The sequence below is a fragment of the Bacillus sp. ME78 genome (assembly GCF_903970865.1).
In the GTDB taxonomy this organism is placed as follows: Bacteria; Bacillota; Bacilli; order Bacillales; family Bacillaceae_G; genus Bacillus_A; species Bacillus_A cereus.
In genome coordinates this window covers 1-57,671 of the sequence record NZ_CAJCKK010000004.1, presented here as the reverse complement: position 1 = coordinate 57,671, position 57,671 = coordinate 1, and the positions used below count along the sequence as shown (strand labels likewise).

The following is a 57,671-nucleotide window of genomic DNA, read 5'->3' as shown; positions in this document are numbered from 1 at the left end:
CAACAAACTTAGAGCGTCGTTTAACACAAATGGGTATTTACCCAGCCGTAGATCCATTAGCATCTACATCTCGTGCACTTTCTCCAGAAATCGTAGGAGAAGAGCATTATGAAGTAGCACGTCAAGTGCAGCAAACTTTACAACGTTACAAAGAACTTCAAGATATCATCGCTATCTTAGGTATGGATGAGTTATCTGAAGAAGATAAGTTAGTTGTACATCGTGCTCGTCGTATTCAATTCTTCTTATCTCAAAACTTCCACGTAGCTGAGCAGTTTACAGGTCAAAAAGGTTCTTACGTACCTGTAAAAAATACAGTTAGTGGCTTCAAAGAAATTCTAGAAGGAAAATATGATGACCTTCCAGAAGATGCATTCCGCCTTGTTGGTAGCATTGAAGAAGTTATTGAGAACGCGAAGAAAATGATGGCGTAAGGCCTTAGGAGGGACGAAGTATGAAGACATTTCCAGTCAGTATTGTAACTCCTGATGGACCGGTTTACGAAAAAGAAGTAGAAATGGTAAGTGTAAAAGCAGAGAGTGGGGAAATGGGGATCTTACCAGGTCACATTCCAACTGTTGCACCATTAAAAATTAGTGCGGTTCGTCTGAAAAATGGTGGACACACTGATTATGTAGCAGTAAGTGGTGGCTTTATCGAAGTTCGTCCAGATAAAGTAACTGTATTATCATCATCTGCTGAAGAAGCAAACCATATCGATATCCATCGTGCAAATGAAGCGAAGCGTCGCGCTGAGCAACGTATGCAAGACAAACAAGCACATGTTGACTTTAGACGTGCAGAAATGGCATTACAACGTGCTGTGAACCGTTTAAATGTTTCTGATATGAAGTAAAAAAATCCGTAAGGGCCTTGCCTTTACGGATTTTTTTGTGTATTTTATGGATAATTTTACAAAACTGGTATAATTATATTGATGCTTGTATAAGTAGAAGTGTACAACAATTTATATTTTATGAAGGGGATGAATCAATGATCGGTGAAATGAAACGAGAAGCATTGTACTCTTTAAAGGGGAAATGGGGACTAGGTGTTGGATCAACGATTTTATATTTTATTTTAAGTTATGTCGTTTCGATGGCTGCAATGTTTATATTATTAATTCCAGGAATTATTATATTTTTCTTAGTTGTTAGCTTAGCTGGGTCAGTTGAGGCGGAAACGATGTCAATTGGAGCAGCTATTACATTTGGGATTTTCTATTGCATAATGATTATTTTGAGTAATGCATCTTATGGTATTACCTCATACGGTTACACGAATGTGTTTCTACAAATTAGTAAACGAGAAGATGCTAAAGTAGATTACTTGTTTGAAGGATTCCGTGGTTTTAAAAGAATGATGAAAACAATGTGGGCAATGCTTGCGATTTTGTTGTATACAGGTACATGGATTCCGATGTTGTTAACAGGTTTATTCATATTCTTAGGTGAAGAAGGAAATCTGTCGTTTACAATAGCTTTCTTCGTACTATTAGCAATTTCAATTGTTGGTATGATTGTGATGTATTTTTCTTATGCACTGACGTACTATGTGATGATTGAAAATCCAGAATATAGTGTTTCGCAGGCGATGAAGGAAAGTAAGAATCTTATGAAGGGTCATAAGTTAGATTTGTTTCTTTTATGGCTGAGCTTCATAGGCTGGGTTGTTTTAGCGCTTCTTACTTTTGGAATAGGATTTCTTTGGCTTAGTCCGTATATGAGTACAACGACAGCACACTTTTATCGCTACATTTTAAAAGGTGAATTTCAATAGGAACATGCTATACTAATAGAATTATTGTGTATAGGAGGCGAGGCTACGCATGATTAGTGATCTAAAAGGAGAAGCACTAGATTCATTAGAAGGGAAATGGGGATTAGCTGTTGGAGCTACACTGCTCATTTCAATTCTTATCACGGCGTTTAGTTTTAGTGTTGATTGGGGATTTTCTTTAATTTTCGGTTGGCAAAAAACAAATGGTTCACTTTCAACGAATATTCTTACATTTTTTGTTACTGGACCGTTAACTTTAGGTGGATATTACCTTGGTTTAAATATCCTTCGTGAAAATCAAGCTAGTATCGGTAATGTATTCATTTGGTTTTCAGAGGGAAAGAGATTTCTAAAATCATTTTTATTATATTTATTAGTAAATCTTTATCTTTTCTTATGGACGTTATTGTTCATTATTCCAGGTATTATTAAATCATTTTCTTATGCGATGACATACTTTATTATAAATGATCATCCTGAGTATTCACTGAACCAAGCTATTACAGAAAGTCGTCGTATGATGGATGGACATAAGATGGAGTATTTCATTTTATGTTTAAGTTTTATCGGTTGGTTTATATTAAGTTGTATTACGTTAGGGATTGGATTCTTATGGTTAATTCCATATTTCTACACAACATCTGCGGCTTTTTACGAAGAGATCGCAGAAGAATATTATGAGAAAAATATTTAGCACTATAAAACCCCCAGTATGAATTATTTGTTCATACTGGGGGTTTTTTGTAGAAACTTTATAAATTGATTGCTAGTAAGTGGTTTACTGAAATAGTAACCTTGCATATATTTACATTTATGTTTTTGCAGAAACTTAAGCTGTTTTTCGGTTTCAATTCCTTCGGCAACGACTGAAAGATTTAAAGTATTTGCGAGGGAAAGGATTGTAGAAACGATGGCTCGTTCTTCAGGACGATGATCAGCTAATTGTGTAAATTCTCTCGGTACTTTTAATGTGTCGATTGGAAAAATTGATAAATAAGCAAGAGAAGAATACCCAGTACCGAAGTCATCAATGGAAGTTTGGATACCGTATTCTTTTAATTGCTTCAGTCTTAATAACGTTTCTTTCTCGTCAATCATTGCAATTCTTTCTGTTAACTCAAGGGTTACATATTTTGGGTCGACTTGCACGTCGTTTAATATTTGTGAAATGTTTTCGATTAATTGATCTTGCCGGAACTCTTTTGCAGATAAATTAACACTTATTTTTAAATTTTGGTAGCCAAAGGTATGCCATATTTTTAATTGGAGACAAGCTTCTTGTAATACCCAATGTCCAAGTGGGACTACTTGTGGCGTCTCTTCTACAATTGGAATAAACTCACATGGTGAAATGTCACCTAATAGCGGGTGTTTCCACCGTATTAAAGCTTCAGCACCGATAATTTTATTTGTTGTCGTATCAATTTGTGGTTGATAAACGAGATAAAATTCTTTGTTTACTAAAGCGATTGGCAAATCTTTTTCAATTCGAGCTTTTCGTTCCATTTTTTTATATAGTTCTTTCGTGTAAAGAGAGCTACCGTTTTTTCCTTTATTCTTTGCTTCGTACATGGCCATATCAGCATGCTGCAAAATGGATAGTGGATCTTCACCTGCTTCAGGATATATTGCAATTCCGATACTCGGTGAGATTTGTAAATGTTGATTTTCGATTTCAAATGGCTCATTCATGGCCGCTACAATCATATCAGCTATTTTTTGGACATCTGGCTTTTTTTTGTAATTCTCGATAAGAATTGTGAACTCATCTCCAGCTAGCCGCGCGAGTTTCATATTTGATGTTGATATTCTTTCGAGTCTTTTTGCTACTGCGATGAGCAATAGGTCTCCTACTCGATGACCGAGGGTATCATTAATAACTTTAAAACGGTCTAGGTCGAGAAACATAACAGCAAAAGACTTTTTCGATACTTTTGCTCGTGCAATTGCCTGTTCTAAATGTTTATGAAATGCACGACGATTTGCAAGCTCTGTTAAAGTATCATGGTATGCTAGGAAATTAATTTGTTCTTGTTGTTGTTTGCTTTCCGTAATATCTTTAATCATTAAATAAACTCCAGAAATTTTCTCCTTTAAAAAGATCGGTACGGCGGTAACGTGCAAGTAGTAAATATCTCTGTTTTTATGGTACGCCCGTATTTCTAAAGAGATAGAATATCCCTTTTTTACACGATGAAAGGCGTTAATCATTTCTTCTAAATCTTCTTCGTATATGAGTGAATAGTAAGGCTGGTTTAATAATTCATTCGTTTGATAACCGAGTAAAGTAGTACCAGCGTTATTTACTTTGAGAAAATTACCGTACAAATCTAATGTGAAGATTGGATCTGGATGATGCTCGTATAAAGATTTAAACATTTGTTGATTATGATAAAGTTCATTTTTCTGTTCTACTAAATCTTCTGTACGTAGTTCAATTTGTTTCTCGAGTTCTGAGTTGAATTGCATTTGAGCTAGCAATAATATTTTATTTTGTTTTCGAACTAAACTATGACGTATGAGAACGAAAGAGAAAGTTATTATAAGTCCGATTACTATAATAGGCGCAAAAACGTATTCGACTAATATAAAAACAATAAGCATTACTACCGAAATATACGGTAATGATAAGCGGATTGCTTCACCAATTTTAAGTGTTAGTAGTACTTGTTCTTGTTTTTCAGGTTCTTTTGTATGGAGAATACAGGAAATTGCTACTAGTACTAAGGTTACTTGATAGAAAGGAGTAACTGTAAACATAGAATACTCTGGTATGAAGTATTTTATATAAGCATAAATCGCATCTGTAGTAGCATATAAAATTAAAGCACTGCCAAGAAGCGCACCAACCTTTTTAGGTAATAAGGATAGTGGTTTGAATAAAAGATTGATTCCTATTAAGAGAAAGAGTAAATCAGCCATTGGATAGGTAAGTTGAACAAATATGTCGATATAGGATGTTGTAAAGATGTGAATGGTTCGCTCAATAAGTAAGTAGTAACTTAAAGTAAATTGGGCTGTAACGATAATACAAATATCACATAGCATAAAAAGTTTTTCTAATAAATCTCGGTTATATATGATTTCGTATAGAAAGGCAAAGGAAAAACTAACTAAAAAAAGTAAGTAAAAAAAGTCAGATGGATCAACGAACGTATAGAAGTCCTTTACAATTAAACGCTGATAGGCAACGACTATATCACCGATAAAATAAGAGAGAGCTCCAACAGATAATATGATCCAAAATAAACGAGATAGCCCTTCTTTCATGTTTGAAAAATAAAGTATATAACTACAAGCGATAATATCAATTAATAGGGTACTCGTTCCGATTAATAGTTGAAAGGGAAATGAGTATTCATATAGAAAAGGCATCGCTACGTAGTGAAGCGTTATAGACAGTAATACAATGCTTATAAGAATACTTACATGTGTTTGTTTTTTCATTTATATCACCTACGGTTCCTTGAAAAGCATATATAAGTTTTATATTTATTTTGCACAATTATAGCAAGTTGTAAAGATAGATTTTAATAATTCTTGTTTCTGTCTCCCAACATATCGACATAGGAATTTGAAGTTTGCTATAATGATTAGAATAGTTGCATTATTTAGAAAAATTTAAAAATAATAATTACTGCAACTAGGACATATTGTTTACTATGTGAACTTGTTCTTAATTTAGGGGGGAGGGTTTCACAATGGCAAGTGTATATGAAAATAGTTATATGATCGTTTTGATTTTCTTGCTATTAGGTATATTGCTGCCGGTAGTGGCTCTTACATTAGGAAGGATGCTGCGCCCAAATAAACCAAGTGCAGCAAAGGCGACGACGTATGAGAGTGGAATTGAGCCTTTTCACGATGCAAATATTCGGTTTCATGCTCGTTATTATATTTTCGCTTTATTGTTTGTGATCTTTGATGTAGAAACTTTATTTTTATATCCTTGGGCTGTTGCGTATGACAAGCTAGGTTTATTTGCATTAATTGAGATGCTCATCTTTGTTGTAATGTTGCTAGTTGGATTAGCGTATGCTTGGAAAAAGAAGGTGTTACAATGGTTATAAATTTTGAGGAATTACATCCAAATGAGCGAGCAGAATTAGAACGAAATATCTTTTTTTCTACATTGGAACAGTTGAAAGGGTGGGCGAGGAGCAATTCTTTATGGCCGATGACATTCGGACTGGCGTGCTGTGCAATTGAAATGATGGGAGTAGGCTCATCACATTATGATTTAGATCGATTTGGGTCATTTTTTCGGACTTCACCAAGGCAATCGGACGTCATGATTGTATCGGGAACAGTAACGAAGAAGATGGCTCCTATTGTTCGGCGTTTATATGATCAAATGCCTGAACCGAAATGGGTTATTGCGATGGGATCTTGTGCGACAGCAGGTGGTCCGTATGTAAATTCATATGCTGTTGTGAAAGGTGTAGACCAAATCGTACCAGTTGATGTGTATATTCCTGGTTGTCCCCCAAATCCGGCTGCTTTAATTTATGGAATTAATAAATTAAAAGAAAAAATTCGTTACGAAGCAATGACTGGGAAGCAGGTGACGAATAAATGAGTGATCCAAACAAAGATTTAGAGGATTTGAAAAAAGAAGCAGCTAGGCGTGCAAAAGAAGAAGCGAGAAAACGCCTTGTAGCGAAACACGAGGCGGAAATAAGTGAGCTTGAGGCAGAAGATCAAGAAAAAGAGAAAGCGCTACCAAAAAATGATGATATTACTATAGAAGAAGCAAAACGACGTGCAGCAGCGGCAGCAAAAGCGAAAGCGGCAGCGTTAGCGAAGCAGAAAAGAGAAGGAACAGAAGAAGTAACGGAAGAAGAAAAAGCGAAAGTGAAGGCAAAAGCAAAAGCGGCAGCGTTAGCGAAGCAGAAAAGAGAAGGAACAGAAGAAGTAACGGAAGAAGAAAAAGCGAAAGTGAAGGCGAAGGCAGCAGCGGCAGCAAAAGCAAAAGCGGCAGCGTTAGCGAAGCAGAAAAGAGAAGGAACAGAAGAAGTAACGGAAGAAGAAAAAGCGAAAGCCAAGGCGAAGGCAGCAGCAGCTGCAAAAGCAAAAGCGGCGGCGTTAGCGAAGCAAAAAAGAGAAGGAACAGAAGAAGTAACGGAAGAAGAAAAAGCGAAAGCCAAGGCGAAGGCGGCAGCAGCTGCAAAAGCAAAAGCGGCGGCGTTAGCGAAGCAGAAAAGAGAAGGGACAGAAGAAGTAACGGAAGAAGAAAAAGCGAAAGCCAAGGCGAAGGCGGCAGCAGCTGCAAAAGCAAAAGCGGCGGCGTTAGCGAAACAGAAAAGAGAAGGGACAGAAGAAGTAACGGAAGAAGAAAAAGCGAAAGCCAAGGCGAAGGCGGTGGCGGCGGCCAAGGCAAAAGCGGCAGCATTAGCGAAGCAGAAAGCCTCGCAAGGTGATGGGGATTCGGGAGATGAAAAGGCCAAGGCAATTGCAGCGGCAAAAGCGAAAGCAGCAGCGGCTGCAAGAGCGAAGACAAAGGGAGCTGAAGGTAAGAAAGAGGATGAGCCAAAGCAGGAAGAACCGTCCGTAAATCAACCGCATTTAAATCAGTATGTTGAGGCTATTAGGGAGAAGTTAGGAGAGGGTGCATTAGTAGATTCCTATATTAATAAATTGTCAAAGGATGTGCCAACTCTTGTGGTGGATCCCGCAAAATATTATGAAGTGATGGAGTCACTGCGATTCCATGAGGGACTTGCTTTTGATTATATGTCAGAGCTACATGCGACGGATTTTGTGACACATATGGAAGTGTATGTTCATTTGTTTTCATATGGCAAGAAACAATCGGTAGCGGTGAAGGTAAAACTAGACCGGGAAGCGCCGCAAGTCGAGTCTGTGACAGCGCTTTGGAAAGGGGCTGACTGGCCGGAGAGAGAAGCGTACGATTTGCTAGGCATTGTATTTAAAGGGCATCCGAATTTAACGCGTATTTTAATGCCAGATGATTGGGTAGGATATCCGCTTAGAAAAGACTATGAACCGTATGATGTGGAGGTGTAGCTATGATCCGCACGGAAGAGATGCTTTTGAATGTAGGACCTCAGCATCCGAGTACACATGGTGTGTTCAGGCTCGTAATTAAGATTGACGGGGAAATTATTAAAGAAGCTACACCGGTTATTGGGTATTTGCATCGCGGGACGGAAAAGATTGCTGAGAGCTTACAGTATACGCAAATTATTCCTTATACAGATCGAATGGACTATTTATCAGCCATGACGAATAATTACGTCATTTGCCATGCTGTAGAGACGATGATGGGGCTTGAAATTCCAGAGCGTGCCGAATATTTGCGAGTACTTGCGATGGAGCTAGGAAGAATTGCAAGTCATCTCGTTTGGTGGGGGACGAATCTTCTTGATATAGGAGCGGTCAGCCCGTTTCTGTACGCGTTTCGTGAACGAGAGATGATTATAAATTTATTAAATGAATTATGCGGGGCACGGCTTACTTTTAACTATATGAGAGTTGGTGGTGTGAAGTGGGATGCGCCAGATGGTTGGATTGAAAAGGTGGAAGAGTTTGTTCCGTATATGAGAGAGCAATTGGCAGGTTATCATGATCTTGTTAGCGGTAATGAGATTTTCTTAAATCGTGTGAAAGGCGTTGGTATATATAGCGCGGAAGAAGCGATTTCGTATTCTTTAAGCGGAGCAAATTTGCGGTGCACTGGAGTAAACTGGGATCTTCGCAAAGATGAGCCGTATTCAATTTATGATCGTTTTGATTTTGATATTCCTGTTGGAAGCGTGGGAGATGCTTGGGATCGCTACGTTTGCCGAATGCAAGAAATCGAGGAGTCTTTAAAGATTGTTGAGCAAGCGGTTCAACAGTTCCCGAAAGATGGAGCTGTGCTGGCAAAAGTACCGAAAATTATTAAGGCACCTAAGGGAGAAGCGTTCGTACGTATAGAATCGCCGCGCGGAGAGATTGGTTGTTATATCGCAAGTGATGGAAAGAAAGAGCCGTACCGTTTGAAGTTTCGTAGACCATCTTTTTATAACTTGCAAATTTTACCGAAGTTATTAAAAGGTGAAAACATCGCTAATTTAATTACGATTTTAGGTGGAGTTGATATTGTACTTGGGGAGGTTGATGGCTAATGATTGAGACGCTCTTACAATCACCTTCAAGCTGGACGAATTTCTTCATTTTTTTCGGATTAGCGGTGCTTCTACTATTTGCAGTCCTTGGCTTCGTTACATATGGAATTTTGGCAGAACGGAAAGTGATGGGGTTTATGCAAGGGCGGATTGGACCAAACCAGGTTGGAGGCCGATTCGGTTTACTGCAAACGGTAGCTGATGTTTTAAAACTATTATTGAAAGAAGATAGTATTCCGAAAGCAGCAGATAAACCGCTGTTTATATTAGCACCTGTCATTGCATTTGCACCAGCATTTATGGTGCTTGCAGTTATCCCGTTCACTGATAAATTTCAATTTGCAGATATTGGAGTCGGGCTACTTTATTATATTGCTGTTTCCGGTATTACGACGATAGGTGTTGTAACTGGGGGATGGGCATCAAATAATAAATATTCCCTTTTAGGAGGGATGCGTGCGGCAGCGCAAATGATTTCTTATGAGATTCCGCTCGTAATGAGTGTAATTGGTATCGTTTTGCTAGCTGGTAGCCTGAATTTAAATGAGATTGTAGCGGCGCAGGAGAAGGTTTGGTACATTTTCGTACAGCCAATTGGCTTCGTTGTTTTCTTAATCGCAGCAGTGGCAGAGTTAAATAGGACACCATTCGATTTGCCAGAAGCGGAGTCAGAACTTGTTTCTGGATATCATACGGAATACTCAGGTTTTCGCTGGGCGTTTTTCATGCTTTCAGAGTACGTATATTTCTTCGGGATGGCATCGTTAATTACAGTGCTCTTTTTAGGCGGATGGAATCCAGTCATGTTTCTTGGATTTATCCCAGGTGCCGTATGGTTTGCTTTGAAATTTAGCAGTGTAGTCTTTCTATTAATTTGGTTCCGCGTCACGTTCCCACGTATAAGAGGTGACCGGTTAATGGAGTTTGGATGGAAAGTATTATTGCCGATTGCACTTGCAAATATTTTCTTAACGGCATTGATTAAGGAGTTATTCTTCTAATCTATGAGGGGGGTGCCAGTAAGAGATGAAAGGACTATTTAAAGGATTAAAATATACATTAAGTAATTTGAGCAAGAAGAAGGTAACGTATGATTATCCAAATCAGCCGTTGCCGTTGCCAGAGCGTTTTCGGGGGATTCAAAAATTTTATCCGGAGAAATGTATTGTTTGTAATCAATGCTCTAACATTTGTCCGACAGACTGTATTCAGTTAACAGGAAAGAAACATCCAGATCCTACGAAAAAAGGAAAAATTATCGACACGTATGATATTAATTTTGAAATTTGTATTCTTTGTGATTTATGTACAGAAGTTTGCCCGACAGAGGCAATTGTCATGACAAATAACTTTGAACTCGCGGAATATTCACGTGATGACTTATTTAAAAATTTACAGTGGCTTGACGAAAACGACGAAAACGTCAGGAAGGAGAATAAGGCATGAATGGCGAGTTTGTAGCATTCTTTATACTATCCTTGTCTGCAATTATCGGCGGTGTTCTTATGTTGAACTTAACGAAAGTTATGCACATGATGCTAGCTCTCGTTCTGACATTTCTCAGCATTGCAGGTTTGTATTTTCTTTTATCAGCTGAATTTATAGGCGTTGCACAAATTTTACTTTACTCTGGTGCAATCACAATTATTATGATTTTCGGCATTATGTTAACGAAACATAACGCGGAAAATGAATCGCGTCTTACTCTTCGAAAATGGATTATCTTCTTTGCAGTTGTAGCATTTGGAGCGGTTATGTATTTCGCTGTTAATAATGTTGATTTTGCAAATGAAAGCACACAAGGAAGTTTACCTCTCCATGAAAACAACACACTTCAAATCGGTACGCTTCTCTATTCAAAATATATTATTCCATTTGAACTAACTTCAGTTATTTTACTTGTAGCACTCGTTGGCGCGATTATACTTGCGAAAAAGGACGAGAAAGAGGAGGATTCCAATGAGTAGCGTTCCGGCTTCTGCATATTTAACACTTGCGATTATTTTGTTTTGCATCGGTCTATTTGGAGCTTTAACAAAGCGGAATACAGTAATCGTATTAGTTTGTATCGAATTAATGCTGAATGCTGCCAATTTAAACTTAGTGGCGTTTAGTAAATTAGGCCTATTTCCGAATTTAACAGGTCAAATTTTCTCACTGTTTACGATGGCTGTAGCGGCAGCAGAAGCGGCGGTAGGACTCGCTATTTTAATTGCTTTGTATCGTAATCGTACGACAGTTCAGGTGGATGAAATGGATACGCTTAAAGGATAGCATTGTGACCGAAAAAGGGGGAAGGAAACAATGATCGATTATGCATGGCTCATACCGCTTTTCCCACTCGTTTCGTTTTTGTTACTTATTATATTCGGGAAGAAAATTAGAGAAGGAAGCAGCGTACTTAGTATTTTTTTCGTCTTTCTCTCCTTTATACTTGCGGTACTTGTGTTAATAGAAAGGTTTTCAGAAGCAAGCGTGAAGCATAAGTGGGTGTGGCTTAGAGCTGGAGATGTGGATATATCATTCGGCTTTGAGGTGACTGCATTAGGAGCTTTAATGTTATTTATCGTTACGCTTGTGAGTCTGCTTGTACATGTGTATTCGAAAGGTTATATGAAAGGTGATGAACGATTACCAACCTTTTACGCATATTTAGGACTCTTTACATTTGCGATGTTAGGGCTTGTTATATCAACGAATTTATTACAGCTTTATATATTTTGGGAATTAGTTGGCCTTGGCTCATTTTTACTTATCGGTTTTTATTTCTTTAAAGAAGAAGCGAAGGCTGCTGCAAAAAAGGCTTTTATTATGACCCGTATTGGGGATGTTGGTTTATTTATCGGGATGATTTTAATTTTTTGGTACGCAGGTAGTTTTGAATATGACGCAATATTTAGGGCGATTTATACAGGGGATTTACCTCCTTACATGATTACGATAACAGCGATATTAATTTTTATCGGGGCGATGGGGAAATCAGGTCAGTTCCCGCTTCATACGTGGTTGCCAGATGCAATGGAGGGGCCAACGCCTGTTTCGGCACTTATTCACGCCGCGACGATGGTTGCAGCAGGCGTATATTTAGTAGCGACGATGTTCCCTCTATTTTCAGCAAGTACAGTGGCGATGCAGACCGTGGCAATCGTTGGAGCTTTCACTGCAATCTTTGCGGCCTCTATCGGTCTCGTGCAAACAGATATAAAGAGAGTACTTGCTTATTCTACAGTTAGCCAGCTTGGATATATGATGCTTGCGTTAGGTTCTGCAGGTTATGTAGCTGGTGTCTTCCATTTAACGACACATGCTTTTTTTAAAGCACTACTATTTTTGGCAGCAGGAAGTGTAATTCATGCAGTGCATACGCAAAACATTAATAAAATGGGCGGTTTACAGAAGAAGATGAAAGTAACTGGTACGCTATTTCTAATAGGTACCCTTGCCATTAGCGGTGTTCCGCTCCTTTCCGGTTTTTTCAGCAAAGATGAAATTTTAGCGGCGACTTGGATGAATGGCAATTACGTTTTATTTACTTTAGCAGTAATTGCGGCGTTTTTGACAGCGTTTTATATGTTCCGCCTATACTTTCTTGTCTTTACCGGAGAAACGAAGACGAAGGAAGATGTGCATGAGTCGCCCCGCGTTATGACGTATCCAATGATTGTTCTCGGCGTTCTCGCAGTAGTGGCAGGATATATAAATACACCATGGTTCGGTACGTTTCTCGGAGATTGGTTGACAAAAGATGTAGGGTTCAAGGTTGAAGAAGCGCATGGGCCAGTTTGGATTATGATTGTTGCGACGCTCGTTTCATTTGCGGGAATCGCTCTTGCATATTTCATATATGGCAAGAAATCAATTTCTAGAGATTGGGCTGGGGGTACGGAAACCTCGCTTTATAATCTTTTGAAAGAAAAATATTATGTGGATGAACTATACAACATGACGGTGATCCCTATTACAAAAGGAATCGCTCATGTGCTTCGCTTATTTGAAGTGTATGTAGTCGAGGGAATTGCAGTTTTAATTGGAAGCGTAGTTAAAGGTACAAGTAATCTTGGATCGAAACTTCAAAACGGGAATGTACAAGTGTACGGTACTGTAACGGCGGTTTCGCTCGCTGTACTCGTCATTATTTTGCTCTATACAGGAGGGGATTTACGATGAATGATTTGTTGTTAACGTTCTTCATTTTTTCCCCGCTTTTAGGAATTTTATTGCTTGTATTAACACCGAAAAAGGAATTGCGTACAGTGCGGGCGCTTGGCTTATTTGGGACGGCACTTCCATTTGGAATCGCTATCGTCCTCGCTTGCACATATGCTTCTGGAAAGAGCTTGTCACTATTTGATGAAAAGGTGAAATGGATTAAGTTCGGAGATTTTACAGCGGTGGATAAAAGGTGGTTTTCTATTTATTACGAGCTCGGTATTGATGGTTTGTCGCTTGTTATGATGGTGCTGACGGCTCTTCTAGCGATGCTCGCAGCAATTGCAGCCTTTTCTATTAAAAGAAATTTAAAAGCATTTTATATGCTGTTACTCATGCTAGAAATAGGGATGCTCGGCGTCTTTGCTGCTCAAAATCTAATGTTGTTTTTTATCTTCTTTGAAATTACGTTGCCACCAATGTTCTTATTGATTGGGAAGTGGGGGAAATTATCGAGCGAAAAGGCTGCGTATAGTTATTTAATATATAACGGTATTGGCTCAGCTATTTTGCTTATTGTTTTCTCAATTTTGTTCGCGAAAACAGGTACAACAAATATTGTGGAGCTGAAAGAGATATTAAGAAGCGTAAGTGCAGAAGGAGAACTCATCATCCCAAGTAGCTTGCAGCTTGGTGTATTTATTTCCATAATGATTGCCTTTGCAATTAAACTACCTGTTTTTCCGTTGCACCGTTGGATGGTCAATGTGCACATAGAAGCGCATCCAGCTGTAGTTATGCTTCATGCTGGTGTTTTGCTAAAGATTGGAGCGTACGGTATTATTCGCTTCGGAAAAGGGCTATTCCCGGAATATTTTCACGATGTTGCAACGCTAATTGCGATATTAGGTGTAATTAATTTATTGTACGGTGCCTTTTTAGCGCTCATCCAAACGGACTTTAGGAAAGTACTGGCTTACTCTAGTATTTCGCATATGGGAATTGTGTTAATGGGACTTGCGTCACTTAATGCACCGGGTACACAAGGGGCGTTATTCCAGGTTGTATCGCACGGTTTAATTGCAGCCTTACTGTTTTTCTTACTCGGTGTTATAGAACAACGTTTCGGAACATCAGAAATTACAGCGCTTGGTGGACTCGCAAAAAGTGTCCCAGTACTTAGCGGCTTCTTCTTAGCAGGAGGAATGGCATCGCTTGGATTACCAGGGATGTCTGGGTTTGTTAGCGAATTTCTTGCCTTTCTCGGTTTATTTCAAGGAGAGCCTGTCATTGCTGCAATCGGTGTGATTGGCATCATTTTAACTGCTGTATACGTATTAAGAGCGACACTTCAAGTGACATTTGGAAAGAAAGAGTGGGAAGCAAAATCTGATATACATGGATGGGAGTATGTCCCTGTTTTACTACTTATCTTTTGTATTATTGCAATTGGAGTTATGCCAGAGATACTAGGGGATCCGCTTCAAAATACATTGAAAACATTGGGGGTGAAGTAGGATGGATATGAATACGTTACTTAGCTTATCATGGCATCTAATGGTGCCAGAATTTATTATTCTCGGCGCCGCCATCCTTCTGTCCATATGTGATTTGTTTTTTAAGCTGAACCATAGATATGTAGCTCTTGGTGCGATCGCTGCCATCGTATTAGCAATTGTGTCATTAATTACGCTATATAGCGAACCAGCTGGAGATATTTTAAATGGATCGTTTGTGTTAGATGGATTTTCAAAAGGGTTTAAAACGTTGTTATTAGGCGCCTCAGCTCTCATTTTATGCATCGCAATGAGCGATGATAAGAAGAATCCGATTGAAGATAAGGGCGAATATTATTACTTATTTTTAATGGCACTTCTTGGTGCGATGTTCATGACTTCTAGTGTTGACTTTATCACCCTTTTCGTTGGTTTAGAGTTACTTTCACTTTCTTCTTATATTTTAGTCGGAATACGAAAAAAGAACCGTGCATCAAATGAAGCGGCAATGAAATATGTCATTAGCGGAGGAATTGGAACGGCGATTACGCTCTTCGGAATGAGTTATTTATACGGTATTACAGGTTCAACTAACATTGTAGATATGCAAAAGGTACTCACTGGGGAGCTCGCTAGTGGTATTCAGTTATTGCTAGCTCTCGCATTTCTTTTATTGCTAGTCGGTCTCTCATTTAAAATTGCCACAGTGCCGTTTCATATGTGGGCACCTGATGTGTATGAAGGAGCGACTACACCTGTTACCGCTTTTCTTGGAACGATTTCTAAAATTGCTGGGTTCCTACTCATTATTCGTTTGTTCCTTATGGTTTTTGCAAGTGTATTAATACAAGGAGATATGCAGTCTTTATATGGGCATATGAGTATATATATTGCGGTGCTAGCAAGTATTACGATGATTGTTGGGAATGTAGTCGCGTTAAAACAATACAATATAAAACGTTTATTTGCTTATTCAGGCATTGCGCATGCTGGGTATTTGCTCGTTCCACTTGTGGCATTATCACCATTTACGCTGGATAGCATGTGGTTTTATATGCTGGCATACATGCTTATGAATATAGGCGCGTTTGCCATTATCCACGGCTTAATCTTACAAAACGATAAGGAAAATATAACGATTTTCACCGGATTATATAAGAAATCACCATTTGCAGCGATCATGATGACAATCTTTATTTTATCGCTGGCCGGGATACCAGGGACGGCTGGCTTCATTGGAAAGATTAACATCTTTTTAGGCGCGCTTCATGTAGAGCCAGCACATTACGTACTAGCTTCGATTATGATGGGTACGACAGTTGTTTCATTCGTATATTATTTCCGTATTTTACAACAAATGTTTTTCCGCACCGGAGAGACAGAAGAGAGGATACGGTTACCATTAAATATAAAGGTTGTTATGAGTCTTTGTGCAATTTCGATTGTAATACTAGGGATTATGCCGATGATTGGGTACAATTTCTTTTATGAATATTTTCCATTAATGAAAGATTTCTTCTTCTTAGGGAACGTGGTACAATAGTGAAAATAAAAGGTGTGGAGTCAGTACTCTGCGCTTTTTATTTTGTGTTAACTTGTAATGTAGATATACGTTTTTTGAAAGAAAATCACGATGTAAAATGTAAGATGTCTATTTGCATTTGAAAAAGTGTGGCTCCTACTTATTATGGTATCGTTTTTATATTCTTTCATAAGTAGTAGCTGAGTAAAAAGGGGTCGATTTTTTGGCACAACTTTTAGGGCAACAAGCACTGATTGCCATTGTTTCGCATTTATTGTTTATTACCATTACGTGGTGGGCTTTGCAAGGCATTCACATTGAGCGTTTAATGAAGTCCGGAAAAGTGCTGCAGACGCGAGTATTACTCATCTTAATTACAATTGCAATTGGGACATCTGTAAGTAACTTTTTCCTTGATTATTTAGGCTATTCGAAGAGTTTAACGTATTTAGTAAAGTAAGTGTATAGAACCTCAAATCTCCGTTAACAATGGGGATAGGAGGGGATGAAATTGAAGCTTAAAGCCATTCTTATTGTTGCACTTAGTGTTGTTTTATTTTTGGTTGGATATAGAGAGATGAAACCGATAAGCGATGAACAGAAAATGGAGAGCATGATTAAGGCTTTAGAGAAAAATGATGCTAAAGTAGAAAAATGGTCATGGTTAGCTAGAGAAACAAAAACAATTTCTAATATACATACGTTTCAAAAGTTGTTAAACAATGTGAAGGACAAGGCAAATATTCAAAAGTGGGAAGTAGAGCAATCTCCAGATGGATATAAAGCTACATCCTATAAAAAGTTTGCTTCTCATGAAGAACGAGTAGTAGTAACTTGGAGTAAAGAAAATACTAAAGAAAACACTTTCATTATCTTTGAAGTAAGTGGGGCGAAATGGGACCCGAAGTATGTTCAAAAAGTAAATAAAATTTTTAGTGAAAAACCTATAATTTACACTTGTGTTCAAGGTGTACTGAATGATAAGATTGAAGGTGTTTTGCAAAATAAAACCAATCAGGTTTTGAAAGATCTTTCAGCAAGAGCGATCGAACAAGTAGAAGAAAGAGCATTTGTGTCAGTCTCCGCATACAATAAAAAGTGGGATGACGCTCTTTCAACAAATAGAGAGAAAATAAATGTGCAAATAGCAATACGTTCTACAGACAACAAAGATACAATTGTGGTTGGCACACCGATCATAACTTCTGAGTATTGAGTGAATAGATACTGAAAAAAGGACACGGAGGGGAATAATTTGGAAAAGATCATCGTCCGTGGCGGAAAGCGGTTAAACGGCACAGTGCGTGTTGAGGGCGCAAAAAATGCTGTATTACCTATAATCGCTGCAGCCCTATTAGCGAGTGATGGAAAGAATGTACTATCTGAAGTACCAGTTTTGTCTGATGTATACACAATTAATGAGGTATTACGTCATTTAAATGCTGAAGTCGTATTTGAAAATAATCAAGTAACAATCGATTCTTCTAAAGAACTAAACATTGAAGCACCATTTGAATATGTACGTAAAATGCGTGCATCTGTTCAAGTAATGGGACCATTATTAGCACGTAACGGTCGTGCTCGTATTGCACTTCCTGGTGGATGTGCAATCGGTTCACGTCCAATTGACCAACATTTAAAAGGCTTCGAAGCAATGGGAGCAAAAGTACAGGTTGGTAACGGTTTTGTTGAGGCATATGTTGAGGGAGAACTAAAAGGAGCTAAAATCTACTTAGACTTCCCAAGCGTAGGCGCGACAGAAAACATTATGTCTGCAGCTACATTAGCAAAAGGGACAACAATTCTTGAAAACGCAGCGAAAGAACCAGAAATCGTTGACTTAGCTAACTTCTTAAATGCGATGGGAGCGAAAGTACGCGGAGCTGGAACTGGAACGATTCGTATCGAAGGCGTTGATAAATTATATGGTGCAAACCACTCTATTATTCCTGACCGTATTGAAGCGGGAACATTCATGGTTGCAGCAGCAATTACTGGTGGAGACATCTTAATTGAAAATGCTGTACCTGAACATTTACGCTCAATTACAGCGAAAATGGAAGAAATGGGTGTTAAAATTATTGAGGAAAACGAAGGTGTACGTGTTATCGGCCCAGATAAGTTAAAAGCGGTTGATATTAAAACTATGCCTCACCCAGGTTTCCCAACAGACATGCAATCACAAATGATGGCATTATTACTACAAGCTGATGGAACAAGCATGATTACAGAAACGGTATTCGAAAACCGCTTTATGCACGTTGAAGAATTCCGTCGTATGAATGCTGATATTAAAATTGAAGGTCGTTCTGTTATTATGAACGGTCCAAACAGCTTACAAGGTGCTGAAGTAGGCGCAACTGATTTACGTGCTGCAGCTGCATTAATCTTAGCTGGTTTAGTATCAGAAGGTTATACTCGTGTAACTGAGTTAAAACATCTTGACCGTGGTTATGTAGATTTCCATAAGAAATTAGCTGCATTAGGTGCAACTATTGAACGTGTAAACGAAAAAGTAGAAGAAGTGAAAGAACAAGAAGTTTCTGATCTTCACGCTTAATTGAAATAGTCTCTATGTCTTTTGACATAGGGGCTATTTTTTTGGGTTATTACTGTTATAGTCAATAAATTCTATACTTATGCACGTACCAGTAAAAATATTTAGAAAATTTCCGTTTTATGCTCTTCCCCTTAAGTATGTTCTAAAAGAAAGAGTTGTTCCATAAGAATGAATGGAGTAAAGCTTTTATATTGGGGGAAAATAGGATGAAATTTTCAAAGCCACTTTTTATTACAGTAGCGCTCTTAATAGCGCTCGTTATCATTGTACCTGCAGCCCTTGTTATCCCATTTGCGAAAGCAAAAGTAGGGGAAGAAACGGCCTCTAAAACTCCTCCAGCGATAGAAAGTATACCAGCTCCAGGAAAAGTAGATACAGCGGTTCAAGTTGCTGTATATCGTGAGAAACAAAAGAAGGTAGAATCATTACCTATGGAGGAGTATGTGACCGGTGTAGTAGCTTCTGAGATGAATGCCAGTTTTGAAATAGAGGCACTAAAGGCACAGGCATTAGCAGCAAGAACATTTGTAGTACAACGTATGCTAAGCGGAGGAAAGAAAAATAATGCAGACGTGACAGATACGGTGAAAGATCAAGTGTACAAAAGCAAAGATGAATTGAAGAAGCAATGGGGCAATAATTACGAAAATAATTTGAAGAAAATCGAAGAAGCTGTTTCGAAAACCGCAGGACAAGTTTTAACGTATGATGGAAAACCTATTTCAGCATCATTCTTTTCAACGAGTAATGGTCGAACAGAAAATGCAGCTGACTATTGGGGAAATGATTATCCGTACTTGAAGAGTGTAGATAGTCCGTGGGATCAAGCCTCTCCAAAGTTTACGAGCGAGCAAACATTTACAGTAGCTGATTTTCAAAAACGTCTCGGTGTGAAGGTGCTAGCAGATGGGAAGGTTGGAAACATTAAAGACCTTACGGAAGGAAAGCGCGTAAAGGATGTAGCTTTTCAAGGGAAAACATTAACAGGAAAAGAAGTTCGTGAAAAGTTAGATTTACGTTCTTCTGATTTTACGTGGAAACAACAAGGAGATAAAATCATCGTTACGACGAAAGGCTTCGGTCACGGCGTTGGTATGAGTCAATACGGGGCGAACGGCATGGCAGCGGAAGGAAAGAAATATACAGATATCGTCGCTCATTACTATAAAGGCGTTGAAATAAAGACGATGAATGATTATGAAGGAAAATTGATGGTGAAGAAATAGGTGTCAGAACTCTGGCACCTATTTTTTTCTGTTTAAAATATCATAATTTTCCATTAACTGTTTGATATAATAGGATAAAAAGGCATTTGGGGGAAATGAAATGGCGTTACTAGAGTTGAAACAATTAGGGAAGGCGAACCAGTTACCGGCAATTGAGCTAGAGGTGGAGAAGGGACAATGTATTGTTTTGCAATGCAATAATCATACAGCTAAAGTGTTACACCGCATCATTATTGGTGAAGAAGAGGCGTCGACTGGCAATGTACTGTTTGAAGGGGAAGCAATTGGAAAGAAAAATTATTCCCGCATCGGTTTTTGTTTTTTGAAAGATGAGGCATATGATCGTTTGAAGGTGAAAGAATACTTCAAATTTTTATTAGGGCTTTATGAATCAAAGATAAGTATAGAAGAAGTTGTGCAGTCTGTTGGTCTCCTAGATAAACTAAACGTTAAAATAGAAAAATTATCATTTTCAGAGAAACGCCGTCTTCATATCGGGCGAGTGATGATTCATAATCCGGATTTAGTTATTTTGGAAGAGCCAGAGCAAAATGTAGATATAGAGAGTACGGTTATTATTCGAAAAGCAATCATGAAAATGAAAGAACAAGGAAAGGCGATTTTTATTACGTCATCTTTCCTATCGGATGCCCTTTCGTTAACAGAGGATGTATACATATTAAACAACGATGGTGTGAAAAAGATAGAAATTGAGCAAGAGGGAGTGGAAGAAGTCGATGAAGAAAAAGTCATTCAAATGATTCCGCAAATGAAGTTAGAAAGAATACCTGCGAAAGTGAACGATAAAATCATTTTACTTGATCCGATGGAAATCCATTTCATTGAAACGCAAAACGGAGTAACACATATTCACGTTCGTGAAGGGGATTTCGTATGCGCCTTAACATTAAGTGAACTAGAAGCGAGATTAACAGGTTTTGGTTTCTTTAGATGTCATCGCTCGTACCTTGTAAATTTACAAAGAGTACGAGAAGTGATTACTTGGACTCGTAACAGTTTTAGCTTAATTTTAGACGACGAAAGAAAAAGTTCAATTCCACTTTCAAAAGGACGAATGGATGAATTAAAAGGCGTGATTGGGCTATAAAAAGTGCTCCAATAAGCTCAACATGCGATTCATTCACCGGTAAAAATACTCCTTTTACCGGTATTTTACTGCGTAAACCCTTTGTTTTTCATATGATTGAGTCAAGAAAAGCGAAACAAACAAACGAAAAGCGCTAAAGCGACTTTCATCTATAAAGAAGAAAAACAAAGGGGATGAAGAAATGACATTGGCAATTGAAATGAAAGATGTAATGAAAAGTTTCAGTGGAAAAACGGCACTTCGAAATGTAAATATTGAGGTGAAGCAAGGAGAGATTTTTGGATTCCTCGGACCGAGTGGATCTGGTAAGACGACAACAGTAAAAATTTTAACTTCTCAATTGCTTCATAGTGTTGGAACGGTAAGAGTATTAGGGAAAGATATTACAGGACCAAGTAGCATCGATTACAAACGAATTGGTATTTTAACAGATAACAGCGGCTTATATGAAAGACTTAGCATTTATGATAACTTACTATTATTTTGTGACTTATACGATTGTAAAAAAGAACGAATCAATGAAGTACTAGCACAAGTAAATTTATTAGATGATAAAAAAACACCAGTAAAGAAACTATCAAAGGGAATGAAGCAACGCGTCACACTAGCAAGAGCAATCCTTCATAAACCAGATATTCTCTTCTTAGACGAACCAACATCTGCACTCGATCCAGTAAACGTACAAAACATTCATAAAATCTTAAAAGACTTAAATGAAGAAGGAACGACGATTTTCTTAACGACTCACAACATGGATGAAGCAGAAACGCTTTGTAACCGCATTGCCTTCCTTTGTAGCGGAGAAATTGTAGCGCTTGATACGCCAGAGAACCTACGCTTACAATACGCTAAGGATCAAATAGAGGTCGTATTAAAAGATAAACAAAAAGCAGTAGTGCAAAAAGATGAATTAGGTGCAAAACGTATTTCAGAATGGATGAACAAAGGAGAATTACTATCCATTCATTCACACGAACCAACGCTAGGTGATATCTTTATTGAAGTTACTGGGAGGGGATTATAATGACATTTTCAATGAAACGTGTATCAGCTATTTTTAGAAAAGAAGTACAAGATTTTAAGACAAATTCACAAGTGTTGTTGATGGCATTTTTACCAATTATACTTTCATTTTTGTTTAGCAGATTTGGAGTGGGAAAGGAAATGTTAGGCATTACTACTATAACGGCCTTCCTATTTGTCGCAGGCTTTGTTCAATCTATGGTAATTGCAGAAGAAAAAGAAAAACATACACTGCGTGTATTGATGCTATCACCGGCATCTTCGGTTGAAGTTCTATTTGGAAAAAGTATATTAACAGCATGTTTGACATTGGGCATTTGTATTGTGAACTTATTTATTTTGGATCAATTCAGTGGAAATCTATTATTGCTAGGATTTATTTTCTTATGTGGAACAATTCTATTTATTGTGATTGGAACAATGATTGGATTGTTAGCTGCATCTGTACCACAAACATCAATAATTGGAATGCCGATATTAATGACGATGTATTTGGCTGTACAGTTTGAGCCAATGGTTGAAAATAAAGTAATTAAGACGATGATTGGATATCTTCCAACATCTCATATTGTGAAAGCACTTAACAGCTTAGTAGGTGGAGCTGGGTTTAGTAGTATTAGTGGGCATGTATTAAATGTTGGAGTGTGGCTTATTATTGCGCTTATTGCATGTTTAATCGTATATAAGAAAAAACAAATGGACTAAAAACTGAGCCGAAACGCTCAGTTTTTTCTTTTTTCTATCATTTCCTCGGAAATTTTACAGTCCTTATACATATTTTTACAAATTTTGTCGAAAAGTAATTAGTTATACGTTGTATAGGATACGTGAATATTGTTCAAAATGATTGCTGAGGTGATGATGGAATGCGAGGAAGAAATAATAAAAAGTCGCAAAAGGTAGTACATTTATTTCAAAAAAGATGGGTGTTTCCGGCACTATACATTGCTTGTGCAGCGGTAATCTTAATGGTTGCGCTATGGTTCCAAGGAGCTAATCCGAAGAAGACTCCAAACCACGATCAAGCAACACCGTATACACAATCGGAAGATCCAGCAGTACCAGTAACGAAATCTTCAGAAGTAGTGAAAATGCCAGCTGCCGCGAATGCGGAAGTAGTCGTACAAAAGAAATTCTATGAAGATGCAGCAACTGAGGCGGAACAAGAAAAAGCACTTGTCTTTTATAACAACACATATTCCCCAAACAAAGGAATTGACATTGCTGCGAAGAATGGAAAAGAATTCAATGTTGCCGCTGCTTTAAGTGGTACAGTAACGAAAGCTGAAAAAGATTCACTTCTTGGTTATGTTGTAACAGTTGATAGTGGAAATGGTGTAGCGGTATCTTATCAAAGCTTAGGCAGTGTGAAAGTAGAAAAAGGTGCAAGAGTTGCACAAGGTGAAGTATTAGGAACATCCGGTCTAAGTGCAATGAATAAAGAGGCAGGCTCTCACGTTCACTTTGAAGTACGTAAAGACAATGTGGCTGTGAACCCTGAACGTTACTTAAATAAATCAGTAACAGAAATTAAAGCTGATGCAGGTGCTGCAAAGGCTACGAATGCTTCTGGTAAAAAAGCTGATGACAAATCTCAAAAAGAAGAGAAGTCAACGAGCACGAAACCAGAAAATAAAACAGAAGACAAGTCTCAAAAAGAAGAGAAATCAACAAGCGGTTCAACTAGTGACAAAAAAGAAGAACCGAAGAAAGAAGAAAAATCAACAAATGGTTCTACAGAATCATCTAACGATTCTTCTTCACAAGAATAATAAAGTGAAAAAATCAGTTCTCACTAGGGGAGCTGATTTTTTTATTTTTATATAAAAATAATCAATTTCGAGAAAAAAGTTGTAAAAACAAGGAAAAATGACGAGATTCTCGAATATATATTACAAAAGGGAGGGGATACTGTGTCATTTTTGTTTGTTCTGTCGACTGCTATTATTTTATTGTTTGTTTTATTCACTTTATATTATTATATTGCCGGTAAGAAAGAGGTTCCCCACCATCAGTTGTTAGAAGAAGAATTGGAACGAGAAGAATGACGCCTTTTATACAAGGTGTCATTTTTTTTTGGCCATAATAGTCAGTTTTAACGTATTTCTCACAAAAAAACGTAATTTTTCTTAACTTAGTCCGCAAAAATAGTGAACATGTAGCATATATCAGTAGTGCGGGCAATACAATGGTATAAACCAAAGCAAAGAGAGTGTTTGAGGTGAGAAATCGTGAATCATTTCATTATAAATCCAAGAATGTTTAACGCTTACAAACAGCACTCACACTTACTTCTTAGTCATATGCAGCGAGGCTCATTTCACCCTTCTCACATCCAAATTAGGGAGGCGAGTGGTGTGCACGATTACATCAAAGAGAGAACTATCAAGATTGGTAAGTATATCGTGGAGACAAGAAAGACAGTGCGTGTCATTGCAAAGGAATTTGGGGTATCAAAGAGTACAGTCCATAAAGATTTAACAGAACGTCTACCAGAGATTAATCCAGAGCTCGCAAATGAAGTAAAAGAAATTCTTGATTATCATAAGTCTATTCGTCATTTAAGAGGTGGAGAAGCAACAAAACAAAAGTATAGAAAAGAAGATGTAGAGAAGCCTGTACGTCAATAATGTTACAGTAGCAAACATTCCGTTCACATTCGGTAATATTTTTCAGAAGAATTCTTTTTGCGAATATTACGTTTCTGTTAAATTTATGATAAAATCAGAAATTAGGTGAAAAGAATTCGGGTGTAACCTGATTTTGAATATCGAGGAGGAAAAAACGGGAATGTTTGCGCGAGATATCGGAATTGACCTAGGTACGGCTAACGTATTAATTCATGTTAAAGGTAAGGGTATTGTATTAAATGAGCCATCTGTTGTGGCCATTGATCGTAATAGTGGTAAAGTATTAGCAGTCGGTGAAGAAGCGAGAAGTATGGTGGGACGTACGCCTGGTAATATTGTAGCAATTCGTCCACTTAAAGATGGTGTAATCGCAGATTTCGAAATTACAGAAGCAATGTTAAAGTATTTCATTAACAAATTGGACGTAAAGAGCTTCTTTTCAAAACCTCGTATTTTAATTTGCTGTCCAACAAATATTACATCAGTAGAACAAAAAGCAATTCGTGAAGCTGCTGAACGTTCAGGTGGTAAAACAGTATTTTTAGAAGAAGAACCAAAAGTAGCCGCAGTTGGTGCTGGTATGGAAATCTTCCAACCAAGCGGTAACATGGTTGTTGATATTGGTGGAGGTACAACAGATATCGCTGTACTATCTATGGGTGATATTGTTACCTCTTCCTCTATCAAAATGGCTGGCGATAAGTTTGATATGGAGATCTTAAACTATATTAAACGTAAGTATAAGCTATTGATCGGAGAACGTACTTCAGAAGATATTAAAATTAAAGTTGGTACAGTATTCCCAGGTGCACGTAGCGAAGAACTTGAAATTCGCGGACGTGACATGGTAACAGGCTTACCACGTACAATTACAGTATGCTCTGAAGAAATTACAGAAGCATTAAAAGAAAATGCAGCTGTTATTGTACAAGCTGCAAAAGGCGTATTAGAGCGCACACCACCAGAATTATCTGCAGATATCATCGACCGCGGTGTTATTCTAACAGGCGGTGGAGCTTTACTACACGGTATCGATATGCTTCTAGCAGAAGAACTAAAAGTACCGGTATTAATTGCTGAAAACCCAATGCACTGCGTTGCGGTTGGTACAGGTATTATGTTAGAGAATATCGACAGATTACCAAAGCGTGCTTTGAGATAATTTGAAAGAACTAAGGCTGACGCCTTAGTTCTTTTTTTCGTTTTTATATTTTTTTATTTTGTTTTTTTGCGAAAATGGAAGGAAAATAGAGAAATATGAAGGAAACAGGTAAAATATTCATATATATGGTTAAATTTAATATTTCCTTAATTGAAAACGTTTATAATATAATGAGTCGAATACGACATTAAGGCAAATAATGTTTCAATACATATTGCCTTTCCCTAATTTGGGCATACACTCCTTTCCACCTCCGTGTCAGTTGCAAAAATGTGCAACTATTTTAATGGAATAGAGTGTGTGCATTTTTTTTTTTTAGGAAGTTGTGCTAAATATAAAATGTTACTTTGTAATGACAAACAATAAACAAAATGGGATAATAGCAATATGTCCAAGTGGTAAGACCAATATTACAAAAGGGGCGATTGTTACATGCTAAATATAGAACAAATTAAAGAAATCATTCCTCACCGCTATCCATTTTTACTTGTTGATAAAATATTAGAAGTAGATGAAGGCAAAAGAGCGGTTGGGATTAAAAATGTATCCGCAAACGAAGAATTCTTTAACGGACACTTCCCTGACTATGCTGTTATGCCTGGTGTACTTATTGTAGAAGCATTAGCACAAGTCGGAGCAGTTGCAGTATTAAAGAAAGAAGAAAACCGCGGAAGACTTGCCTTCTTCGCAGGTATCGATAATTGCCGTTTCAAAAAACAAGTACGCCCAGGTGATCAGCTTCGTCTAGAAGTAGAAATGACACGAGTACGCGGCCCGATTGGAAAAGGAAAAGCAATCGCAACAGTAGATGGTGAAGTTGCATGTGAGGCAGAAATTACATTTGCGATTGGTGATAAAAAAGAATAGATAGTACTAAAAAATCTCCTTGTAAAAAGACAAGGGGATTTTTTAATTTCTGCTATATAAAGATGAAACGATAATTTACAAACTAATCAGAAAATAACTTGTGAATAGATGGTAATTACCATATACTTACTTTATTGTTTATCTAGAAAATAGGATAAGTGATAAAGGTAATAAAGAAATAAGGGCATTGTCATATTGTTAAGGTACTTAAATAAGACAAAGTAGAATGTTATTGATTATGATGAAATGTGGGGAATCAGAAAGAATATTAATTAGACGTATGAAATCGAGCATAAGAGAGAGAAAAGGGAAATGTCGCATTTCACAAAAGGAGATTATGAATATGTTCGGGAGAAAGAAAAGAAAACCATTACGACAATTAATTACACATAAAGAGCCTAAATCGCGTATTACAGAACAATACCGTAACATTCGTACAAACATTGAGTTCACATCTGTAGATAATCATGTTCGTTCTATTATTGTTACTTCAGCAGATCCAGGTGATGGGAAAACAACGACAATCGCAAACTTAGCAGTTGTTTTCGGACAACAAGGAAAGAAAGTTTTATTAATTGGAGCTGACTTGCGTAAGCCGACGATACAAAACTTATTTGCCATTCATAGTTCAAATGGGTTAACGAACTTATTATCAGGACAAGCAAAACTTATGCAATGCATTCAAAAAACAGATATAGAGAACGTATACTTAATGGCAGCAGGTCCAATCCCGCCAAACCCAGCAGAACTATTAGGGAGCCGGGCAATGGACGAGGCATTGCTAGAAGCATATAACATGTTTGATATTATATTAATCGACACACCACCTGTCCTTGCGGTTACAGATGCACAAATACTTGCAAATAAATGTGATGGAATCGTACTTGTTGTACGAAGTGAAAAGACGGAAAAAGATAAAATCGTAAAAGCGAAACAAATATTAGATAAAGCATCAGGCAAAATACTTGGAGTCGTTTTAAACGATAAAAGAGAAGAAAAAGAGCAGTATGGTTATTACTAAAATATAAAAAAAGCCAATAAGAAATACTTGTTGGCTTTTTTCTCATTTTGAAATTTATTTCTCAAGTTACATAGCATAAAAAGCATGATATGATAAATAATTTGGAAAATCATTGGAATGTGTTGTCATATTTAAGATTATTTTGTAAGATTATACTTGTTTGTTGTGAACAAATATAGAACTGAATTATTAAAAATAAAAAATGTAAGATTTATATGTTATAATTTTTCCTATGTGTAAATTTTAGAAAGTTGGAGGAACTTATGGAAGAAACAATTAATCTGAAAGAATTATTTCATATCTTAAAAAAACGTTTAGCAATAATCCTCGTAATCGCATTTGGTGTAGCTATAGTAAGTGCTATCATTAGCTTCTTCTTTATGACACCAATCTATCAATCTTCGACGCAAATTCTTGTTAATCAGAAGAAGCAAGAAGGTGCAGCAATTCAGTATAATGAGGTACAAACAAATATTCAATTAACAAATACATATAAGGTTATTATTAAAAGTCCTGTTATTTTGGATCAAGTGAAAGAAAAGTTAGGTCTAAATATTACAGTACAAGAGCTAAATAAGAAAATTGAAGTAGCTAACGAGAAAGACTCGCAGGTAGTGGCGGTAACAGCACAAGATAAAGATCCCAAGCTAGCTCGTGATATTGCTAACACCACTGCAGAAGTGTTCCAAGGTGAAGTGGCTAAAATTATGAGTGTTGATAACGTAACAGTATTATCAAAAGCAGAAGTTGCAGAAAATCTATCTCCAATTAAACCGCGTCCAATGTTAAATGTGGCAATCGCTTTCGTTGTTGGTTTAATGGCTTCGGTTGGTCTTGCATTCTTACTAGAGTACTTAGATAACACAGTGAAAAAAGAAGAAGATGTGGAAAATTTACTTGGCTTACCAGTATTAGGTATTGTAGCTCGTATGGATGAAGAAACAATGAACGTGAAATCACACGCTCCATCATCAAGAAAAGTGAGGGGACAAACAATTGGCTCTTAATTTATTTAAAAAGAAAAAGAATCATCGTCAACGACGTCAATTAATTGCTCATCAACAACCGAAATCACCGATTTCAGAACAATATCGTAATATTCGAACGAATATTGAATTTGCAGCTGTTGATACGAATTTACATTCATTAATGGTCACGTCTGCAAACCCAAGTGAAGGGAAAACGACAACGACAGCGAATATGGCAGTTGTTTTTGCTCAACAAGGAAAAAAAGTATTATTAATTGATGCAGATATGCGTAAACCAGCGATGCATCAAATGTTCCAAGTAGATAATATTTTTGGACTTACGAACGTACTAACACATAGTGAACGTTTAGAAAAATGTGTGCAAACAACATTAGTTGATAATCTACACTTTTTGGCATGTGGTCCAATCCCACCAAATCCAGCAGAATTATTAGGTTCAAAATCAATGAAAGAACTTCTTGGACAAGCATACAGCATGTACGACTTAGTTATTTTTGATATGCCGCCTATTTTAGCTGTAACAGATGCACAAATTATGGCAAATGTATGTGATGCTTCTATTCTTGTTGTTCGTAGTGAATCAACAGAGAAAGAAACAGCAGTAAAAGCAAAAGGGTTATTGGAGTCTGCAAAAGGTAAATTGTTAGGTGTTGTTTTAAATGACCGTGAACGTGAACAAGGCTTATATTATTATTATGGCGCAAACTAATTAAAAGGGTGAGATATGTTTCAACCATATCTCCTTTTTTCCCTTGAATATGAGATGTCTCATATTCAAGGGAAAAAAGACTAATAGGAGAGAGGGAGGCTGAAAGAATGATTGATTTACATTGTCACATTTTACATGGTATTGATGACGGTGCACAAACCATGACAGATAGTTTAGCAATGGCACAACAAGCCGTTTCAGAAGGAATACATACAATTGTCGCAACGCCGCACCATCAAAATGGCAAATATATAAATGAACGTACCTCAATTATTCATCACGTAAAACAACTAAATGATGAACTACAACAACATAATATTCCACTTACTATTTTACCGGGGCAAGAGATCAGGTTATATGGTGATTTATTAGAAGACTATGAAGCTGGTAAAATTGTTACCTTAAATGAAACAAATAAATATATATTCATTGAATTTCCATCAAATCATGTACCGCGTTATGCTGAACAACTATTATATGAACTGCGCGTTAAGGGAATGATTCCAATTATTGTTCATCCGGAACGTAATGCCGAGTTAATCGAGCGGCCAGATAAGTTATATAACCTTGTAAATAAAGGTGCACTGACGCAAGTAACGGCAGGTAGTTTATTAGGGAAATTCGGTAAAAAAATCAAAAAGTTTTCACTTCAACTTGTAGAAAATAATTTAACACATATGGTCGCTTCAGATGCACATAACACGACATCAAGAGGATTTCATTTAGCGGAAAGCTATGAACTAATTGAGAAAGAATTCGGAATGAATGTTATGAGTGATTTGAAAGAAAATCCGTACTTATTAATTAGCGGGAAGGCAATTTACAAAGAAGATCCAGAACAAATTCGTCGTAAAAAATTGTTCGGTATTTTTTAAATAAATAATTGGTGATGTCTCCTAACCGTTATCAACGGGGGCACTCGGTCGTGCTGTGGGTAGAAATTTTATTTCATGCCTACCTTAGACGCTTGTCGTCGGGAGTATGGCGTGAGGATGGGTTAGATGCCCATAATTTATTTCTAATAGAAACTCTACCTATGGAGTTATAAAAATGACTCTATAGGTAGGGTTTTTGTTATTGTTACATACAAATAAATAGATTTATAGGGGGAGTATAATTGAAAAAAGTAAGAAAAGCGATTATCCCAGCTGCTGGTCTTGGGACAAGATTTTTACCAGCAACAAAGGCAATGCCGAAAGAAATGTTACCTATCGTCGATAAACCGACAATTCAATACATAATAGAAGAAGCGATTGAATCAGGAATTGAAGACATTATTATTGTTACTGGAAAAGGAAAACGTGCCATTGAAGATCATTTCGATCATTCTTTCGAATTAGAACAAAGCCTTTTAGAAAAAGGGAAGTATGAAATGCTTGAAAAAGTACAAGCTTCCTCAAAAATAAATATTCATTATATAAGACAGAAAGAACCAAAAGGTTTAGGGCATGCAGTATGGTGTGCACGTAAATTTATTGGAAATGAGCCATTTGCGGTATTACTTGGTGATGATATAGTACAAGCTGATACACCATGTTTACGTCAATTAATGGATCAATATGAAGGTACACAATCATCCGTTATTGGTGTACAAACAGTGCCAGAAAATGAAACACATCGTTACGGTATTATCGATCCAGTTGAACAAAATGAACGTCGTTATCAGGTGCGTCAATTTGTAGAAAAGCCAGTTCAAGGAACAGCGCCATCTAATTTGGCAATTATGGGACGTTACATATTAACACCAGAAATCTTTATGTTCCTAGAGAATCAGCAGACAGGTGCAGGTGGCGAAATTCAATTAACAGATGCGATTCAACGTTTAAATGAAATTCAGCGTGTATTTGCTTATGATTTTGAGGGAACTCGCTATGATGTTGGTGAGAAGTTTGGGTTTATTAAAACGACAATTGAGATGGCGTTACAACATAAAGAATTAAAAGATGAATTATTGGAGTATATGACTGAACTTATAAAAATAGAAAATATACATGTGTAAAGGTGAGGTGAAAAGGTTGGAAGAAAGAGGATTAATACATAAATCTGTGGAGAAAGAAATAAGTGTAGTGAAAAAAACATCAATTTTACATGCATTTTTTAAAAGGACACTGGATATTATAGGTGCTATTGTGGGTTTGATAGTATTTTCTCCATTTTTTATTATAATTCCTATCCTTTACATGCGTGGGGATGCAAAAGGACCAGTTTTCTTTAGACAATCCAGAATTGGTAAAGATGGTAAAGTATTTGGTATTTATAAATTCCGTTCTATGGTAGTTAATGCAGAAGAGAAATTAGAAAAAAATGAAGTTCTATATAAGAAATATGTAGATAATAACTATAAGCTTGAGCCAGAGGAAGATCCACGTATTACAAATATAGGGCGCTTTTTACGAAGAACAAGTTTAGATGAACTACCACAGTTTATCAATGTCCTTAAAGGTGATATGAGTTTAGTTGGTCCAAGACCAGTAATTCAGGAGGAATTAAAAGAATACGGCTCTAAAACTTCAGACTTTTTATCTGTGAGTCCTGGTTTAACAGGTTATTGGCAAGTGAGTGGTAGAAGTGATGTAGGATACCCAGAAAGGGTGGATATAGAATTATATTATGTATACAATCAATCTTTAAAATTAGATATTATTATCTTATTTAAAACAGTTTTATTGGTCGTATTACGTAAAGGTGCTTATTAATAATCTTTTATACAATCTAAGGTTGAACAAGATTTTGTTAACTTGTGAAAAAATCAAATTATTAAATTTAGCTTGGAAAGTAAATGATGGTGAAATGAAGAATGAAATCGATAGCATTGCGGAGCAAAAATCTATTTGGAAAAATTAAATTAGTAACTAATAAAGCTATGGAGAAAGGCTTCGTACATCTTCTTAGTGCGAATTTTTTGCTACAAATAGCGGGATTCGGAGGGCAGATATTTTTAACAAGAATTTTATCTGTTGAAGACATTGGAAGATTAAAGGTATTGCAATCTTTTTTAAGTAATTTAACAATTATAGCTGGATTAGGATTGAATGTTGCCATATTAAAAATGTGTTCTGAAAAAATTAGTATACAGCAAAAGCAGAGATTATTTGAAGATGGTTTCAAGGTAACGGCAATTTTCTCGGTACTTATTACTTTATTAACCTTCATTATAGCGGGATTCGGAGGTTTTTCATCGGATATCCAAATAAATAATCTAATGAAAATTTATGCTTTTCAAATACCTTTCCTTTCTATAAGTGCGTATTTTGTCGCTTACTTACAATCTCAGAAAAAAATTCATTTAATGTCTAATGTACAAAGTATTTCTAAAATTGCTGTAGTAATAATAAGTATTTTAGGAGCATACATTTATGGAATGACAGGCTACATAATTACTTTAGTAATTGCATTATCATTAACCACATTATTATTTGTACCTTTCATTAAATCTGAGTTGCAATCCATAAAATATAAGCGAATAGACAAAGGATTAATCGCGAAGCCATTAAAATTAGGTAGCTATTCGTTTATTACAAATTTATTAGGTCAATTAATACTTACATTTAATGTCCTTATTTTAAATTACATGAATGTGGATCCAAAAGAAGTAGGTTATTATGGTATAGCGCAGCTTATAATCACTTCTATGATGATTATTCCTAATACGCTAAATCAATTAATGATACCGTATATATCTGAGCAAACAGATAATAGGGTTCAAATAAAAAAGATGTTGAAAAAATTTGAGAGTAGAATGTTGATGATAACGGCGTTATTATGTACATCAACATTTTTCATAATACCGTTAATAATGCCAATGATATTTGGAAAAGAGTATGTGAATTCAGTACCTTATTTTCAAGTACTTGTAATAGGATTGTTCTTTTGGAGTATTTATTCACCTAAAGGAATCACATTACTTAGTATAGGGCGAGTTGATTTGAACTTTAAAGTGAGTTGTATTTCTTTTGGCTTTAATATAATCCTTAATTTCATATTAATTTATAAATTTGGAGCGTTAGGCGCAGCTATAGCAACAACAGCTACATATTTTATAACCATTTTCATCAATAGAATTTATTTTAAAAAAGTATAAAAAAAGAATGAGGAGAAGATTCCTCATTCTTTTTTTGTCGGTATATTATGTATATAGAATTAAAATTAAAAGGGAGAAACCTATGAAGATTTTATATTTAGTTAATATGGATCCTCAAAATAAAACCGGATTATTCAATGCAACTCATAAGAGAATTAAGTTGAACGATGATAAGGTTGATAGTGAAAAATATTGTATAAATTTTTATGATGGAATAGTATTGAAATTATTGAAAAAATTATTGAAGAAAAAAATTTATCAAAAAGAGGGGGAGTATTTTATATATGAAGATATAAAATATAGAAAACTCTTTTTGAAGAATACGATTACGAAAAAGGTTTTAGAAAAGTTAGGAATAGACTTTTTAGTTTATTTAGAGGTGATTTTAAGAAATAAGGTAAAAATACAAGAGTTTGATATGGTAAGTGCTCATTGGGGACATACTCAAGGAAGTTTAGCTTACTATATTAAGCGCTTTTTGGGGATTCCATATGCATTGACATTGCATGGTAGTGATATTCATACTATGCCTAAACAAAGTGCGAATTTAAAAAAAGTAATTGTTCGGAACCTAGAATATGCGGATGAAAATATTTTTGTGAGTGAGTATTTACAAAAAGAAGCTAGAGATCTTGGCTATTGTGGGAATAATTTTTCAATTGTATATAATGGTATCGATAGAGAAAAATTTTATCCAGTGTGTTCAAAAAAGAAGAGTGAATTAAGAGCTAAGTATGGCCTTAAAGGGTATTTGGTGGGTTATATTGGTAATTTAGTTGAAGTGAAAAGAGTAGATAAAATTCCTCAAATATATAAAGAACTCAATAAAATTACTGAAGATGAATTTACTTTTCTCATTATAGGCGACGGAGATTTAAAGCAAGAGATGGAAAGAAAATTTAATGAAATTAATGCTAAATTTTTGTTTACTGGAAAGGTAGCGCCCCAAGAGGTAGTCGACTATCTTAGTGTAATGGATGTATTAATTTTACCTAGTCGCCAGGAAGGATTGGGGTCAGTTTTATTAGAAGCACAAGCGTGCGGTATACCTGTAATTGGAAGTAGTAATGGTGGAATTCCGGAAGTAATTATTGATAAAACTTGTATTATAAAAGATGATCAATATTTCGAAGAAAAATTGGCTGAAAAAATTTTATCTATCGTTAAAAATAAATACAGTATAAACCTCTCTAATGATTGGCTAAATAATTTTGACTGGGATAAAAATGGTGAAAAAGAATTAAATTTATACAAGAATATTATAAATGAAAAGTAAGATGTATTCTATTTGATGAGAAAAATCTATAAGTTTTTAGTGAGTAGTGCATACGAAAGAGATGTAATTATATAAACTGAGAAGGTGGCTGGATAGAAAATGAAAAGGGTAGTAGTAATCAGTTACTGGTATTATCCAGAAAATGTAGCTCGGGCCTTTCATGTGAAAGGGATAGTTTCCTCCTTGATAAAGGATGGGTATCATGTGGATCTAGTGCTCCCCCAAAATGCTATGTACCAAGAAATAGGTAATAAAAACTCAAATAATATTACCTTGCATCAAGTTAAACCAGGTATTTTACTTCATAAAGAAAAAAATAGATGGGATGTTAACAGAAATATATTAAACAATTCTCATAGTAACCTTCTTACTAAAGGGCTAAAAAAATTATACGATGTACTTATTTGGCCAGATAGAACAATTGAATGGGCAATTAATGCTTACCGTTATGTAAAAAAAAATAAGTTACATAGTAATAGTATGGCCATGGTGACTGTGGGGTTACCAGTGTCTACCCACATTACAGGACATTTATTAAAAAAAGATGTTCCCCATTTAAAATGGATAGCTGATTATGGTGATCCATTCTCTTATAACCCGGATCGAGAAATAAGAAAATATGATAGATTTCTGGAATCAAGGATGCTTAATAATGTAGATTCGATTGTCATTCCAACGGAAAGTGCGATAGATTGCTATACTAGTTTAGGAGTAAATAAATCGCAAATTCATGTTATTCCCCAACTATTTGAGGAGGAGCAAGGGGAAAGTAATTATGAGGTAGATAAAGATAAATTCAATATAATGTATGCAGGATCTTTTTATAGGGGCATACGCAGTCCAGTGGAATTTATCCATGCGTTATCTTTAGCTAGTAAGAGGAATAAACAAATAGAATTTCACTATTTTGGGAATGTGACAGCTTTAGAAGAATTTTTAAATATGGAAGGATTGGATAAAGAAAAACTTCCTATTAAAATTAATGATTTTAAAAGTAGAAGTGAGATTCTTAATATTATGAGGGAAATGGATTTGTTAATTAATTTAAATAATAAAAGTACAAGTCAAATTCCAAGTAAAATTATTGATTACCTCTATGCTAACAAACGGATTTTAAATATTGGAAACAACCTAAATGAATTATTTGATAATGTAGATAATGAGAAGGAAAAAATTGCTGATAGATTAGTAGAAATTAGTTTAAATCCGTTAGAATTTAATTATGATCAATTAAAGAAATTTTATAGTTATAATTTAAATTCTACAAAGTATTTGAATTTATTAAAATAGGATTTTGTAAATAATATTATCAGCTTTGTTTAATTGTGATATGTTGATGTGCATTTTAATGATTAAGATATTTAACAGAATTTAGGATAGGATGATATAAGTAAATGCAAAGAGGAAGAATAGATTTACTCTTTTATAAAATATATATATATATTGCAGCGATTTTTGGATTTTTGTGGTTGCATCCTTTTTTTACTTGGAATAATGCTATGATTCCTCTTTTTGCGGGAATCCATATTTCAATGTTTTTATTTTGGGCATTTATATCAGATTTTAAAATTAATAAGACAGGTATATTAAGTGCTTTTTTTGCCTTAATATTAATTACTTTATTTAGTTTTAAGGATGAGAATATAGTGCGTAATTTATGCTTATATTCAGCTTCCTTAATTCCTTTAGTATTAATAAAACAAGAAGATCGTTTAAAGATTTATGATAAATTTATTAAAATTGTTGCTATATCACTTATTCCGGCTATAGTTATAGCTATTTTCTTATTTATAGGGTTTGATATACAGTGGTCACAATTATCTAGTACATCATGGACAAAACCATTTTATAGAAACTATTATAATCTTTCTATCTACCATTTCTTTAATGGTGCAGATCAAAGATACTTCTTTCCATGGGGGGGGAGTATTGATAGGATTTGTGGGATGTTTGATGAACCAGGTGTTGTTGGAACAGTGAGTGGTTTAATTTTGGCCTCAAAGGGATTTTCTTTGCGGAGAAGTTATGAAAAGATAATTTTTATTGCTGGTATACTATCGTTTTCTTTTGCTTTTTATATAATATTACTAGTGTATGTATCAATAAAAAAATATAAATATATATGGGTAATATTGGGGACGTTGATAATATTAATGAATACGGTTCCTAAAGATAGTTATGTATATACTAAAATTTTGTATAGGCTAGATTTGGGTAATAAGGAAATAGAGGGAAACAATAGAGGGAATGCTGGTTTTGAGCAAATATATAAAGAATTTAAGCAAGATGGAAACTTGTTATTAGGAATTAAAGAGAAAGAATATCTTTATAAAGCAAATGCATATGGTTCAGAAGCGTTATCTTGGAAAACTTTTGTGGTGATAAATGGTTTATTATTATTTATTCTCCATACTTTATATTTTATGGGTTATGCGTTTAATTTAAAAAATAGTAATGTATGGATTTTTACCATAATTTATTTATTATCAATTTACCAAAGACCCTATGATTTTACATTAAGTTATTGGCTTATATTTATGGGGGGAATCGTAGCAGCGAGTAATATAGATATATTAAAAAATAATAAGTTAAATACTAATATTGAGTAGATTAATGAAACCAGGAGTTTACTAAATTAAGGATATAAGAATACCTTTATATTAAGGAGGATTTAAGAATCTGTACTAATTAAATTCTTAAATCCTTTTTTATGTTTTTAGTATGTGGATTGGAGCGAGTATATGCCAGAAATAGCATTATTAATTCCTGTATATAACGATCAAGTTGGTTTAAATCAAACCTTAGAATCTTTATTGAAGGAAACAAAAGAGAAAGTAGATGTAGTAGTTGTTGATGACGGTAGTAAGGAACCAATCTATGTTCCTGAGACTGTAGGGATTCACCATATTATTTTTATAAAATCCGAAGTCAATAAAGGAATTGAGCATGTCTTAAATTTAGGATTAAAGTATATTTGTGATAATGGCTATACATTTGTTGCCAGGATAGATGCAGGAGATACAATTGAACCTAATCGATTTTATAAACAGAAACAATATATGTTAGATAATCCAAATTATATGTTGATAGGATCGAACGTAAGGCATACAGATATGGATGGTAAAGAAGTGTTTATAGAGCGTGTGCCGCTTTCAACAGAAGAGATAAAAAAGAAGATGCATATTAATAGTTGTTTCCCACACCCATCTGTTATGTTTAGAACAGTGATTATTGAGGATATTGGTGTATATCATACGGATTTTCCGGCAGCAGAAGATTACGAATTTTTCTTTAGGATAATGAATAAGTATGAGGTTTCAAATTTAGATGAAGTTCTCATTTGTAAAGAAATTAATCCTAATAGTATCTCATTAAGTAGGCGAAAGAGACAGTTATATAGCAGAATTAAAATTCAAAAAAAATATTTTAACCCCCTAGTTTTAGAAAGTTATATGGGATTAGTAAAATCTTTTATCTTGCTAATAGCTCCTAATAAAATAATTATTGGTATTAAGTCTTTACTAAGTAGATCTTCTAACTAATGATAAAAGGGGTCATGAGCAATGAAAAAGGTTGTTTTTATATGTGAGGCGTTAGGTGGAGGAGTTAGGAGACATTTAGTGGACGTACTCTCCAATCTAGATTTAGATGAATATGAGGTACATGTTGTACATGGTACTAAGCGGGTAGATGATGTATTTCTATCGGCAAAAAATAAGCTTATGAAAAAAGGGCTTTATTTTTATGAAGTCACAGAAATGGTAAGGGAATTATCAATTAAGAATGACATAAGAGCTACAAAATCAATTATAAAAATACTAAGAGAAATTAGGCCACAAATTGTTCATTGTCATAGCTCTAAAGCAGGTGCAATAGGCAGGATAGCGGCAAAAATATGTGGGATAAAAAGGGTATACTATACACCACATGCATATGTATTTCAAAACCCAAATTTATCCCTGAAGAAAAAATTTGTATATAAAAACATTGAAAAACTATTAGGCTTCTTAACAACAAAAGTTCTTCATGTTTCAAAAGGTGAAGAAACATTTGCCTTGGAGCATAAAGTCATTTCGTTAAATAAGTCAATGGTAGTATATAATGGTATTTCATTTCCCGCTATAGATAGTAAATTTCCTTTAAAAGATTGTGAAGAGAAATTGATAGTAGGAACAATTGCGAGAATGGATTATCAAAAAAATCCATGGTTATTTATTCGTATAGCTGAACAGGTAATTAGGGAAAATCAAAACGTTGAGTTTGTGTATATTGGGGACGGAGAGTATTTTAAAGAAGTTTTCGATTATGTTCAAAAAAATAATTTAGATAAATTTATTAAATTAAAAGGATTTCATTCGAATCCAGATATAGAATTAAATCGCTTTGATATATTCCTATCTACCTCCTTATATGAAGGTATGCCTTACTCATTAATAGAGGCGTTATCATATAAAAAACCTATTATTGCGACGGATGTTGTAGGTAATAATGAAATAGTGCTTGATGATTATAATGGTTATCTTTTTGATAAAGATAATGCTGAAGAGGGAACACAAAAAATATTAGAAATTATAAAAGATCCTATATTATATGACAAGCTATCTAAAAATAGTCTTAGGACATTTGAAGAGACCTTTACAATTGAAAAAATGCTATCTTCAATAGAAGAGTTATATTCCAAATGAAAAAATTATAGGTAGTGCAATGAGTCTTTATAATTAAAGAATTAATCATCACTAATACGTAATAATAGGATTTGATTAATTGAAAGAATAATAAAGTATAGTATTTTTATATGAAATGTTCTAGTAAGTATAAGTTTGTATGATTTTATATTTATTATAATTTTAATATATGAGCTAAATAATAAAAAGATAAGGATTGGTGAAAATGAATAAGAAAGTTTGTGTGGTAGGTTTAGGTTACATTGGTTTACCAACTTCAGCTATTTTTGCAAAAGCGGGATATGATGTTATAGGGGTAGATGTAAACCCTGTTGCAATTGAAATGATTAATCAAGGTAAAGTTCATATTGAAGAGGTTGGATTAGGAGAATTAGTTAAAGATGTAGTAGAAAAGGGGAAATTGAGCGCTAGTGTAGAACCAACCAAAGCCGATGTGTTTATTATTGCTGTTCCTACACCACACAATGCTGATCATACTGCAAATTTAGACTATGTCGTAGAAGCTACTAAGTCTATTTTACCATTCTTACAGAAGGAAAGTATTGTAATTGTAGAATCTACGATTCCACCAAGAACTATTGATGATATAGTGGCTCCAATTATTGAGGAACAGGGATGGAAAGTAGGGGAAGAAATTTACCTTGCACATTGTCCGGAACGTGTGTTACCTGGACGTATTTTAATTGAATTAGTAGAGAATACAAGAATAGTTGGTGGGATTAATAAAAAATCTACGCAAAAAGCAGCCGAAGTTTACGGTTGTTTTGTAAAAGGGGAAATCCTTGAAACTACTGCTGTAACAGCAGAAATGTCTAAGCTTATGGAAAACACATTCCGCGATGTAAATATTGCATTAGCAAATGAATTAGCAAAAATCTCTGAAAAACTTGGCGTAAATGCTTTAGAAGTTATTAAATTAGCTAACCATCATCCTCGAGTAAATTTACATCTTCCAGGACCAGGGGTTGGAGGACATTGTTTAGCAGTGGACCCGTATTTTATTATTGAAAAGGCACCCGAAGAGTCTCAATTAATTTCTAATGCGCGCTTTATAAATAATTCTATGCCTGTATTTGTTGTAGAGCAATTAGCAAAAATTATTCCAGATAAAAATGCAAAAGTTGCAGTTTTAGGAATTACATATAAAGGTAATATCGATGATGTCAGAGAAAGTCCAGCTATGACAATTGTAGATTTACTTAAAGAACAGGGTTATGAAGTTGCTGTACATGATCCTCATGTTCATGAAAATCAGGTCCATTTTAATTTATATAGTCTAGAGAATGCTGTAAAAAATGCAGAATGTATTTTAGTACTAACAGACCATAATGAGTTTAAACAAATAGATGAACAAGTCATTATTGATAACGCAAGAAAGGCTATTATATTTGATACACGTAATTGTATGAATATAAGCAGTAAACAAATTTCTTATTACAATTTTAATAATCTATATGAACTAAGAAGTTTATCAAGCATAAGAGTATAATGAACTAATTGCAAATGGTTGGTTAAAAATATGTTTTATTAAATTAGATATTTTATACGAAGTGTATATAAAGATTTGAATTCTTGCAATTGAATGCATAAAGGAATTTGATTATTTATGATGACTATAGATATTTTGAGTGTATTTAGGCTATAATTGTAACTATGTTTTTTGAGAAAAGATTTCGATTTTCGAAAGAAGGTTAAAAAATGAAAAAGAAAATTTTATTCTGGGTTCTAGGTATTATTGGAATTCTTATTGTCGGTGGTGGAGTATATGCTTATACTGTTTATTCTAACGTTTCTAATACATTAGATGCTGTTCATAAACCATTAGATCGTGAGAAATCTGAAAAACGAGAAAAGAAGGTAGATATTTCAGATCAAAAACCAATATCTATTTTAATGATGGGGGTAGACCAACGTGGTGAAGACCAAGGAAGGTCGGATTCATTAATGTTATTTACATTAAATCCTACGACGAAATCTATGAAAATTGTTAGTATTCCACGTGATTCTTATACAGAAATCGTTGGAAAAGGTACAAAAGATAAAATTAATCATGCTTATGCTTTTGGCGGAATTGATATGGCTGTAAAAACAGTAGAGAATTTTCTTAATGTACCAGTTGATCATTATATTGAAGTAAATATGGATGGATTTAAAGATATTGTAGATGCTGTTGGTGGTGTAGATGTAAATAATGATTTAGATTTCACATATGAAGGAATTCATTTTGAAAAAGGAAACATTCATTTAGATGGTAGAAAGGCATTACATTATTCTAGGATGAGAAAGCTTGACCCACGTGGTGATTTCGGACGTCAAATGCGCCAACGTCAAGTAATTCAAGGAGTAATTAAACAGGGTGCTACAGTTTCTTCTCTAGCAAGTTACGGTGATGTATTAAAAGCAATTGAGAAAAACGTTAAAACAAGTTTAACGCAAGACCAAATGTTTGATATTCAAAAGAATTATAAAGATTGCATGCAGAATAGTGAAGAAATCCAAATTCCAGGTGATGGCCACAAAGCTGCTGATGGTATTTGGTACTACTATGTTCCAGATGCAGCGAAACAAGATTTAACGAATAAGTTAAGAGCGCATCTTGAATTGACTAAGTAATATGTAATAACCCAACTCCTTTGGAAGGAGTTGGGTTTATTTTTGCATGGATTTATATTAGTATTATATATTGTGAGATTAATAGATGAGGTGAATCGATGAATAAGAAAGCAGTACTTGTCCTTGTTATTTTTGTATTGTTTGTAGCTTCGATTGTGAGCGGTAAATTGTACTGGAATAAGAAGATTGCAAATGCAACAGGACAAACGAGTGAAGTAACGAAAACAAAAGCTGAAGTAAAAGATAGCGGAGCAAAGAAAGAAGAGAAAAAAGAAGAGAAAAAACAAGATGCGAAGTCATCTTTTAATGAGGCATACGCGAAGAACTTGCCAGATGCAGTGAAAGAGAAGTTAAAGAAAGCTGCTGAGGATAAAAAGGCAGTAAATCTTGTTATTGTTGGTGATGAAGCTTCTTCATCTGAAAAAGGTGCTTGGGCAGCTAAGCTAACGGCTAATTTAGAAACTGCTTATGGTAAAGGTTTATGGAATGTGACGGTAAAGGAATATAAGGGTGAAAGTACAGAAGAATTAATTACGAATAAACGTGATAAAGAGATTGCGAAAGAGAAGCCAGATGTGATTTTATATGAACCACCGTTTATTACTGATAATGGTAAAACTGGTAATGGGAATTCTGTCGCGAATACGCAGAAGTTCGTTCAAGCACTTTCTACTAGTGTAAAGGGTGCTACGATTATGATTCAACCATCAAATCCAGTGTATGGTGCGAAGAATTATCCGAAAGCGATTGAAGCATTAAAACAATTTGCTTCGCAAAATAATTATACATATGTTGATCATTGGGGAGCGTGGCCTGATGCAACAACAAAGGCTATCCTACCATATTTAAAAGAAGAATTTGGTTTCCCAAGTGATAAGGGACATGAAGTTTGGGCGCAATACGTAACTGATTATTTTGTAGCTAAGTAATGAAGGAGAGATAAAAGGTGTACGAGTTCCCGTATACCTTTTCCTTTTATAATTAAGAGATCTGAAAATAGTAGGAGGAAAACAATGAACTCAATCTTAATCTGTGGCGGAGCTGGCTACATCGGTTCTCACGCTGTAAAAAAATTAGTAGACGAAGGTTTATCGGTAGTAGTGGTAGATAACTTACAAACTGGTCATGAAGATGCAATTACGGAAGGTGCGAAGTTTTATAATGGTGACCTTCGTGATAAATCCTTTTTAAGGGATGTTTTTAAACAAGAGAATATTGAGGCGGTTATGCACTTTGCAGCTGATTCTTTAGTTGGGGTTAGTATGGAGAAGCCCCTTCAATATTATAATAATAATGTGTATGGTGCTCTTTGCTTGTTGGAGGTAATGGATGAGTTTAAGGTAGATAAGTTTATTTTCTCTTCTACTGCAGCAACGTATGGTGAGGTAGATGTGGACCTTATTACTGAGGAAACGATGACAAATCCTACGAATACGTATGGAGAGACGAAGTTAGCAATCGAGAAGATGCTTCATTGGTATAGCCAAGCTTCTAATTTACGTTATAAGATTTTCAGATACTTTAACGTGGCAGGTGCTACTCCAAATGGTATTATCGGGGAAGATCATCGTCCAGAGACGCATTTAATTCCTCTTGTACTGCAAGTGGCTTTAGGTCAACGTGAGAAGATTATGATGTTCGGTGATGATTACAATACACCAGATGGCACTTGTATCCGTGATTATATTCATGTTGAAGATTTAGTAGCGGCTCATTTCTTAGGGCTTAAAGATCTACAAAACGGCGGAGAGAGTGATTTCTATAACTTAGGAAATGGTAATGGTTTCAGTGTAAAAGAAATTGTTGATGCAGTTCGTGAGGTTACAAATCATGAAATTCCTGCTGAGGTAGCACCGCGCCGTGCGGGCGATCCAGCACGTTTAGTTGCTTCTTCTCAGAAAGCGAAAGAGAAGTTAGGATGGAATCCTAATTATGTAAATGTGAAAACAATTATTGAGCATGCTTGGAATTGGCATCAAAAGCAACCGAATGGATATGCTAAATAAATATAATAAGTGAAAGAGAGGGTATCGTCGACAAAATATGTTCGACAATACCCTCTCTTTTTTTATAAGATTTTTGCTATACTAAACTGTACTATAATACATGATGGAAGGAGGAAAATAATGAAAATACTTGTGGTTGATGATGAATCGAGTATTCGTAATTTGATTCGGATGCAGTTGGAGATGGAAGGTTATGAAGTATTGGCAGCGGCTGATGGGAGAGAAGCTTTAGAGCGATGGAATGAAGGGCCGGACGTATTGATTTTGGATGTTATGCTTCCGGATACGGATGGGTATGAGTTGCTTCGTTTGTTCCGTGAGAGGGATAGGGATATTCCGGTGCTTATGTTAACGGCAAAGAGTCAGATGAATGATAAGTTGCTTGGCTTGCAGCTTGGTGCTGATGATTATGTGACGAAGCCGTTTAATTATGCGGAGCTTATTCTTCGGGTTAAGAATATGGCGCGGCGTGTAAAGAAGACGGAGGCCGCTGTAAGTCATGAAGTAATTGAGGCTGGAGAGATAGTGATTTGTCCTAAGGAAAGAAAGGTACATGTGAGTGGACAAGAGATTCAGTTAACGTACCGAGAGTTTAATTTATGTCAGTTATTTGTTTCAAATCCACAGCGTGTGTTTATGAGGGATGAGTTACTTGAGAAAGTATGGGGATTTGAGTATATCGGAAATACGAGAGCAGTTGATATTATGGTGCAGAGACTTCGAAAGAAGATTGGGACGAGCGGAGAATATATTAAGACAATTTATGGCGTTGGCTATAAACTGGATTGTTAAGTGGTGATGGTATGTCTTTAAAGCGAAATATGGTGTTTGGAATAGTTGGGCTGTTAATTCCGATTTTTGTTCTTTTATATGCAGTTGTTTATATTACGTTAGAAAAGAATATGTATCATAACGCAGCAGATTCTTTAGAAAAGTTAAGTGTAGAAGCACAAATTTATACGATGAATTATTTAGAGAAGGAAGCAGAAGTGGATACGCTTGGTCCTAATTCACTTTTAATTGCGTCGTATTTAGCGAAGCGTATGGATGTCCGTGTGCAGATGATTGGGAAGAATGGCGATGTTGTTGCAGATACACAAAAAGGAGCATTGCTTCACCGTAACATCGACATTGAGAGTTCCTTGAAGGGGAAGAAGTCTTATGTTTTCGAGGAGGCGGATCCCGCTCCCATTCTTTTGTTTTCAAGCCCGGTTTATTATGGAAACGATGTCATTGGAAGTATTCGTTTTATAAATGAGTTAACGGGTGAGAAGGAAGTTTTAACAAATGTGAGCTGGACGTTCTTAATGACGTCTCTTTGTTTAGTAGCTACCGGTATTTTCTTTGCGATTCGTTTAGCGAAGTCTCTTCATAAACCAATTGATCAGTTGAGACAAATGGCACAGAGGCTCGCGAATGGTGATTATAAGAGTAAGATTGAGTTAAATGAGTACGTGGAAATCGCTCAGCTTTCAGCATCTTTTAATGCGATGGCCGATGGAATTGAGCTACATATTAAGCAATTGCAGGAGGAGAAAGAGAAGCAGAAAGATTTCCTAGACCGCATTACGCATGAGCTAAAAACACCGCTAACAGCAATTATCGGTTATGTTGATTTAATTCCGAAGTTACATTCGAAAGAAGATGTACAGGAAAGTCTTCGTTATGTGGCTGTGGAAAGTGAGCGTTTATTATCACTTGTAGAGGAACTGCTTAAGTCCTCGAAATATGGGACGAGTACGTTTGAAGTGTCTCCTACAGTTGTGAATATAAAGGAATTGGCAGAAGAAGCAGTTTCAATTGTGAAACCTCGCCTAAATCAATTTGAAATTGAAGTGATAAATGAGTTAACAGATGTACATGTTGTTGCGGATTTTGATAAGACAAAGCAAATTTTCTTAAATGTGCTTGATAATGCAATTAAGTATAGTGATGCTTCGCACATTCGTATGAATGTAATTGTAAATGAGCATGAGGCAAAGGTTTTTGTTCATGATGATGGGATCGGTATAGATGAAGTGGTGCTTACAGAGTGGAATGAGTCTCCGAAAGGAAAGGCACTTCCTTCTAGCTACGGGAATGGTTATGGTTTGTATATTTGTCAGGAGATTATGAATAAGCAGGGCGGGAGTATGCGGATTGAGAGTAGTGAAGAAATAGGTACGACAATATTCATTACATTTTTGCTTCCGAGAAGGATGGAAGACATAAAAAACTTGAAAGCGGTTAAATGATACATTTATGAAACAATTATGCGGTATTTTCGAAACAACGTTTTTTTATCTTGGAGGTAGGCAGAAATGAAAAGGCTATCATTTCAAATTCTTATGTTTGTCATTTGTATGATTGTTTCTCTTGTTTTGTTTTATGTAATGGAGAAGCAAATCTATAATCGAATCAACATTGTAAATGATAAACAAGCCGTTTTACAAAGGGTGAATGAATCTCTTCCAATTGAATTGAAAGTAAGACATGAAAAGTGGGGAGAAATTGTTGTAACGGATGAAGTTCGTTTGCATACGATTGTTTCATTCTTTGACCGAATTCGAATAGAGCCAGGGGACGTTAAGAGCCAAGAACAAGTATTTACTGGAGAAGTAACGTACTTGAATGGACATAAGCGTACTTTTGCAGTAGGTGACTTGTTCCAGTATGGGGAAAATATGTACGGAAAGAATGGCATGGATCCGATGATTTCAGCACTTCAAACGTATTTATTAAGCCTGTATTACACGCCAGAGCGTATTAGTGATTTCTTTGCTTCAGCAAAGGATGTGGTAGTACGTCAAGGTGATGTGGTACGTACTATCAATCTTACGCACATACTTGATTCTATTCGATACGCAAAGCAAATTACAGATTACGGAGAAATTCAGAAGTTATTACAATCGCAGAATGAACCGATTGCTTATATTACAGCTTATAAAACAGGTAAGCGCGTAAAAAATGATCGTGAAGATATTCTTACGATTTCTGTGTATCCATCGTACTTTGTTGTGCAATATCTCGGTGATAATAACGGTAATGTCATGTATATGAAAGGCTCTCTAGCAGAGTTATTCGTAAAGGAGAATGCGTCATGAGAAAGATAGCCTTTTTCTTCTTTTTGCTAGTAATTGGAGGAGCGATGTCTAGTTGCTCTCGAGATACAACCTCTATTAAATATAGTAAAAATGGTCTCCCTATTTTGGATGATCGTCATATTGTTGCGTATGTAGCGGCTCGTGAGGAAGTTGGTGAAGCGTTACTTTCATCATTTTGTAAGCCGCGCGGATGTACGTATGAATTTATTCGTCTTTCAACAGAAGAACTTCTTCGTAGAGTGGAAGAAGAAGCTGGAAATCCGAAGGCGGATATTATTATTGGCGGTACAGTAGATGCGCATCAAATGATGAAGCAAAAAAATCTTTCTATTCCTGTGATAAGCCAACATGCAAATCGTATTTCAAAAACTGTTAAAGATAAAGATGGTTATTGGTACGGTTATGAAGTGGAGAAGCTGGCAATTGCGATTAATAAAGAGCGGTGGAACGAGGAAATAGCGCCGCTCGGTCTCTCGTATCCATTAAGATGGAAAGATTTATTGAATCCAGTATATAAAGGAAAGATTGTCATGCCCGATCCAAATGTTTCAGGTACAGCATATACGTTTTTTCAATCACTTATTGATACATTAGGTGGAGAGGAAGCGAAGGAATATGTGAAGAATCTGGCAGAACAAGTTGGAGAAGTAACAGTGAATGGTTACATCCCAGCAGAACTTGTTGCGAGTGGTGAATATATGATAGGCATCAACTTTATGGGAGATCAGAGAATGCTTCAAAAACAAGGCTTTCCGATTTTAAGTAACGAACCTGAGCAAACAGGGTTATCCGTTAATGCGATTTCTAAACTAAAACGTGCACCGAGTGGTATTATTGCGGATTTATTTATTGATTATTGTTTATCAGAAGAATCGGGTCACATTTTAGAAAAAGTGTCGTTTGGCGTGCCAACGATGTTTGCGAAGAATGAGAAAGAAATAGAAGGACAGCCGGTTAGAAGGACGAACCAAAATATATCAAATAGCGGAATAATCGAGATATGGAATAGACAGCGTCTCTCTCTGAAGTGAGAAAAGGAGACGAAAATATATGTTTAAATGGCTCAAGCCAGCACCTGCAATTGAAAGATTGCCAGCGGATATGATCGACCGTGTATATCGATTACTACGTATTCGTGTGTTAATCGGGATTTCAGTTGGATATGCTGCTTATTATTTAGTTCGTAGTAACTTTACGTTATCAAGTACGTATTTAGTACAAGAATATGGTTTTAGTACAGCTGAAATTGGTCTACTAGGTTCAGTAATGGCAATTGTTTATGGATTTAGTAAGTTCTTTATGGGTAATTTATCAGATAAAGCTTTCGCCCAGCGCTTTATCGCAGTAGGTTTATTCTTATCAGGGCTTGTAAATATTTGTTTCGGCTTTGCATCATCATTTGGGATGATTGTTACATTACTTGTTGTTAACGGTATTGTACAAGGTATGGGAGCACCACCTTGTAGTATTGTTATGACGAAATGGTTCTCGAAGAAAGAACGCGGTACGAAAACAGGTCTTTGGAATATTTCACATAACGTTGGTGGAATGCTTGTGCCACCACTTGTCGGAATTGGTGTAGGTATTTTTGGTGAAAACCATTGGCAAGGCGGCGTGTTTATTTTCCCTGCAATTATCGCAATGGTAATTTCAGTTCTTGTTTGGATTAATGCGAAGGATACACCAGAATCTGAAGGTCTTCCTCCAATTGATGAGTATCGTAATGACTATGAAAATCTTGAAAAAGCAGATAATGCTAACAAGATGTCACCAAAAGAAATTTTAATGAAGTATGTAGTGAAAAATAAATTTGTATGGTTCTTATGTATTGCGAATGCTTTTGTTTATTTAATTCGTTTCGGTGTTATTAACTGGGTTCCACTTTATTTAACGACAGTTAAAGGATTTTCAAAAGCAGAAGCGCATGCGGCATATGCAATCTTTGAAGGTATGGCAATTCCAAGTTCATTAATCGTTGGTTTTTTAAGTGATAAATTATTTAAAGGAAAACGTATGCCATTATGTATTATTAGTATGGTTGGAGTTGTTATTGGTACGTTTATATATTGGCAAGCAACTAGCGTACTTGTTGTAAGTATTGCAGTTTCTATTATCGGTTGTTTAATTTATGTACCACAGTTCTTAATCGGTTTAAGTGCGATGGAATTAGTACCGAAATTTGCAGTAGGTACGACAGTTGGTATGTGTGGTCTATTCGGTTATGTAGGCGGAAGTCTTGTAGCTAACGCAGCAATTGGTGTTATTGTTGATCGCTCTGGCTGGGATGGTTGTTTCATCTTACTATTAACAGGTGCGGTTTTATCAACAATCTTCTTATTTATTGTTCAACGTGGACATGAGAGAAAAGATCCTAAAGTAGCGTAATATTTTGTTTGAAAAGCTATCCAATTGTGTGTGATTGGATAGCTTTTATATTAGAAAAAACAAACAGTATGTAAAATTGCAGTTTAATATATAAATGATTTTTGTTAATTAATATAATTTTTTTAGATTTAATAAACCAATTACGTACATAGTTAGACCGAAAAATCCGCCGCCACAGATGAAAATTACAACCTTAAATAAAGAAATAGAGATTTCTTCTGAGCCTACATAGGGAAGGATATAATTCATAAAAACAAACATTTGAAAGCCCCAAAGCACACCTGCTTTTAAGCCAGCTTTTCTTAATTTTTTCTTGTGTTGTAAATATTCTTCTTTTGTTGCACATTCAGTATCACTTAAACCTTTTTTCTTGAATTTAAAGGCTAAGTAATTAGCATAAATCATATTAGATAGAAAAATGAATATTGTCCCTATAGATATTGTGTGATTCATAGTATCAACAAGTAACATAATAAGCATTACCAACATATTTAACCACCACAAACCAATTCCAGCTACAGATAACTCTTTATTGATTTCTTGTTTTTGGTATTCATCTCTCTCACTTAGTGTTCCAACAAAACTATTATAAACTCTTTCTTTCCATTCAATTTTCATCATTTAATCTCCCTCCCAAAATAGACTATTTAAATCTGTTTTTAGTGCTTTTGCTAATTCGATACATAAGGCTAAAGAGGGGTTATATTTATTGTTTTCAATTAAATTTATTGTCTGTCTCGCTACGTTAACTTTTTTAGCTAATTCTAGCTGCGATAGACCTTCAGATTTTCGATATTGTTTAACGTTATTCAAATATAATCCTCCCATTGATGGTTGTAGACCTCGTTTACCGAAATGTCATTTATATGTGACATTTTATAATTGAATAGATGAAATGTCAAATATATATGACAAAATAGCGATGATACAATTAGGAAAATGATTTTAATGATTCATTTTGGCAAGAAGTTTGTTAATAAAGAATGGCTTCCATTCAATTAAAATTGCTCTTTTTCCTTTCCTTAAATCTATCTTAAAAGATATAATGTCATATTTCTAATCATTGGAATTTTTGTTACAATATAAATGGATGTGTAAAACTTTGTAAAAAGATTGTAATAATATACAATTTATTTTCAGAAAGTTTTATACAATTGTGGTATTTATTAAACTATTAATTTATAAAGGGAGAGAGAATATGTTACCAAATACGGTTCGTACTCCAAATAAGAAGAAGAAATGGATTATTATTGGGGTTATTGCACTAATTGTTATTGTAGCGGCGATTAATATTTTTGTTATGCAAGGTAAGAAGAAGGGTGCATCAACAACGTCTGATGCTGTAAGTTTTGAGAAAGTAACAGAACGTAAGCTGAATAATACGAAGTTAATTTCTGGTCAGGTGAAGCCTGGTAATATTGAAAGCTTCTATGCAGATCCGGCCAAAGGGAAAGTGAAAGATATTGAGGTAAAAGAAGGGCAAGAGGTAGAAAAAGGTACGAAGTTATTCTCTTATGACAATGAAGAGATTAACCTTCAAATGAAGCAAGCTGAGCTTGATCAGAAGATGGCGGATATGCGTTATGATCAAGGGAAAAAGAAGATTGATTCATTGAAGAAAGAAATTAAGAAGGCGAAAGATAGCGGAGCTGGGAAAGAAGTAACAGATCCAATGGACGAGCAAGTAAACGAGTTAGAGATAGGACAAAAAACAATTGACCTTGAGAAAGAAAAAGGAAAGTTGCAGAAAGAAGAGTTAAGTAAGAAGCAGAAAGAACTTACGATTTATAGTAATTTCGCTGGTGTTGTTCAAAAGTTAGATAAAGATGCGGCACAAAGCTCATCTCAAGCGTTAGGTGGTCAAGGAAAAGCGTTTTTACAAGTAGCTTCTAAAGACCCATTCCAAGTTCAAGGTACGTTAACTGAGCTTCAAAAGTCACAAATTCAAAAAGATCAAACATTCACTGTAACGGCAAAAGCAAATAATAAGAAGAAGTGGACAGGTAAGATTACAGAGGTAAGTGAGTTCCCAACAAGTGCAGAGATGGCGCAAGCTGGCGGCATGGGTGAAGCAACTCAAAATATGTCTCAATATACATATAAAGCAAGTCTTGATAGCCAAGATGGTTTATCTCCAGGTTACCACGTTTCTCTGCAAGTAAACTTAGAGAATAAAAAGATGATTGCTGTCCCAAGTAAGAGCATTGTAGCAAAAGGCGATGATGCATTTGTTTATGTTGAGGATAAAGGTAAGCTTCGTAAACAAAATGTGAAAAAAGGTTCTACTGATGGGGACTGGACAGAGGTTGTAGAAGGCGTAACAGTGGGGCAAAAGGTGGTTAAAAATCCTTCCGACGATGTGTATGACGGAATGGAAGTGAAAGAGAAATGATTACGTTAAATAATATTGCTAAAACGTATTATCAAGGAAAATTGGCAGTGCCGATTTTGCATGGTATTAGTTTAACAATTCAGAGCGGTGAGTTCGTTTCTATTATGGGACCGTCTGGTTCTGGTAAGTCAACGCTTATGAATATTATCGGTTGTTTAGATCGTCCAACAGAAGGCGAATATATGCTGAATGACGTGAATATCTTAACAGCAGACGAGTCAAAGCTTGCTTTAATTCGTAATGAATATATTGGCTTTGTATTTCAGCATTTTAATTTACTACCTCGTCTTTCCGCAGTGGAAAATGTTGAGCTTCCGCTCGTATATGGTGGCGTGAAGAAAGCGGAGCGTCGCAAGCGTGCTTTGGAGGCGTTAGGTAAAGTTGGATTGGCAGATCGCGTGCATCATTTACCAAATGAGTTATCAGGTGGACAGAAGCAGCGTGTAGCGATTGCAAGAGCGATTGCGAATAATCCAACGTTTATTATGGCCGATGAACCGACTGGTGCACTTGATACGAAGTCTGGTGAGCAAGTTATGGATATTTTTACGAAGCTTAATGCAGAAGGCACTACAATCGTCATGGTTACGCATGAAGAGGAAGTAGCAGCTTATTCTTCCCGCCGCATTGTACTGCGAGACGGGAAAGTTACAGAAGATAGAAGGTGTGCGGTATGAGTTTACTAGATAGTATAAAAATTGCCCTATCTTCTATTTTAGCTCATAAATTACGTTCAGCTCTTACGATGCTCGGTATTATTATCGGGGTAGGTTCGATTATTACGGTCGTTGCAATCGGGCAAGGCGGGGAAGCTGCATTGAAATCGCAGTTTGTTGGGGCAGGTAATCAAACGGTTCCGATTCATTATAGTGCAGATATAAACGATCCTTTCGGTATGGGAATGGTAGAAGCACCGAAGATAACTGAAGAAGACATTTTTGAAATTAAAAAAATTCCAGAAATCGCACATGTGGTAACAACAAATTCAACCATGGAACCACTTGATATTGAAGATAAAAAAGAAATGGTGAGTATTACTGGATTAGATAGTGAGTACTTTGCAGTAAATAAAGTAAAGTTGTTAAAGGGACGTTCTTTACAAGAATCAGATGTGGATCAAGGTAATAACGTTGTTATGATTAGTAAACAAATGGAAGAAAAGGTGTTTAAGGATACCAATCCAGTCGGTAAAATTATTGAAATGAAAGGTCAACCGATGCAAATTATTGGTGTCTACAAATCAGATAATGAGTTTATGGGAATGGGACCATCAGAAGCGCTAGTTCCAATTTCATTATGGCCGACACTGTATGGAAAAGATGAAATTCAAAATATTTCTGTTCAAGCAAAAAATGTAGATAATCTAGAAAAAGCAGGTAAAAAAGCTGCAGATGTTTTAAATAGTCGTAAACCAACTGATGCAACTGGTAAATATGAAGTTATGAATTTAAAAGAAATTCAAGAAGGTATTTCGAAGATGACCGGTATTATGACAATGATCATCGGTGGTATCGCTGGTATTTCATTAGTCGTTGGTGGAATTGGTGTTATGAACATCATGCTTGTATCTGTAACGGAGCGTACGCGTGAAATTGGTGTACGTAAAGCACTTGGAGCAACGCGTAGTAAAATTTTATTACAGTTTTTAATTGAAGCAGTTATGTTAACACTTCTAGGTGGTTTAATCGGAATTGGTCTTGGGTATGGCGGAGCATATATCGTTTCTACATTCGCAAAATGGCCACCACTCGTTTCATGGGAAGTTGTCGTTGGAGGCGTACTGTTCTCGATGACACTTGGTATTATTTTCGGATTAATTCCAGCGAACAAAGCTGCGAAATTAGATCCAATTGAAGCATTGCGTTATGAATAATTAATAGTGTAGTAGAACTACACATTACCGTTCTAGTGGGCGGTTCGTAGCCTCTTGCGTGAGGAAGTGAACCGCCCGTTAGAACGGGTTATATAAATAGAAGGAGGCGTTATAATGGAAGCGAATATTAATACGCAAGATGTAGTTTCAAAAAAGCCATCATTATTTGGAATGATTACTTCTCCAGGTGAGCAGTTTGAGAGAATGAAGACGAGTAATGCAGTTTGGGGTGCATTTTGGCTACTTGTTTTAATAGCTGGGCTTGTTGGGGGATTTGCTGCTTATGTATATTCTCTAACACCTGAAGCAATTAAGCTTAATAAGGAATTAGGTGTTACTGTTTCAGCTGCAATGACATATGGTATGGGATTTGGAATAATTGCTATTAGTATGGCATTTGTCTTTCTACTTAGTGCTGTGGTGTATAAAGTGTTAATGGTATTTATAAGCAATGATACTTCTTTTAAAAAGTTATTAGCGATTACTGTATATTCAAGTGTTATTTCATTACTAGGTTTATTAATAAATACGATTTTAGCATATATTTTAGGTGGATCAGGTCAAGAAATGTACACTGGCCTAGAGCCAATCTTTGCTTCAAGTAGTGGTGTTGTAAAAGGCATTGTAAGTAAATTTGAAGTGTTTACAATCTGGGGATATGCAGTTACATGGCTAGGTCTTCAAATTACAGCAGGTTTAACTAAAAAGCAGGCAACAATTATTACTATTGTTTTCTTTGTTTTAACTCTTGGAATGGGAGCTTTACAAGGTATGTTCCAATAAGGAAATAAAATAAAAAAGGTGACTCTTCAAGAGAGTCACCTTTTTTATTTTTACCCTTACTTCAAATACCGCCAACAAAATTTCAAATACTACATAGTGTAATTTCAAATTCCGTCGGTAGTATTTGAAATTACTCACAGTGAAATCTTTTCTTTATTTTTATATTGTGAAGGTACCGCGGAATACTAGAAAGGTATACCTTTTAGAAACGGGTACTGTGTGAAGCCAGCGACTTTTAAAGAGGCAGTTGTTTTGTATGAAGGGATGATTGTAAATCAAATAAAGAAATTAGGTATTCGTAAAGATTATGAAGAGTATTATCAATGTGGTTTAATTGGTCTTTGGTATGCGTATGAAAGATTTGATGCAAAGAAGGGGTGTTTCCCTGCATATGCAGTTGTAACGGTGCGTGGTTATATATTAGAAAGATTGAAGAAAGAATCTACTGTACAAGAAAGATGTGTATGTGTAGGAGAGTATGAGGACATCTTTCATTTTGAAGATGTTGAAATGAGAGTGAAGGATTTTATGAGTGTGTTAGACGAGAAGGAGAAATATATTATTTTTGAACGTTTTTTTGTAGGGAAGACGATGGGAGAAATCGCTTTAGAGACGGAAATGACATATTATCAAGTAAGATGGATGTATCGGCAAGCACTCGAGAAAATGCGAGATAGTGTAAGAGGATAAAAATAGCAAATAGAATGGAAGGTAAGGAAATACTACCTTCCATTCTATTTGTTATTAAGGTGATGAATCTTGCATGTTCATTTGGGATAATACATATCCAGCTTTCCATAATTGCTGACTTAGCTTATGGGAACTAATTTGTATCGTTACGGTAGCTCCGTTTGAAAAATGAATTTTAGCTCGTTTAGCTTTTTGGAAAAACTCTATTGTATGAACATGTTTAAAGAAAAGCCAAATACAATTTGGAGAAGCAGGAGATTCTGTTGGGAAAGCACAAATATATTCTCTATGATTGATCGGAATTGGAACGTTTTGTTTAAATTTAAATTTTGTTTTTACGGCATTACGTCTCCCTTGATAAGTAGAATGAATATTTGTTAGACAAGATTTCTGTATAAGTTGGAGAGCAGTTTGACAGGAGTAAAGATGGTTCCCGCTACTGTCGATAATTTTTGTACGGTAATAAGGGTGTTTACATGGTTCAAGCATCATTGTAGAACTAGAAATAAAAATGTTGTTTTCATTATCCATAATTCTATATCCTCCCTTATAATTTTCATTCTGAATATAATTATATATAAATTAAGTAAATTGATTGTTAATATTCTATTTCATATTGTAAATTTTGGCTATTCGTTTACAATCAATAGGTGATAGTCTTTCTAATTTGCATCGCTTGTACATATATATGAAAATAGAAAAGAGTAGGCGGTGATATAGTATGAAGAAAAAGTATATTATTATGGCTTTAGTTGTCATTCTCCTAGTATATTTAGCAAACAGCAATCCGAGTAAAGGAGAATATACAGAATGGGCAGCGAAGCAGTTTATGAAGCGTAATGATGTGAGTAAGAAGCTAGATGAAGTTCAAAAAGAGAATGAAGAGGGTCTCCTTGGCGACTTGGCATCGGCCGGTAAAAAGTTAGCGAAAAAGTATGTTGAGCCACAAGTTGGATTATTAATTGATCATTATACGAAGCGAAATGATTATATATTCTTCTCAACATATACGACTGAGTTTGATATAGGTGAAGAACATTATAAGTACGTATGCGTCGGTTTTTCAAAGATTTTTATTCCGATTGAAATGCCGAAGAAAAAAGACGAATCTGCAAAATGATGCAGATTCGTCTTTTTCATTTTATAGAGTAATTGGAACTTCAGATACATTTTTTTCTACAAGGCGAGCTCCCTTTTTTCTTGTATTTTCATCAATGGATGAAAATACAGATGAGGCAAGGATTGTATCCATTACTTGATTTACGACTTGTGCATCGATTGGTGTGATGGGCGTATCGATAGAAAAAACGACTGTTTTTCCATCTTCTTTCGCGAAAATTAACTCTAGTACTTGCATGTGTTATTCCCTCCTTTGTATTTATCCCGCTATTTACGGGACTCGGGTCTACCGGTTAAATTGCGGTCTAATAATCAGAGGGGATGAATAAGATCCCCTCTGATCCGAGTTTTACTTTATAGTTTAGAAAGATCTGATGTGCTTACAAGTTGGACAGCGTGAAGTGATGATGCTTGTAAGGAAGCGAGAGCATGAGCTACGTTGTGTACTTGATCTAAGCTCGCATTTGTTTTAACACGTTTAAATTGTTTGCTCTTGAAAACTGTTTTGCCGTTCTTATCTAATCCGTTGTTTAAGACTAGACGTAAAGTTAAATCCATTACGATTGTTTCAATTGCCATGTGTATCACCTCCTTTCACTTTATAAATAGGGTACAAATGTCATGTTTTGGCGTGAAATTTTTTCTTTTTTTTGGTACCCTTAAAAGATTAAGAGAGGAGAATTCTGGATAATGAATCGTAAATGGTTATTTTGGATTCCTGTATTACTATGGATGGGGCTGATTTTCTATTCTTCGGCACAACCATATAAAAAGCAGGATATGCGTTCAGATATTGAACAATATGTAAATGTTGAATTCGTGAAAGAGCATTTTTCATGGGTATCTATCGATTATGGTGGAGGAACCCCTGTTAGTATTGCGAATAAAGGTGTAGGCGGATTTATTGAGTTTTTCCTTCGTAAAGGTGCTCATTTTATGGTGTTCTTTATGCTAGGTTCATTGATTTATTACGCTTTTCATCGATCAGGTCATTCGAGGAAAAGATGTTTTATATATGCCCTTCTTTTCGTTGCAGGTTATGCAACATTTGATGAAATCCATCAATGGTATACGGGGGACCGTACACCAATGTGGCAAGATTCATTGCTTGATACGTGCGGCGGATTAACCGGGATTATAATAAGTAATTGGTTTTGGAATAGAAAAAAGAGCTAATCTCATTTCGAGATTGAAGTGACCCCTAAAAGTTAGACACGGTTATTTCATTAGGCAGCTTGATAAAAGTGAGTCCGGTATTGTACCGGGCTCATTTTTAATTTTGCCTTAATCCGTTTCGTATTATAATAATCTATA

Annotated in this window: 62 protein-coding genes (1 of these 62 running past the window's edge); 55 read left to right on the top strand and 7 right to left on the bottom strand. The window is 35.6% G+C overall.

What is annotated here, in order from left to right:
• The 4 genes from atpD to H6481_RS07355 form a co-directional block, all read left to right on the top strand.
• On the top strand, positions 1-434 hold the 3' end of the coding sequence (gene atpD, locus H6481_RS07370; protein ID WP_001032596.1) for a F0F1 ATP synthase subunit beta. The gene continues 973 nt to the left of window position 1, outside the view; only the last 434 of its 1,407 coding nucleotides appear in the window; the start codon falls outside the window, past its left edge; it ends in the stop codon at positions 432-434.
• Between the two features lie 20 nt (positions 435-454).
• Complete coding sequence (atpC, locus tag H6481_RS07365) at positions 455-856, top strand: F0F1 ATP synthase subunit epsilon (protein ID WP_000847215.1); 402 nt, start codon at positions 455-457, stop codon at positions 854-856.
• Between the two features lie 137 nt (positions 857-993).
• Complete coding sequence (locus H6481_RS07360) at positions 994-1,779, top strand: DUF975 family protein (RefSeq protein WP_023523559.1); 786 nt, start codon at positions 994-996, stop codon at positions 1,777-1,779.
• 49 nt (positions 1,780-1,828) lie between these two features.
• The gene (locus H6481_RS07355) at positions 1,829-2,473 is read left to right on the top strand and encodes a DUF975 family protein (protein ID WP_023523558.1); all 645 of its coding nucleotides are present in this window, start codon (positions 1,829-1,831) and stop codon (positions 2,471-2,473) included.
• Between the two features lie 23 nt (positions 2,474-2,496).
• Here the strand turns inward: H6481_RS07355 and H6481_RS07350 are convergent, their stop codons facing one another.
• Positions 2,497-5,226: an EAL domain-containing protein gene (locus H6481_RS07350; protein WP_182811322.1), complete on the bottom strand. Its 2,730-nt coding sequence runs from the start codon at positions 5,224-5,226 to the stop codon at positions 2,497-2,499.
• 254 nt (positions 5,227-5,480) lie between these two features.
• Between H6481_RS07350 and nuoA the strand changes: the two genes are divergently transcribed.
• The 44 genes from nuoA to H6481_RS07130 all read left to right on the top strand — a co-directional run bounded on the left by nuoA (position 5,481) and on the right by H6481_RS07130 (position 49,500).
• Positions 5,481-5,849 carry an NADH-quinone oxidoreductase subunit NuoA gene (gene nuoA, locus H6481_RS07345; protein WP_000179273.1) on the top strand — a complete coding sequence of 123 codons (369 nt, stop codon included), beginning with the start codon at positions 5,481-5,483 and terminating at the stop codon, positions 5,847-5,849.
• Complete coding sequence (gene nuoB, locus H6481_RS07340) at positions 5,840-6,358, top strand: NADH-quinone oxidoreductase subunit NuoB (RefSeq protein ID WP_023523556.1); 519 nt, start codon at positions 5,840-5,842, stop codon at positions 6,356-6,358. Before nuoA ends, nuoB begins: the two co-directional genes overlap by 10 nt.
• Positions 6,355-7,806 carry an NADH-quinone oxidoreductase subunit C gene (locus H6481_RS07335; RefSeq protein WP_182811320.1) on the top strand — a complete coding sequence of 484 codons (1,452 nt, stop codon included), beginning with the start codon at positions 6,355-6,357 and terminating at the stop codon, positions 7,804-7,806. The genes nuoB and H6481_RS07335 overlap by 4 nt, the downstream gene beginning before the upstream one ends.
• A gap of 2 nt (positions 7,807-7,808) precedes the next feature.
• Entirely contained in the window at positions 7,809-8,909 is a 1,101-nt protein-coding gene (gene nuoD / locus H6481_RS07330) for an NADH-quinone oxidoreductase subunit NuoD (protein WP_000621434.1), read from the top strand.
• On the top strand, positions 8,909-9,910 hold the full coding sequence (gene nuoH, locus H6481_RS07325; protein ID WP_182811317.1) for an NADH-quinone oxidoreductase subunit NuoH: 1,002 nt from the start codon (positions 8,909-8,911) through the stop codon (positions 9,908-9,910). Before nuoD ends, nuoH begins: the two co-directional genes overlap by 1 nt.
• Positions 9,911-9,935: 25 nt before the next feature.
• Entirely contained in the window at positions 9,936-10,355 is a 420-nt protein-coding gene (gene nuoI, locus H6481_RS07320; protein ID WP_098283140.1) for an NADH-quinone oxidoreductase subunit NuoI, read from the top strand.
• Positions 10,352-10,876, top strand: coding sequence for an NADH-quinone oxidoreductase subunit J (locus H6481_RS07315; protein ID WP_001012812.1), 525 nt, complete (start codon positions 10,352-10,354; stop codon positions 10,874-10,876). The genes nuoI and H6481_RS07315 overlap by 4 nt, the downstream gene beginning before the upstream one ends.
• Positions 10,869-11,183 carry an NADH-quinone oxidoreductase subunit NuoK gene (gene nuoK / locus H6481_RS07310; RefSeq protein ID WP_000100079.1) on the top strand — a complete coding sequence of 105 codons (315 nt, stop codon included), beginning with the start codon at positions 10,869-10,871 and terminating at the stop codon, positions 11,181-11,183. The genes H6481_RS07315 and nuoK overlap by 8 nt, the downstream gene beginning before the upstream one ends.
• A 30-nt stretch (positions 11,184-11,213) precedes the next feature.
• Entirely contained in the window at positions 11,214-13,076 is a 1,863-nt protein-coding gene (gene nuoL, locus H6481_RS07305) for an NADH-quinone oxidoreductase subunit L (RefSeq protein WP_000568236.1), read from the top strand.
• Positions 13,073-14,575, top strand: coding sequence for an NADH-quinone oxidoreductase subunit M (locus tag H6481_RS07300; protein ID WP_182811314.1), 1,503 nt, complete (start codon positions 13,073-13,075; stop codon positions 14,573-14,575). Before nuoL ends, H6481_RS07300 begins: the two co-directional genes overlap by 4 nt.
• Before the next feature lie 7 nt (positions 14,576-14,582).
• A complete protein-coding gene (nuoN, locus tag H6481_RS07295; protein WP_341456274.1) occupies positions 14,583-16,097 on the top strand; it encodes an NADH-quinone oxidoreductase subunit NuoN in 1,515 nt (504 codons plus the stop codon).
• A 202-nt stretch (positions 16,098-16,299) separates the two neighbouring features.
• Positions 16,300-16,536, top strand: a complete 237-nt coding sequence (locus H6481_RS07290; protein ID WP_000057889.1) for a DUF1146 family protein — start codon at positions 16,300-16,302, stop codon at positions 16,534-16,536.
• A 45-nt stretch (positions 16,537-16,581) separates the two neighbouring features.
• Positions 16,582-17,292: a YwmB family TATA-box binding protein gene (locus H6481_RS07285; protein ID WP_065485940.1), complete on the top strand. Its 711-nt coding sequence runs from the start codon at positions 16,582-16,584 to the stop codon at positions 17,290-17,292.
• A 39-nt stretch (positions 17,293-17,331) separates the two neighbouring features.
• Positions 17,332-18,636 (top strand): UDP-N-acetylglucosamine 1-carboxyvinyltransferase, encoded by a 1,305-nt coding sequence (gene murA, locus H6481_RS07280; RefSeq protein ID WP_000411275.1) that lies wholly within the window; start codon positions 17,332-17,334, stop codon positions 18,634-18,636.
• Positions 18,637-18,842: 206 nt separating this feature from the next.
• A complete protein-coding gene (gene spoIID / locus H6481_RS07275) occupies positions 18,843-19,862 on the top strand; it encodes a stage II sporulation protein D (protein ID WP_000672651.1) in 1,020 nt (339 codons plus the stop codon).
• 100 nt (positions 19,863-19,962) lie between these two features.
• Positions 19,963-20,970, top strand: a complete 1,008-nt coding sequence (locus tag H6481_RS07270; protein WP_065485938.1) for a LytTR family transcriptional regulator DNA-binding domain-containing protein — start codon at positions 19,963-19,965, stop codon at positions 20,968-20,970.
• A 181-nt stretch (positions 20,971-21,151) separates the two neighbouring features.
• Positions 21,152-21,994 (top strand): ABC transporter ATP-binding protein, encoded by an 843-nt coding sequence (locus tag H6481_RS07265; RefSeq protein ID WP_182811311.1) that lies wholly within the window; start codon positions 21,152-21,154, stop codon positions 21,992-21,994.
• Positions 21,994-22,698: an ABC transporter permease gene (locus H6481_RS07260; protein ID WP_065485936.1), complete on the top strand. Its 705-nt coding sequence runs from the start codon at positions 21,994-21,996 to the stop codon at positions 22,696-22,698. Before H6481_RS07265 ends, H6481_RS07260 begins: the two co-directional genes overlap by 1 nt.
• A 161-nt stretch (positions 22,699-22,859) precedes the next feature.
• A complete protein-coding gene (locus tag H6481_RS07255) occupies positions 22,860-23,765 on the top strand; it encodes a M23 family metallopeptidase (protein WP_001214922.1) in 906 nt (301 codons plus the stop codon).
• Between the two features lie 141 nt (positions 23,766-23,906).
• Positions 23,907-24,041 carry a hypothetical protein gene (locus H6481_RS07250; protein WP_000008903.1) on the top strand — a complete coding sequence of 45 codons (135 nt, stop codon included), beginning with the start codon at positions 23,907-23,909 and terminating at the stop codon, positions 24,039-24,041.
• Between the two features lie 309 nt (positions 24,042-24,350).
• Complete coding sequence (spoIIID, locus tag H6481_RS07245) at positions 24,351-24,623, top strand: sporulation transcriptional regulator SpoIIID (RefSeq protein WP_000544012.1); 273 nt, start codon at positions 24,351-24,353, stop codon at positions 24,621-24,623.
• Between the two features lie 160 nt (positions 24,624-24,783).
• Complete coding sequence (locus H6481_RS07240) at positions 24,784-25,785, top strand: rod shape-determining protein (protein WP_000457978.1); 1,002 nt, start codon at positions 24,784-24,786, stop codon at positions 25,783-25,785.
• Between the two features lie 432 nt (positions 25,786-26,217).
• A complete protein-coding gene (fabZ, locus tag H6481_RS07235; RefSeq protein ID WP_000931959.1) occupies positions 26,218-26,652 on the top strand; it encodes a 3-hydroxyacyl-ACP dehydratase FabZ in 435 nt (144 codons plus the stop codon).
• Between the two features lie 343 nt (positions 26,653-26,995).
• The gene (locus tag H6481_RS07230) at positions 26,996-27,673 is read left to right on the top strand and encodes a CpsD/CapB family tyrosine-protein kinase (protein ID WP_000467944.1); all 678 of its coding nucleotides are present in this window, start codon (positions 26,996-26,998) and stop codon (positions 27,671-27,673) included.
• Positions 27,674-27,936: 263 nt separating this feature from the next.
• Positions 27,937-28,680: a Wzz/FepE/Etk N-terminal domain-containing protein gene (locus H6481_RS07225; RefSeq protein ID WP_098840362.1), complete on the top strand. Its 744-nt coding sequence runs from the start codon at positions 27,937-27,939 to the stop codon at positions 28,678-28,680.
• Positions 28,670-29,371, top strand: coding sequence for a CpsD/CapB family tyrosine-protein kinase (locus H6481_RS07220; protein ID WP_088040464.1), 702 nt, complete (start codon positions 28,670-28,672; stop codon positions 29,369-29,371). Before H6481_RS07225 ends, H6481_RS07220 begins: the two co-directional genes overlap by 11 nt.
• A gap of 107 nt (positions 29,372-29,478) precedes the next feature.
• Positions 29,479-30,246: a CpsB/CapC family capsule biosynthesis tyrosine phosphatase gene (locus tag H6481_RS07215; RefSeq protein ID WP_098840361.1), complete on the top strand. Its 768-nt coding sequence runs from the start codon at positions 29,479-29,481 to the stop codon at positions 30,244-30,246.
• A 242-nt stretch (positions 30,247-30,488) separates the two neighbouring features.
• A complete protein-coding gene (gene bpsC, locus H6481_RS07210; protein ID WP_000757786.1) occupies positions 30,489-31,370 on the top strand; it encodes a UTP--glucose-1-phosphate uridylyltransferase BpsC in 882 nt (293 codons plus the stop codon).
• A 16-nt stretch (positions 31,371-31,386) separates the two neighbouring features.
• Entirely contained in the window at positions 31,387-32,067 is a 681-nt protein-coding gene (locus tag H6481_RS07205; RefSeq protein WP_078994113.1) for a sugar transferase, read from the top strand.
• A 101-nt stretch (positions 32,068-32,168) separates the two neighbouring features.
• Entirely contained in the window at positions 32,169-33,452 is a 1,284-nt protein-coding gene (locus H6481_RS07200) for a flippase (RefSeq protein WP_259347363.1), read from the top strand.
• An 82-nt stretch (positions 33,453-33,534) separates the two neighbouring features.
• Positions 33,535-34,728 (top strand): glycosyltransferase, encoded by a 1,194-nt coding sequence (locus H6481_RS07195; RefSeq protein ID WP_098840360.1) that lies wholly within the window; start codon positions 33,535-33,537, stop codon positions 34,726-34,728.
• 99 nt (positions 34,729-34,827) lie between these two features.
• Positions 34,828-36,018 (top strand): transporter, encoded by a 1,191-nt coding sequence (locus H6481_RS07190; protein WP_098840359.1) that lies wholly within the window; start codon positions 34,828-34,830, stop codon positions 36,016-36,018.
• A gap of 104 nt (positions 36,019-36,122) precedes the next feature.
• On the top strand, positions 36,123-37,337 hold the full coding sequence (locus H6481_RS07185) for a transcriptional regulator (RefSeq protein WP_098840358.1): 1,215 nt from the start codon (positions 36,123-36,125) through the stop codon (positions 37,335-37,337).
• A gap of 132 nt (positions 37,338-37,469) precedes the next feature.
• Positions 37,470-38,270 (top strand): glycosyltransferase, encoded by an 801-nt coding sequence (locus H6481_RS07180; RefSeq protein WP_098840357.1) that lies wholly within the window; start codon positions 37,470-37,472, stop codon positions 38,268-38,270.
• A gap of 21 nt (positions 38,271-38,291) precedes the next feature.
• On the top strand, positions 38,292-39,413 hold the full coding sequence (locus tag H6481_RS07175) for a glycosyltransferase family 4 protein (RefSeq protein WP_078994066.1): 1,122 nt from the start codon (positions 38,292-38,294) through the stop codon (positions 39,411-39,413).
• 205 nt (positions 39,414-39,618) lie between these two features.
• On the top strand, positions 39,619-40,902 hold the full coding sequence (locus H6481_RS07170; RefSeq protein WP_078994065.1) for a nucleotide sugar dehydrogenase: 1,284 nt from the start codon (positions 39,619-39,621) through the stop codon (positions 40,900-40,902).
• Between the two features lie 209 nt (positions 40,903-41,111).
• Complete coding sequence (locus H6481_RS07165) at positions 41,112-42,026, top strand: LytR family transcriptional regulator (RefSeq protein WP_000727081.1); 915 nt, start codon at positions 41,112-41,114, stop codon at positions 42,024-42,026.
• 98 nt (positions 42,027-42,124) lie between these two features.
• Positions 42,125-42,955, top strand: a complete 831-nt coding sequence (locus H6481_RS07160) for an SGNH/GDSL hydrolase family protein (protein ID WP_078994064.1) — start codon at positions 42,125-42,127, stop codon at positions 42,953-42,955.
• Between the two features lie 84 nt (positions 42,956-43,039).
• Positions 43,040-44,032, top strand: coding sequence for a UDP-glucose 4-epimerase GalE (galE, locus tag H6481_RS07155; RefSeq protein ID WP_182811308.1), 993 nt, complete (start codon positions 43,040-43,042; stop codon positions 44,030-44,032).
• 120 nt (positions 44,033-44,152) lie between these two features.
• Positions 44,153-44,824: a response regulator transcription factor gene (locus H6481_RS07150; RefSeq protein ID WP_098618574.1), complete on the top strand. Its 672-nt coding sequence runs from the start codon at positions 44,153-44,155 to the stop codon at positions 44,822-44,824.
• A gap of 11 nt (positions 44,825-44,835) precedes the next feature.
• Positions 44,836-46,266 carry a HAMP domain-containing sensor histidine kinase gene (locus H6481_RS07145; RefSeq protein ID WP_182811305.1) on the top strand — a complete coding sequence of 477 codons (1,431 nt, stop codon included), beginning with the start codon at positions 44,836-44,838 and terminating at the stop codon, positions 46,264-46,266.
• 66 nt (positions 46,267-46,332) lie between these two features.
• Complete coding sequence (locus tag H6481_RS07140; protein ID WP_182811302.1) at positions 46,333-47,115, top strand: DUF3919 family protein; 783 nt, start codon at positions 46,333-46,335, stop codon at positions 47,113-47,115.
• A complete protein-coding gene (locus H6481_RS07135; protein ID WP_182811299.1) occupies positions 47,112-48,146 on the top strand; it encodes an ABC transporter substrate-binding protein in 1,035 nt (344 codons plus the stop codon). Before H6481_RS07140 ends, H6481_RS07135 begins: the two co-directional genes overlap by 4 nt.
• A 19-nt stretch (positions 48,147-48,165) precedes the next feature.
• On the top strand, positions 48,166-49,500 hold the full coding sequence (locus tag H6481_RS07130) for an MFS transporter (RefSeq protein WP_000477603.1): 1,335 nt from the start codon (positions 48,166-48,168) through the stop codon (positions 49,498-49,500).
• Positions 49,501-49,608: 108 nt separating this feature from the next.
• Here the strand turns inward: H6481_RS07130 and H6481_RS07125 are convergent, their stop codons facing one another.
• Together H6481_RS07125 and H6481_RS07120 are read right to left on the bottom strand one after the other, a co-directional pair.
• Complete coding sequence (locus H6481_RS07125) at positions 49,609-50,121, bottom strand: DUF3278 domain-containing protein (protein WP_000975591.1); 513 nt, start codon at positions 50,119-50,121, stop codon at positions 49,609-49,611.
• On the bottom strand, positions 50,122-50,313 hold the full coding sequence (locus H6481_RS07120; protein ID WP_001067016.1) for a helix-turn-helix transcriptional regulator: 192 nt from the start codon (positions 50,311-50,313) through the stop codon (positions 50,122-50,124).
• A gap of 385 nt (positions 50,314-50,698) precedes the next feature.
• Here H6481_RS07120 and H6481_RS07115 point away from each other — a divergent pair, with 385 nt between their 5' ends.
• From H6481_RS07115 to H6481_RS07095, 5 genes are all read left to right on the top strand, one after another.
• Positions 50,699-51,892, top strand: a complete 1,194-nt coding sequence (locus H6481_RS07115; RefSeq protein WP_098381922.1) for a biotin/lipoyl-binding protein — start codon at positions 50,699-50,701, stop codon at positions 51,890-51,892.
• Complete coding sequence (locus H6481_RS07110; RefSeq protein WP_000631624.1) at positions 51,889-52,569, top strand: ABC transporter ATP-binding protein; 681 nt, start codon at positions 51,889-51,891, stop codon at positions 52,567-52,569. The genes H6481_RS07115 and H6481_RS07110 overlap by 4 nt, the downstream gene beginning before the upstream one ends.
• A complete protein-coding gene (locus tag H6481_RS07105; RefSeq protein ID WP_006922891.1) occupies positions 52,566-53,765 on the top strand; it encodes an ABC transporter permease in 1,200 nt (399 codons plus the stop codon). Before H6481_RS07110 ends, H6481_RS07105 begins: the two co-directional genes overlap by 4 nt.
• A gap of 114 nt (positions 53,766-53,879) precedes the next feature.
• Positions 53,880-54,548, top strand: a complete 669-nt coding sequence (locus H6481_RS07100; protein ID WP_182811296.1) for a Yip1 family protein — start codon at positions 53,880-53,882, stop codon at positions 54,546-54,548.
• Positions 54,549-54,767: 219 nt separating this feature from the next.
• Positions 54,768-55,238 (top strand): sigma-70 family RNA polymerase sigma factor, encoded by a 471-nt coding sequence (locus H6481_RS07095; RefSeq protein ID WP_098640632.1) that lies wholly within the window; start codon positions 54,768-54,770, stop codon positions 55,236-55,238.
• A gap of 54 nt (positions 55,239-55,292) precedes the next feature.
• Here the strand turns inward: H6481_RS07095 and H6481_RS07090 are convergent, their stop codons facing one another.
• On the bottom strand, positions 55,293-55,769 hold the full coding sequence (locus H6481_RS07090) for a competence protein ComK (protein ID WP_000368314.1): 477 nt from the start codon (positions 55,767-55,769) through the stop codon (positions 55,293-55,295).
• 190 nt (positions 55,770-55,959) lie between these two features.
• Here H6481_RS07090 and H6481_RS07085 point away from each other — a divergent pair, with 190 nt between their 5' ends.
• Complete coding sequence (locus H6481_RS07085) at positions 55,960-56,358, top strand: DUF4359 domain-containing protein (RefSeq protein WP_000731400.1); 399 nt, start codon at positions 55,960-55,962, stop codon at positions 56,356-56,358.
• 21 nt (positions 56,359-56,379) lie between these two features.
• On the opposite strand, the gene H6481_RS07080 is transcribed toward H6481_RS07085, so the two are convergent.
• Both H6481_RS07080 and H6481_RS07075 read right to left on the bottom strand, forming a co-directional pair.
• A complete protein-coding gene (locus tag H6481_RS07080; protein ID WP_001197593.1) occupies positions 56,380-56,595 on the bottom strand; it encodes a DUF2922 domain-containing protein in 216 nt (71 codons plus the stop codon).
• A 116-nt stretch (positions 56,596-56,711) separates the two neighbouring features.
• Entirely contained in the window at positions 56,712-56,936 is a 225-nt protein-coding gene (locus H6481_RS07075) for a DUF1659 domain-containing protein (RefSeq protein ID WP_063549091.1), read from the bottom strand.
• A 111-nt stretch (positions 56,937-57,047) separates the two neighbouring features.
• On the opposite strand from H6481_RS07075, the gene H6481_RS07070 reads away from it, so the two are divergent.
• On the top strand, positions 57,048-57,533 hold the full coding sequence (locus H6481_RS07070) for a VanZ family protein (protein ID WP_023523524.1): 486 nt from the start codon (positions 57,048-57,050) through the stop codon (positions 57,531-57,533).
• A gap of 50 nt (positions 57,534-57,583) precedes the next feature.
• On the opposite strand, the gene H6481_RS07065 is transcribed toward H6481_RS07070, so the two are convergent.
• Positions 57,584-57,671: IS3 family transposase (locus H6481_RS07065; RefSeq protein ID WP_139358419.1), on the bottom strand; the 88-nt coding region annotated here is incomplete at its 5' end.

What these genes read in the sequence shown, in the direction of transcription:
- H6481_RS07075 (WP_063549091.1), bottom strand. Translation starts at nt 56,936, where the DNA reads ATGGCAATTGAAACAATCGTAATGGATTTAACTTTACGTCTAGTCTTA.
- nuoL (WP_000568236.1), top strand. Translation starts at nt 11,214, where the DNA reads ATGATCGATTATGCATGGCTCATACCGCTTTTCCCACTCGTTTCGTTT.
- H6481_RS07190 (WP_098840359.1), top strand. Translation starts at nt 34,828, where the DNA reads ATGAAAAGGGTAGTAGTAATCAGTTACTGGTATTATCCAGAAAATGTA.
- H6481_RS07085 (WP_000731400.1), top strand. Translation starts at nt 55,960, where the DNA reads ATGAAGAAAAAGTATATTATTATGGCTTTAGTTGTCATTCTCCTAGTA.
- nuoK (WP_000100079.1), top strand. Translation starts at nt 10,869, where the DNA reads ATGAGTAGCGTTCCGGCTTCTGCATATTTAACACTTGCGATTATTTTG.
- nuoD (WP_000621434.1), top strand. Translation starts at nt 7,809, where the DNA reads ATGATCCGCACGGAAGAGATGCTTTTGAATGTAGGACCTCAGCATCCG.
- H6481_RS07105 (WP_006922891.1), top strand. Translation starts at nt 52,566, where the DNA reads ATGAGTTTACTAGATAGTATAAAAATTGCCCTATCTTCTATTTTAGCT.
- H6481_RS07225 (WP_098840362.1), top strand. Translation starts at nt 27,937, where the DNA reads ATGGAAGAAACAATTAATCTGAAAGAATTATTTCATATCTTAAAAAAA.
- H6481_RS07195 (WP_098840360.1), top strand. Translation starts at nt 33,535, where the DNA reads ATGAAGATTTTATATTTAGTTAATATGGATCCTCAAAATAAAACCGGA.
- H6481_RS07160 (WP_078994064.1), top strand. Translation starts at nt 42,125, where the DNA reads ATGAATAAGAAAGCAGTACTTGTCCTTGTTATTTTTGTATTGTTTGTA.
- H6481_RS07260 (WP_065485936.1), top strand. Translation starts at nt 21,994, where the DNA reads ATGACATTTTCAATGAAACGTGTATCAGCTATTTTTAGAAAAGAAGTA.
- H6481_RS07115 (WP_098381922.1), top strand. Translation starts at nt 50,699, where the DNA reads ATGTTACCAAATACGGTTCGTACTCCAAATAAGAAGAAGAAATGGATT.
- nuoB (WP_023523556.1), top strand. Translation starts at nt 5,840, where the DNA reads ATGGTTATAAATTTTGAGGAATTACATCCAAATGAGCGAGCAGAATTA.
- nuoH (WP_182811317.1), top strand. Translation starts at nt 8,909, where the DNA reads ATGATTGAGACGCTCTTACAATCACCTTCAAGCTGGACGAATTTCTTC.
- H6481_RS07090 (WP_000368314.1), bottom strand. Translation starts at nt 55,769, where the DNA reads ATGGATAATGAAAACAACATTTTTATTTCTAGTTCTACAATGATGCTT.
- H6481_RS07070 (WP_023523524.1), top strand. Translation starts at nt 57,048, where the DNA reads ATGAATCGTAAATGGTTATTTTGGATTCCTGTATTACTATGGATGGGG.
- H6481_RS07360 (WP_023523559.1), top strand. Translation starts at nt 994, where the DNA reads ATGATCGGTGAAATGAAACGAGAAGCATTGTACTCTTTAAAGGGGAAA.
- H6481_RS07100 (WP_182811296.1), top strand. Translation starts at nt 53,880, where the DNA reads ATGGAAGCGAATATTAATACGCAAGATGTAGTTTCAAAAAAGCCATCA.
- H6481_RS07130 (WP_000477603.1), top strand. Translation starts at nt 48,166, where the DNA reads ATGTTTAAATGGCTCAAGCCAGCACCTGCAATTGAAAGATTGCCAGCG.
- H6481_RS07350 (WP_182811322.1), bottom strand. Translation starts at nt 5,226, where the DNA reads ATGAAAAAACAAACACATGTAAGTATTCTTATAAGCATTGTATTACTG.
- H6481_RS07185 (WP_098840358.1), top strand. Translation starts at nt 36,123, where the DNA reads ATGCAAAGAGGAAGAATAGATTTACTCTTTTATAAAATATATATATAT.
- H6481_RS07080 (WP_001197593.1), bottom strand. Translation starts at nt 56,595, where the DNA reads ATGCAAGTACTAGAGTTAATTTTCGCGAAAGAAGATGGAAAAACAGTC.
- H6481_RS07135 (WP_182811299.1), top strand. Translation starts at nt 47,112, where the DNA reads ATGAGAAAGATAGCCTTTTTCTTCTTTTTGCTAGTAATTGGAGGAGCG.
- H6481_RS07175 (WP_078994066.1), top strand. Translation starts at nt 38,292, where the DNA reads ATGAAAAAGGTTGTTTTTATATGTGAGGCGTTAGGTGGAGGAGTTAGG.
- H6481_RS07125 (WP_000975591.1), bottom strand. Translation starts at nt 50,121, where the DNA reads ATGATGAAAATTGAATGGAAAGAAAGAGTTTATAATAGTTTTGTTGGA.
- H6481_RS07110 (WP_000631624.1), top strand. Translation starts at nt 51,889, where the DNA reads ATGATTACGTTAAATAATATTGCTAAAACGTATTATCAAGGAAAATTG.
- H6481_RS07300 (WP_182811314.1), top strand. Translation starts at nt 13,073, where the DNA reads ATGAATGATTTGTTGTTAACGTTCTTCATTTTTTCCCCGCTTTTAGGA.
- H6481_RS07200 (WP_259347363.1), top strand. Translation starts at nt 32,169, where the DNA reads ATGAAATCGATAGCATTGCGGAGCAAAAATCTATTTGGAAAAATTAAA.
- H6481_RS07355 (WP_023523558.1), top strand. Translation starts at nt 1,829, where the DNA reads ATGATTAGTGATCTAAAAGGAGAAGCACTAGATTCATTAGAAGGGAAA.
- spoIID (WP_000672651.1), top strand. Translation starts at nt 18,843, where the DNA reads ATGAAATTTTCAAAGCCACTTTTTATTACAGTAGCGCTCTTAATAGCG.
- fabZ (WP_000931959.1), top strand. Translation starts at nt 26,218, where the DNA reads ATGCTAAATATAGAACAAATTAAAGAAATCATTCCTCACCGCTATCCA.
- H6481_RS07150 (WP_098618574.1), top strand. Translation starts at nt 44,153, where the DNA reads ATGAAAATACTTGTGGTTGATGATGAATCGAGTATTCGTAATTTGATT.
- nuoI (WP_098283140.1), top strand. Translation starts at nt 9,936, where the DNA reads ATGAAAGGACTATTTAAAGGATTAAAATATACATTAAGTAATTTGAGC.
- H6481_RS07240 (WP_000457978.1), top strand. Translation starts at nt 24,784, where the DNA reads ATGTTTGCGCGAGATATCGGAATTGACCTAGGTACGGCTAACGTATTA.
- H6481_RS07335 (WP_182811320.1), top strand. Translation starts at nt 6,355, where the DNA reads ATGAGTGATCCAAACAAAGATTTAGAGGATTTGAAAAAAGAAGCAGCT.
- H6481_RS07315 (WP_001012812.1), top strand. Translation starts at nt 10,352, where the DNA reads ATGAATGGCGAGTTTGTAGCATTCTTTATACTATCCTTGTCTGCAATT.
- nuoA (WP_000179273.1), top strand. Translation starts at nt 5,481, where the DNA reads ATGGCAAGTGTATATGAAAATAGTTATATGATCGTTTTGATTTTCTTG.
- H6481_RS07170 (WP_078994065.1), top strand. Translation starts at nt 39,619, where the DNA reads ATGAATAAGAAAGTTTGTGTGGTAGGTTTAGGTTACATTGGTTTACCA.
- H6481_RS07285 (WP_065485940.1), top strand. Translation starts at nt 16,582, where the DNA reads ATGAAATTGAAGCTTAAAGCCATTCTTATTGTTGCACTTAGTGTTGTT.
- H6481_RS07145 (WP_182811305.1), top strand. Translation starts at nt 44,836, where the DNA reads ATGTCTTTAAAGCGAAATATGGTGTTTGGAATAGTTGGGCTGTTAATT.
- H6481_RS07255 (WP_001214922.1), top strand. Translation starts at nt 22,860, where the DNA reads ATGCGAGGAAGAAATAATAAAAAGTCGCAAAAGGTAGTACATTTATTT.
- H6481_RS07215 (WP_098840361.1), top strand. Translation starts at nt 29,479, where the DNA reads ATGATTGATTTACATTGTCACATTTTACATGGTATTGATGACGGTGCA.
- H6481_RS07265 (WP_182811311.1), top strand. Translation starts at nt 21,152, where the DNA reads ATGACATTGGCAATTGAAATGAAAGATGTAATGAAAAGTTTCAGTGGA.
- H6481_RS07270 (WP_065485938.1), top strand. Translation starts at nt 19,963, where the DNA reads ATGGCGTTACTAGAGTTGAAACAATTAGGGAAGGCGAACCAGTTACCG.
- nuoN (WP_341456274.1), top strand. Translation starts at nt 14,583, where the DNA reads ATGAATACGTTACTTAGCTTATCATGGCATCTAATGGTGCCAGAATTT.
- H6481_RS07230 (WP_000467944.1), top strand. Translation starts at nt 26,996, where the DNA reads ATGTTCGGGAGAAAGAAAAGAAAACCATTACGACAATTAATTACACAT.
- H6481_RS07180 (WP_098840357.1), top strand. Translation starts at nt 37,470, where the DNA reads ATGCCAGAAATAGCATTATTAATTCCTGTATATAACGATCAAGTTGGT.
- H6481_RS07165 (WP_000727081.1), top strand. Translation starts at nt 41,112, where the DNA reads ATGAAAAAGAAAATTTTATTCTGGGTTCTAGGTATTATTGGAATTCTT.
- galE (WP_182811308.1), top strand. Translation starts at nt 43,040, where the DNA reads ATGAACTCAATCTTAATCTGTGGCGGAGCTGGCTACATCGGTTCTCAC.
- atpC (WP_000847215.1), top strand. Translation starts at nt 455, where the DNA reads ATGAAGACATTTCCAGTCAGTATTGTAACTCCTGATGGACCGGTTTAC.
- H6481_RS07140 (WP_182811302.1), top strand. Translation starts at nt 46,333, where the DNA reads ATGAAAAGGCTATCATTTCAAATTCTTATGTTTGTCATTTGTATGATT.